Genomic DNA, 57671 nt, shown 5'->3' on the forward strand with positions numbered 1-57671 from the left:
GCTTTCTTTATTGAGCATTTTGTCAATTTTATAGATATCCCAGCCCAGGTTGGCAGCCAAGTAGCTATGCAGACTTGGATCGACATCACCACTACGCGTGCCCATCACCAGACCTTCAAGCGGAGTTAAGCCCATTGACGTATCAATACTTTGACCATTCCATACTGCACAGGTCGAGCTGCCATTGCCCAGATGTGCAGTCAGCCAGCCGCCTTGTTTAAAACTGCCTGCCAGTTCAGAACCGCGATCTGAAACATAGGCATGGCTCGTGCCATGGAAACCATAGCGGCGTACACCGTGCTCAGTATAAAGGAATTTTGGTACCGCATAACGGTAAGCATGGGCTGGCATGGTTTGATGAAAAGCCGTATCAAAAACTGCAACTTGCGGCAAATCCGGGAACAGGCGTTGAGTCGCTTCAATTCCGATTAAGTGTGCCGGGTTGTGGAGCGGGGCGAGTGGAGTCGCTTCACGAATTTTTTCAATAATCTCATCGGTAAGCAGCTCGGCTTTAGTCAGGCTGCCCCCATGAACAACACGGTGTCCAATCGCATCCGGCTTGTAGTTGGCCAAACGCTCGAGACCGACTTCCAGTGCTTTTTTATGATCTGCAAATGGAATATGAATATCGACTGGCTCATTACCAACAGTCACGCCTTTAATGCGGGCATTTTCTGTGCCTAAATTCTCAGCTAAACCATGAATACGGAAATCTTGCTCCTCAAGCAATAAGGCAAACTTGATTGAAGAAGAACCACAATTAATAACTAATACTGATTTAGACACGACTGATTACCCGATTTCTAATTAAAATTCTCATCCATTTGGTTGATCTGTTTGCTGACAAATGCGAGGCAATATAGATCTGTGAACATGTTTTAACATTAGTTTTTTTACTGTCCTAGATAGACTTTAGCAGATTAGACTTAAGCATTATCGACCCAAGGAACAATAATAATTAAAATTTATCGGCTCATAGTTTTCATTTATAAATAAAATGATGTTGAAAATATGAACGATTTAAACACTTTAATCTATTTATTACCGTATTTTGGCTGAATAGTTTTCCAGTGTAGCGCTTAAAATGCGCTCTAAGATGACAAAATACAATTTTATAAAAAATTCCTGTCTATTGTGACCTGCGGGTTTTATTTTAATATTTGAGTTGCAGATCATATAGATTCAGCCTTAGGAACAAGGCTGAATCCACCCTTCCTTATTGGCGAATCTGACCATCACCAAAGACAATCCATTTTTGTGAGGTTAGGCCTTCCAGACCGACCGGGCCACGGGCATGGATTTTATCGGTTGAGATTCCGATTTCTGCACCCAAACCATATTCAAACCCATCGGCAAAGCGGGTAGAGGCATTCACCATGACAGAACTTGAATCTACACCTGCTAGGAATTCACGTGCCAGACTATAGTTTTCAGTAATAATTGAATCGGTATGATGCGAACCATACTGGTTGATGTGCGCGATTGCTTCTTCAATGCCAGACACGACTTTAATTGCCAGAATCGGTCCCAGATATTCGGCATACCAGTCTTCTTCAGTGGCGGTATGCACCTGTTGTCCCAGAATGCGCTGGGTTTCACGGCAGCCCCGCAGTTCAACCTGTTTCTCTTGATAAAGCTCAGCAATTCTTGGCAGGAATTCTTCTGCGACTTTCTCATCGACTAGTAAAGTTTCCATGGCATTGCAGACGCCATAGCGATGAGTTTTGGCATTCAGCGCAATAGGGAGGGCTTTCTGCAGGTCGGCTTGTGCTTCAACATACACATGGCAGTTGCCATCCAGATGTTTAATGACCGGAACACGCGCTTCATCAGTAATGCGTTCAATCAAGCCTTTGCCTCCACGTGGCACAATCACATCCACATATTCAGTCATGGTAATCAGATGGCCCACGGCAGCACGGTCGGTGGTATTGATCACTTGTACCGCAGTTTCAGGCAGACCGGCGACATTCAAGCCATGTTGAATTGCAGCTGCTATTGCCTGGTTGGATTCCAGTGCTTCCGAACCGCCGCGTAAAATAATGGCATTTCCTGATTTTAGCGCCAAGGATGCTGCTTCTAGGGTGACATTCGGGCGAGATTCATAAATCATGCCGACTACGCCCAGAGGAACACGCATTTTGCCCAGCTGGATACCGGATGGGCGATAGGCCATATCGGTAATTTCACCGATCGGGTCGACCAGACTGATCACATCTTTAAGGCCTTGTAACATATCTTTAAAGCGTGCGGGGTTGAGTTCCAAGCGATCCAGCAGGGCACTATCCAGATTGTTCTTATGTGCTTTGGCCATATCCAGCTGATTGGCTGTCAAAATAGCTGGCTGGTTATTTTCTAAAGCAGTATAGATTGCTGATAATGCGTTGTTTTTCGTTTGGGTAGACGCGCGAGCCAAAATGCGAGAAGCCTGGCGTGCCTGCTGTCCTACCGTTTGCATATATTGTTCAATAGACTCTTGCATAGCGGTTGATCACTCAGAAATTTCACTTCGATATTAACAGCCTGTTGCAGCACAATGAAGCCCGTCACTTAAAATTCATAAGCTTTTCACTGTTTCTAAACATTTTGAAATTGTTTTGGCTTTAAAAGCAGATAAGTGGTGATTGAATCAGTTGCTTGTGAAAAGCACCTCTGTATAGAATGCTGAAGAACGACATTGAAGTCCTAAAATTACTAAAGAGCAGGATGCGTGTTCAGGCTCAGCGGAATGAACCTGACATAAGAACTGTAAATAATGACTTGCACAATAAAAATAAGGCAAGGATGAAGGAGAGGAATATGAATTCCATTATCCAGATGGATGCCCAAGCATTAGACCAGCATAACCATTACGGTTTTTTTGATCTTTATGATAAGCACTGTTTTAAACAGCCCGCCCGTACTACATGGATTGAGGGCTGGAAAATCGAATATATCGCCATTTCCCGGCCTGACACCCTACATATGCGGCCCATGGTGATTATTGGCGGCGCTTTTCAGAACTTTAATTCCTATAAATATTGTGTGGAACAACTATTTGATGCAGGTCCAATTATTCTGATCGACCTGCCTTCTATGGGGGCTAACCAGCAGATTAATAATGTCGATACCGGTGTATCGGCTGGAACGCTGGAGCTGGAAACTCTGGCAGGAATGCTGGGGCAATGGCTGGAACAGATGCAGTTACCGAAAGTTGCAGTTCTCGGCATGTCATTGGGGTCGGTGGTTGCTTCATGTCTGGCAGATCAGCGTCCTGAACTGGTAGACCGCATGATCTTGATGGGTGTTATGCAAAAGACCCGAAAAAGCTGGCGTATGCTACTGGAAGAGTCTTTGCAACTGATGAAAGAGCAGCGCATGGAGGAGTTTGGTCAGGCCGTGATTTTATATCTGGTCAATCATGCCCGTTTAAATGAAACCCGAATGTCGCCTACAGCGAAGCGCCTGTTCTTTAAGCAAATGTCTGAATTCACGGCCACCGAACAGGAACGCTATGATATTAACTGCAATCGCTTGTTAAGACTGACCAATGTACCTATTCCCCAGTGCAAGGTGTTGGTGGCTTGCGGACAGTATGACAGTTTTACCTTGCCGTATGAGAATGCCAATTTTGCCTTGCAATGTCCAAATATGCAGTATGTACAGATTAGGGGGGCAGATCATGTGCCTCAGTTACAGCGCCGTAAGGAAACCATGAATCTTTTTGCAACCTTCTTACGCGATGAACCTGTGGATCAGCTGGAAGGAATTATTCCGTTCAGCCGTGAACAGATGCAACAACTGGAACGCCGTGGGGAAGAGCGGATTTGTGTGCAGGCATCTCAGCGTTATCTTAGCCATCGTCATTCTGAGCTGACCTTCAAGGCAGAGATTGTGGATATGAGTTTCTTTGGGATATTGCTACAGCTCGAATCAGGGCAGAGCGCACTGGCAGCAGCTTATCCACGAGATTTGGCTTTGCATTTAGAAGATGAGGAGGGTGAATTCAAGATTGAATGTCTGGTCTTTGAACATGATGACACCCAGTTGCGTGCCTTATTTAAGCATGGCAGTTTTGAAATCGCAGAACGTTTATTACATTTTGTCCAGACGCAAAAAATGCTGTCACAAGCTGAAGTATTTGAAACTGCCATTTAAAAGCTAAAATGAAAATATAAAAAACAGCGTGATCAAACGCTGTTTTTTTTCACCGCATGCACCATCCAGACCAGATCGCCTAAATGTTCATCCTGCTGAATGTCCTGATTTTCAGGACGAGGCTCGACAAAATAACGTTGTGGTTGTTGTACTGTGACCTGAGTAAATCCGGCCTGCTGGAAAAACTGTTGCAACTCCTGTGGAGATTTAAAGTGAAAGCTAAATGCACTGCGTGACATGAATTTCAGTAGACGACTCGAAGCCCAGATAAAGTTGGCCAGTCGGTTTTTGATGGGTTCCGGGTAAATATCACTTAAGTAATGCACTTCACTAAAGTTTTGGCCGTAGTCAGTTATGCCTTTAAGTAGAGTAAATAACATGTTCTGGTCAAAATAATTGATCAGGCCTTCGCTAATGACTACCAAGGGCTGTGCAGGGTTAAACACCTGAAAAACCTCAGCCAGTTCTTCTGAAAAAATATCGGCGCTGAGTACTTCTGGAGCAGTTTGATCAATCTGGCGCAAGGCAGCAGTTTTGGTTTTGGCCATCTCTGGTAAATCCAGCTCGCGATAATTGAGCTGGGGGAATTTCTGTCTAAAGTTCCAGCTGCGTGGCGACAGACCTGAGGCAATTTCCAGAACCTGTATAGCAGGATGTTGCTGAATCAATTGACACAGATGTTCATCAATCATCTGGTGGCGTTGCTTGAGCGTAGTACGCATACTGCCCCCCACATAATGTTCCGCCCAAGACTCCAGCGGATGCACCATTTTTGCCAGAAATTTGCCTTTAGAGGTGGCAAAGACCGGATGGGAGATGCCCATTTTGTACCAGATATAGCCGGTATAATGTGCAGTAAAAGAAATATGGCGATGTTGTGAAAGTGCATCTGTCATGGGGTTCTGACCTTATTGTTTTTTTAATTGAGGCTCAATTGAGCGGGTTTTCTTGCATCATAATCAAAAAGGAACACTTTGTCGTGTTCCTTTATCGTATTGGAGAATTTAAAACAGCAGCAAAAGTCTTAGCGCATCTGCTGCTTAAACACTAAAATTTCATCCCGGATCATGCGCCAGTCATCGCCTAAGTCCAGTTCTGCTCCAATCTGAACAGCCGGAATTTTGCCGCGCATACGTTCTAAACGCTGCTGATCTGGCAGAGGTAAATCCTGAATGGCTTCAAGAGCAATATATTGTGCAGCACGGTCATTACAGACCAGACCCATATCACAGCCAGCTTTTAATGCAGCCTGAATACGTGCATCGGCACCTCCGGCGACACAGGCAGCCTGCATGCTTAAATCATCGGAGAACAAGACCCCGTCAAAGCCAAGTTCCTGACGTAAGACCTGTTGAATCCAGAACTCGGAGAAGCCTGCCGGATTTGGGTCAACTTGACTATAGATGACATGAGCCGGCATGAGGGCATCCAGTTGCGACTGTAACTGGATAAAAGTCTGCATATCTTTTTGGCGAATATCTTCATAGCTACGCATATCGATGGCAGCAGCAATATGTGAATCTGCCTTGACTGAACCATGTCCCGGAAAATGCTTGCCAGTTGAGGCCATCCCGGCACGTTTTATGCCTTTGAGAAAAGCGCTGGCAAGCGGAACAATATCCTCAATCTTTTTGGCAAAACTGCGATCACCAATCACATCGCTGATGTCATTTAAATCCAGGACCGGGGCGAAGCTGAAATCAATCCCGACCGCCAGCACTTCGGTTGCCATCAGCCAGCCACATTTTTCTGCCAGTTCCAAGGCCCGGGCGCTGTCTGACTGATAAAGCTCACCAAATTTTCCCATAGCGGGTAGCAGGGTAAAGCCCTGTTTCAAGCGTTGGACCCGCCCGCCTTCCTGATCCACGGCAATCAAAATATCCGGGCGAACTTGGCGCATATGATCAGTCAGGGCACGGACTTGAGCGGGTGACTCGATATTTCGACCAAACAAAATGACGCCGCCGACTTGCGGTGCAGTCAATAGTTGAATATCTTCTGAAGTGAGGGTAGTCCCTGCGATGTCGAGCATCAACGCGCCAATCATATAAGAATCCGTTTGATAATTTTTAGAGAAAAACAATACCTGAATTTTGCAATGATTTGCTACACTTTGTCAGCACAGAATATGATAAAACTACACGACATAAACATATTAAGTTGTTTAAGATGCTGAATACTTTAGATTCTGCTCAAAAAGCAACACGGTCAAATTGGTCCTTAGGCCAAGGAAGTACGAATTATTTATGAAATTTCAAACATTAGCTTGTGCAGTTGCGATTGCAACAGGCGGATTATTTTTCACCCATGTCGTAAATGATGCGATTGCTGCCAATAATACCGAAGTGGTCAGCAAGGTACTCCAGCCGACTCAAGAGCAGGCTTTGGTATCTCGTCAGCTGGCAAGTCTGGTAGACCGTCAACACTATTTGAATATGCGGCTGGATACACAGACCTCTCAACGTATCTTGGACTTTTATATTGATAGTCTTGATGCAGATCACAGCCTGTTTCTGGCCTCTGAAGTTGAAGACTATAAAAAACGCTTCGGAGCCAATTTTGGAGCCAGTCTGAAAGCAGGTAATCTGGCCGGCCCTTATGAAATTCATGAGAAATACCGTGAGCGTTTGGGACAGTTCTACACGTTCATGCTGGAAGAGCTGAAAAAACCGCAAAACCTGCATCAATCCAATGTTTATATTGAAACTGACCGCGAGAAGTCACCGTTCTTTAAAACAGAGGCTGAACAGCGCGCACACTGGTCGAATATGCTGGTTTCTCAGCTGATCAATCTGACGATTAGTAAAGAAGAAGAACAGGCGAAGCAAAAGGCATTAAAGGAAAATCCTGAACTGGCCAATGGTCAGGATCTGACTGGACCGGAAGATTTGACCCCAGCACAGACGCTGACCAAACGTTATACCCGTCAGTTAGAGCGTTTGAGCCGGATCAAGAGTGATGATGTACTCGACAAAACGCTTAATGCCATGATGTTGACGTATGATCCGCACAGTAACTATTTCCCGCCAGTCGATGCGATGGAGCTGAACCGTCAGACCACCCTGCAACTAGAAGGGATTGGGGTGTCAATTCGCCCTGAACGTGGCAATGAAGATTACACTAAGATTGAAACCATTGTCGAAGGTGGTCCTGCTAGCAAGTCAGGTCAGGTTAAATCGGGTGACCGTATTATTGGTGTGGCGCAAAATGGCGAACAGATGGTGGATGTCATTGGCTGGCCAAGCAATGAGATCGTGGGACTGATTCGTGGTAAGCGCGGCACCAAAGTCAGCTTGCGTCTTTTGGGGGCTGGTGCAACCATGGGACAGGCGCGTAATGTGACGCTGGTACGTGATGTCATTCAGGAAGAAGATGCTGGTGTGCGAACCCGTACGGTAGACATTCAACGGGATGGTAAACGCTATCAATATGGTGTGATTGAAATCCCGTCTTTCTATCTGAATTATCGTGCCCGTCGTGCAGGAACGGACTATCGTTCTGTCTCGGAAGACACCAATAAAGCCTTAAAAGAGCTGGCTGCAAAAAATGTAGCCGGGATCATTGTTGACCTGCGTAACAATCCGGGCGGTTCGCTGGAAGAAGTGGCACGTATGTTAGGTCAGGTGATCAAGTCTGGTCCGGTCGTCCAGATTCGTGATGGTAACGGTAATGTTAGCATTTTTGAAGATGATGACGGCGGCGCACAGACCTATGCTGGTCCGTTGGCGGTCATGGTAAATCTGGCCTCTGCATCTGCCAGCGAAATCTACTCGGCGGCGATTCAGGATTATGAGCGTGGGATTGTGATTGGCAGTACCACTACAGGTAAGGGAACTGCACAGGTGCAACTGGATTCCCTGGCTCATGGTCAGGCGACCTTGACCCAGCGTAAATTCTACCGGGTGACCGGGGGAAGTACCCAGAACAAGGGGGTGATTCCGGATATTAAACTGGTGGATATTTATAATGAAGAGTTTGGTGAGCGTAAAGCGAAGAATGCCCTGAAGTGGGATACCATTCCGACAGCTCCGTTCAAACGTGAAGGTGTGGTGCAAAAATATGTACCGGAACTGGCTAAGCTTTCACAGCAACGTGTATACCAGAATCCGCAGTTTAAATATCTGGAACAACGTAAACAGATTATGAAAAAAGCGGATGAGCAAAAGCGTGTAGTGCTGGACCTGAAACAGCGTAAGGCAGAGCTTCTGGCCATAGAGCAGCAAACCTTGGATGCTGAAAATGTACGCCGTAGCGCTACTGGTCTGAAGCCTTATCCAAACTGGGAAAGTTATCAGGCTTCTATGGATGCCTTAATTGAGACACGTGCCAAAATGAAGGCCAAAGACCGTCCGGCCTTGCCTGAGGAAGAAGCGTTTGTGATCGAAGCTGCCAATGTCTTGCATGATCATGCAAAATTGCAGGGTAAATCCTAAGTTAAAATTTCTAAAAGCAGCCTGTGGATACAGGCTGCTTTTTTATAGTAGAAACTATATAAAAATCTATATAAAAATTAGAAGGATAAATGCTATTTATATAGGGAAAAAGAAAAAAACTGTGACTCTAGTCGAATAATTCAAGTGAACTTTTTAGTTTTAAGCATTTGCTAAAGTCCAAAAGCCTCCTAATATATTCAGGATATTTTTTTCCTTGCAAAAGTATGGATATTTAGAATGGCAAGGCTTATTTAAAATGAAAAAAATAGGGTAGTGATTGCCTTCTAGATGGGAGGGAAATTCTATTTAAATAGAGCAGATTGAGCTGGATGGATGTGGCAAGACAGGTGCAGAGCAAAATAAAAATGACAGGTCAAATGGAACACTGTAAATGATGGATATGCATTATGATGTGAACTTGGCCTTGGGATCAGCATTGATGGCTCTGGTGATGTGCTATTTTGCTGTTTCATTTGAGCAGAAATTGCTGGGCAGCCAACCGCTTGAATCTAAAAAAATGCTCATACTCGGGGCAGGTGCCTTGTTTACTCTGGCGCTCTGGTCAGTTCACTTTATTGGTCTTGTTGCATGCCAGTGGCCAGTTCAGCTGAATATGAATTTTGAACTGAATATTATTTCGTGTCTGATTGCCTTTACCAGCTCAAGCCTTGCTGTCTGGTTGATCAGTTGCCAGATTTTTCCCTTGGCCCGTCTACTCCTCAGTGCCATCGTGATGGGACTCGGTATTGCCGGTTTGCATTATATTAGCATGAGAGGTTTAAGCATCGACCATTACAATAGTGCTTATGATCCGCTCGTCATGCTTTGTTCGGTGCTGGTGGCTATCGCGGGATCGGGGCTGAGCTTCTGGATCGTCTATAAATACAGGTATTCCAACTCTCCCATTCTGATCCGGTCTATGGCTGCCAGTTTTTTTACCCTTAGCCTGATTGGTCTGCATTATGGATGCATGGCCGGCGCCAGTCTTTCTAGCGGGGCTGAGCAGCTTAAGCCGATTAATTCTTTCAGCGTCGAGGTTTTGCTGGCCCTCGCTTTGATCAGCAGTCTGATACTGTTAGGCGCCCTAAGCGTGGCAATATGGGAATCTTGCCTTAACTATCGCAACCTGTAACTGGCTTGGGTCAATAAAGAAATTGAGAATCGGGGTATTCAGGATACTTTGACCCAATTACCCAACCGTTTATATCTGACTGAATATGTGCAGCAACTATTTTCTGCGCAGCAGCCTCAGCAGAAGTTTGCCTTTTTATATATTGATCTGGACCGCTTTAAAGCGGTGAATGATGTCTTTGGCCACCTGTCTGGAGATCAGTTATTGATCCAGTTCAGTCACCGTATTGATTCTTTGCTCGATGAACATACGCAGTTACTGCGCATAGGCGGTGATGAGTTCCTGCTGGTCATGGAAAATACCGCTGTTGAACAGGCTTCAAACATGGCGGAACAAATACTAGAGCAGATTCAGGATGGTTTTCTGATCAATGGCAAAACGATTAATATTTCAGCCAGTATCGGTATAGCCTTATATCCACAACATGGCACCAATCTACAAGATCTTCTGGTCAATGCAGATACCGCTATGCTGAATTCTAAATATCAGGGCCGTAACACCTATTCGCTATTCAATTGTTCTTCTGAACAGCATGAAAATAAAAGCCAGTCCAAACTGATTAATGATTTATATAAAGCGGTAGAAGAGCAGCAATTTATTCTATTTTATCAGCCAAAATTTAATTGCGATGATCAGATTTGTGGGGTAGAGGCCCTGATTCGTTGGCAGCATCCCTTACATGGCCTGCTGGAGCCGAGTATGTTTATTGGCGGTGCTGAAAAAACTGGCCTGGTGATTCAGATAGGATATTGGGTCTTGGAACAGGCCTGCAAGCAGATTCAGCTCTGGGAAAAAAGTAAAACTGATTTTTTCCCGCTGGCGGTGAATTTATCCGCAGTCCAGTTTGAGCATAAGCACCTGTGCAGTACACTGGAGCAACTCTTAAAAAAATACGCTATTCAACCTGGCCATCTGATGATCGAAATTACTGAAACCACTGCGATGCATTATATTGATGCCAGTATCCGTACCCTGGAGCAATTGCGCAATATGGGGATTCAGTTGGCAATTGATGATTTTGGTACCGGACATTCCAGTTTTTTATATCTGAAAAATTTGTCCGTTGATGAGCTGAAAATTGATAAGGAGTTTATTCAGGGGCTGACTGAAGGTTCAAAAGAAGAAATGATTCTGGAAAGTATTATCCAGTTGGCCAACAAGTTAGGTTTAAAGGTGACAGCAGAAGGGGTAGAAACGAAACAGCAGGCTAATATCCTGATCCGCCTTGGTTGTCAGCAGATGCAGGGCTATCTGCTGGGTAAGCCGATGACTGTTGAGCAGCTTGAAGCATGTAATTTTCTCGGCTTGGATTAGAGTTTGCAAGGCCGTCCTATGCTGGGCTTTTCTGTCTTCAACTGTTCAGCCCTCCCTTCAATTATCATTAAATACGGTATAGAGCATTGGGTAGACAGAATCAGTTCAATCTATAACTGAAAATTTAGCCCAAAATTGGATTGAATAACGACCGGATAGCGCCGTAAATCAGCCTGATTCCAGACTAAACGGTGTAACTTCAGATTAACCTTCATCTTTTGATGCAACTCGAAGGGGGCAACAACCAGGAGGAGTAAAAATAAACTAGCAGTCACGTATTAACAGTATATTTTTATATTTTTAAGGCTAAGATAAAGAAAACGAGACAAATAAGGAGAATAATGGTGTTATTACTGGAGGAAATTTATAAAATCAAAAAACCTCAGTATTCCCAACATTTTAATTTGCGAGTTCAGCGAGGATTAAGCTGGTTAAAGAAGTCGATCGAGCTGGATCAGGAGCTGGAATTTAAGTTTATCAGCCTATGGATCAGCTTTAATTCTATTCATGCCCATGAAGGCGCGGCCAATCCGGAGCAGCATTGCCTGCATCAATTTCTGGAACAGCTTTGCCAAAAAGATGTGGACCAGAAGCTGAGCCATATTGTCTGGGAGAAATACAGTCAGCCAATTTTATCCCTTTTGGACAGCCCTTATACTGATCAGGGTTTCTGGGATTATCGCCATCATAAAATCAGCCTGCAAAGTTGTCAGGAAGCATTAGCCCAGCAAAAACACCAGCTGCAACAAGCGTTGCAAGAGCGTAATTTAAGCAAAATTTTATTTGCAATTTTTAAGCGTCTATCCACCTTACATCAACAAATGTTGCAGGGGGGCACCACCTGTCACAGTGCGCTGAATCGAAAACAGTTACAGGATGGCTGCCGGGTTCTCGCCGCCTTAATGCCGGTCTTTATCCATATCCTGCTAGAAAATTCGGCTGCACTGGATTCGGGCAAGCCATTTTATCCGGCTGTACAAATGAGTTAATGTTGAGTCCGTATGCGAGATTGTTGCCATTGATCAAGCATTATAAACAGGATAGCGCCGAGGGCCAGGCCAAGACCGAATAGACAGGTCATCTTCCAGCCACCGTGATGCCAGGCATATACACCAAGTGCAGAACCACAGGCGCCACCAACAAAATACAAGGTCATATAAATAGAGTTAAGGCGTGATTTGGCATCTGGGCGTAACTGGAAAATCACGTTCTGATTGCAGCTATGGATAATCGCCAGGCCAAGGTTAATCAGGGCATAGCCGATTATATAACTGATTAAGAACATGCCGCCAAAATATAAAAATAACCAGCTTCCGGCCAGAAGCGAACCGCCCATCCAACTCAGCTGCTTGATATACCCCAGATCAGCCCATCTGCCAATAAACCGTGTCGACAGTGCACCAAAGACACCCACTATAGTCACCAGACCGACTGTTACATCCGAGAGGAAGAACGGTTGCTGGGTTAACAGTAAGGCAATTGTAGAAAATAGCATACTCATCGCGGCAAAGGCACAGGCCCCGATTAGCGAGCGAAGTAGCAAGCGTGGTTCCTCACGCAGTAAAAGTCCCATGGACTTGAAAATAACGCCATAAGTCAGGCGCATACGCGGCATATTCGGCAGTTGACCTTTCAGATAAACACCTAGAACCAGCAATGACATGCTGCTCAGGGCATAAATTGTTTTCCAGTGAAACAGTTCAGAAAGCAGTCCCGAAATACTGGTGGAAAGTAAAATACCCACCAGTAGGCCACTCATCAGAAAACCCACCACTTCTCCAGTTTTTTCCGGTTTGACCGCCATCGTGGCCAAAGGAATTAAAATCTGCGCAGCCACCGAAAATAATCCGGCAAGCATCGTTCCGATCCAGAGCATAGGCAGGTTGGTGGCCATGGCACAGATCAGCAAGCCCAGGGCTGCACCAAACATTAACCAGGGGATTAATCTGGTTTTATTCAGCATATCGCCCAAAGGTACAATAAACAGCAGGCCTAGGGCATAGGACACCTGAGCAATAGTCACGGTAAGAGCCACCTGAGATTCAGGTACCTGATAGTATTCCTGAATGGAAGAAATTAAGGGCTGAGCATAATAGTTGGCCCCGGCACATAAACCGCATGCAATCGCCATCAGCCATAAGAGGGATTTATTTTGACTGATATCGAGAGAGGGTTGCATAACAGGTACCTTATATGAGGGGGAAAGCAGCCGCAATTGCAGCAAAAAATACAGAAATTGCAGATACTATAGACCAGAAATTTGGATGATAAAGGTAGCAAATATAACTAGAACTGTAACGCAAATGGAGATTGTTAAACTGCTTAAACGAGTCTCTACGCGGGATTTCGACAGATGAGAGTTAATTAAGCGCATATATTTTGGGCAGGAACAGGGGAAATAGCTCCCATGCTACTGAACTTATAGAAAGCTGCCGGGCTTGTTGTAGAGTAAAAAACAAAAACTGGATCACTCTTCGCCCAACTTTGGTGCAAAAGAGCAGGAGTAGAGATTTAACTTGGGGATTGAGTATTAATTCAGGAAATAGTTCAGAATATTTTTTCAAGGGTTCAGCCTTCAGTTTTAGACTTACATCGCATGCGTCCAAGTCATAAAAATAAGCCGGACTTATCACAATTAATTCATATTTTTTATAAGTAAACGCCTAAAAAGTTATAGGAAAACAGAGGGTTTTTATGCAAACGTCTTTGCTGGAAAGATCAGCCTAAAGTTGTCAAAAAAGTCAAAAACTCAACCCCACATGCCGGAAAAAGTACCCTATTAGGGGCTTTAGCAGAGCTTTGGGAAAATACCCGACCGAGCTAGAAACATCAATTTTTTTGTCAGAATAATCAATGTAACAAAATAAATCAGAATACTGGAGGTGCTTAAAAGACAAGAAAGCTGGTTTATTCTTCAAAAAAATAAATATCGTTTATAAATTCGGCAAATCAAAACATAAGGCCGAACTGAATAATATTATATGAAACCATCATTTTTATGAATCATCAGTTCAAAATATGGGTATTTATTAAATAAATAATAGGTAGTATTTTCTAGAAGTTTATTTAGAATCCAAAAATTCAACAAAAACACATCCTGAGGGGAAACATCGTCAATCACGATGTTTACTTAAGAAAAATTAGCTTGAGGAACGCTCATGCAGATTGGAATTCCAGCCGAAACTGTCATCGGTGAAAATCGCGTCGCTGCGACGCCTGAGACAGTAAAGAAATTGATCAGCGCTGGTCATAGTGTGGTGATCGAACGTGGTGCAGGGCTAAAAGCTGCCTATATCGACAGTGCCTATGAGCAAGTTGGCGCCAAAATTACGGATGATGCCTACACCGGTAGCCAGATGATTTTGAAAGTTCGTGCACCGAAAGGTGAGGAAATTCAGAAGCTGTCCGCCAATACCACGGTGGTGGCAATGTTTGATCCATACCGCAATACCGAGCTTGACCAGTTCGCGGCACAGAATGTGTCTGCATTTGCACTTGAGCTTTTGCCGCGGACTTTGTCCCGTGCGCAAAACATGGACGTATTGTCATCGCAAGCCAACCTGGCAGGCTATAAGTCTGTGCTTTTGGCGGCTGCTGAATACCAGCGCATGTTTCCAATGCTGATGACTGCTGCGGGTACGGTGAAACCGGCCCGTGTGGTGATCATGGGGGTCGGGGTGGCTGGTCTGCAAGCGATTGCGACCGCGAAGCGTTTGGGTGCCATCGTTGAAGCCACAGACCTGCGTCCAACTGCCAAAGATCAGGTTGAATCGTTAGGTGGTAAATGGTTAGACGTACCGATGTCTGCTGAAGAGCAACAAAAAGCGGCAGATGCTGCCAAAAATGGTTATGGGTGGATGCCGGGTGAACAGTACATCCAGGATCAGGCCATTATTGTCGATAAAGCGGTATCGAATGCAGATATCGTGATTACCACTGCGCTATTGCCAGGCCGTGATGCACCGCGTTTAATCCGAGCTGAAACTGTAGCCAAGATGAAACCGGGTTCCGTGATTCTGGATATGGCGGTGGAATCCGGCGGTAACGTTGAAGGTTCAAAGTGCGGCGAAACTGTTGTCACTGAAAACGGTGTGAAGATTCTGGGTGTACCCAATATTCCATCGACGGTATCGACTGAAGCATCAGCGCTCTATGCACGTAACGTCTATAACTTTGTAGAAACCCTTTTTGATGCTGAGAAGAACTTTGTTCTGAATCAGGAAGATGAAATTCAAAAAGCCCTACTTGTCACTCACGGCGGCCAAGTGCTGTTAAAACGTGGTTAAGGAGCAGACTCATGGTTGAAACAATTACGATTTTTGTCCTGGCCATCTTCGTGGGTTACTACGTGGTTTGGGGCGTAACTCCTGCACTGCATACCCCCTTGATGGCGGTGACCAATGCCTTGTCTTCGATCATCATCGTAGGAGCGATGATTCAAACTGTTGGCTTGCCAATGGTGGGCGTAGAAGGCAGCGTACATTTCCAGACCATCAATGTGGTCAGTGTACTGGGTGCGATTGCGGTATTTCTGGCCAGCATCAATATTTTTGGTGGCTTTGCCGTGACTGCACGGATGCTGGAAATGTTCAAACCGAAGCAAAAAAAGAAAGAGGGCTAATCCATGGAATTTATTAAAGACTATGCGGATTGGTTCTACCTGGTAGGTGCCGTACTTTTCATCTTAACGCTACGAGGTTTGTCGGGCCCTAAAACTGCGATTGCAGGTAACCGCTACGGCATGATTGCCATGGCAATTGCAGTGATCACCACTTTCTTTGTGGCTGATAATCCTGTGATCTGGATGATTGTTGGAGCTATGCTGCTGGGTGGGGTTGTAGGAATTGCGCGTGCACGTACTGTGCCCATGACCCAAATGCCGGAAACAGTAGCTTTGATGCACTCTTTGGTGGGTCTGGCAGCGGTACTGATTGCTGTCGCCGCGATTATCCATAACAACAAGCTGGCTGAACTGGGTCCAGACCTGTTGACAGCCAATGGTGTGACTTTCCATGAAATGAGCAAGGTTCATTTATTTGAACTGTTTGTAGGCTGTTTCGTCGGAGCGATTACCTTTACTGCATCTGTATTTGCCTACGGTAAACTGGCGGCAAAAAAATGGGCCAAAACCATTTCAGGTGGCTGGGTCAAACCGGTTCAGGCACTAATCTTTATTGCCATGCTGGCAGCAGGGGTTTACTTCTTCCTGACCGGTAATATGAACGCTTTCTGGATCATGACAGCTCTTGCGCTAGCCTTTGGCTGGGTGTGGATTGCCCCAGTGGGTGGGGGTGACATGCCGGTTGTGGTTTCTCTGTTGAACTCATTCTCAGGCTGGGCAGCGGCAGGCATTGGTTTCACGCTAGAAAACAACATGCTGATTGTTGCAGGTTCATTGGTCGGTTCCTCTGGTGCGATTCTGTCTTACATCATGTGTAAAGCCATGAACCGTTCCATTATCAACGTACTGTTTGGTGGAGCGATGGGTGGCGGTGCTGCACTGGCAGCAGCAGCGAGCGAACAAGTACAGCGTAACCACCGTTCAGGTTCAGCAGATGATGCCGGCTTCCTGATGTCAAATGCGGACAGCGTAGTCATTGTACCGGGTTATGGTATGGCACAAGGCCGTGCGCAAAATGCAGTCAAAGAGCTGGCAAACTTGCTAAAAGAGCAGGGCGTAACAGTTCGTTTCGCGATTCATCCGGTTGCAGGTCGTATGCCAGGTCACATGAACGTACTGCTTGCTGAGGCAGATGTGCCTTATGAGGATATTCTGGAAATGGATGAGATTAACTCGGACTTCCCGGCAACTGATGTCGTACTGGTGATTGGTGCAAACGACGTTGTGAACCCGGCAGCAAAAGATGATCCAAGTTCTCCAATTTACGGTATGCCAATTCTGGAAGCGCATAAGGCACGTACCATCATGGTGATCAAGCGTTCTATGGCCACCGGTTATGCCGGTCTGGACAATGACCTGTTTTATAATGATAAAACCATGATGATCTTCGGGGATGCGAAAAAAGTGGTTGAAGACATGACCAAAGCCATTAACGGGACAGGTCACTAATCTTGCCATAACCCTCTCCCTTCTTTTTAAAGGAAGGCTGAGTAAGACTAAGAACCACCTTCGGGTGGTTTTTTATCTTTAATTGTCTCTATGGGTGGCTGAACGAGAAGAAGAGCAAGGCCAAATATAAAAATATTTTTATAGTGCGGCGGGTGGTGCCGATTTTTTTTATTCCGGTTTTCGCACAGGTCTTCAGTTGGAAGATGCGATAGATTTGTATCCTGTCAACATACAGGTCTGTTGTGAGTAGCAGCGGTGTTCAGTATGGTATAAGGTTTCTTTATCAAAAAATCCAATTTATCTTTTTTTCAAAAAATAGCTCTGATGATCTATTTTTTGAGTGACCGGACACTATAAAACCCGACATGGATATAGTGTAGCTGTATAGTGCGTACAGTCCTAAATTTGAGAGAAATGGGTTTGGTCTAAGAGGATTTAGCCCGGTTAAGTTTGCTTTGTAATAGCGGGCTACAGAGTAAGACTGCGCAGAAAATCAGACTCAAGCCCAGCAGGCTGGAAAAATCCGGTACTTCATGCCAGAACACGTAGCCCCAGAGGCCCGCAAAGACAATCGCAATATAATTGACCGGACCAATCTGTCCCGCAGGGGCCAGTTTATAGGCTGTGGACATAAAGAGCTGGCTGATATTGGCCAGAAGTCCGGCGGCAATCAAATAGCCCAATTCAGTCAGGCTGTAAGGACGCCAGAGCCAAAACATGGGAATGACCGAAATTAAGCTGCCGATCAGGCAGAAATAAAACACAATGCGTTCCGGAGGCTCGGTCTGAGTTAGAGCACGTACCGTTACAAATGCCATGGCGGCCAGAAAACTTGCTCCCAAGCCAATGACAGCCATCAGGTTAAACAGTCCGGTATCAGGTTTGGCCACACAGATGACACCTACCAGACCAATACTGGCAGCGACGATCATACTGGCTGTGACTTTCTCCTTTAAGAATAGCCAGGCAATTAAAGGAATAAAAATAGGAGAAGAATAGGTAAAGACCATGGCATTTGAAAGTTTCAAATGGGCAATGGCATAAAAGAAGCCATACATGGCTATCAATCCGACCACAGAGCGCCAGATATGCATCCAGATTTTTTCTGTCCGGAAAAAACCAACTCCCTTATTTAAAATCAGCGGGAGAAAAATAAACAAGCCAACCACATTGCGGAAAAAGACCACAGTGGCATTGTCTACAGTTTGTGAGGCATAGCGGATACATACACCCATCATTGAAAACAGCAGAGCAGAGCAGGTCAGCAACAAAATCGCTTTAAGCAGATGCGAAGTGGGAGGAGTGGACATGAAACTCAGAGGGCTAGAAGATTGAAACTATTCTAGCCGAAATGGAGTATGAAAGGCTTATTGGCTGTGTGCCAGTTGGGCTTCAAGTAGCTTGATCTGTTCTTCCTTTAACTGAATCAGCTGGTCGGCATCATTATGCTGAGCTTCTAAGGTCGCTTTCTGGTCGTTGAGCTGGGCTTGCAGATCTTCCAGTTTGGCTACTTCTTCTTTGGCCAGTGCAGGCGTGGTCGGAACGGCTGTGTTCATCATATCGTCCGTCACCAGAACCTGTGGCGCTGCGGATTCGTTCTGGCGGCCAGCAGATTCCTGAAGTGGCTCAGCCACAGGTGGAGCCGCTGGACGAGTGATCACAGTCTGTTCCTGTTCAGTGGTGGCTGCGGGCGCATGATTTAGCCATTGATAAACCACGACCAATATTGCCACAGCACTTAAAGCCCCAATGATTCCTATCAAAAGTTTAGGATTATTCCTTTGTTCTACTGACATCGCTTGAACCCGATTTTATTTTGCTGAACGAGGTTTAAACTGAACCACACCGACTTCATCCGGAGCAGCTGGTGTTTCAGGTTGATCGATATGCGTCGGGCGGTTTTCTTCATAACCGCACTCGATACATTCAATCCACTCATTTTCACCAGAGGTCAGCATGACAACCCGGTCCAGTGCCTGGCATTTTGGACATTTTGCGCCTGCAATGAAACGACGTTTAATGGTCATCATACTCACCTTGTGATCAACTTAAAAAACCTAGTTTAAGCGTTTTTAGACGCGTTCGTCCAACCTTGATGACGTAGTAACGCATCTATTTTTGGCTCGCGTCCGCGGAAATTGATAAATGCATCAAGTGCCTGATCTTTTCCGCCAACTGCTAGAATATTCTGTCTAAACTGCTTTCCGGTTTCAGTGTTAAAAATGCCTTCATGTTCGAAGCGTTCAAAGGCATCACTGGCCAAAACCTCTGCCCATTTGTATGAATAATAGCCAGCTGCATAGCCGCCTGCGAAAATATGACTGAAGCTGTGCTGAAAACGGTTATAGGCGGTGGTAGGCAAGACCGCATATTTTTGACGGATCTCATTCAGGCAGTTCTGAATCTGCTCGGCATTGAGGGCCGGATGGGCACGGTGGATGCTTAAATCAAATAAGGCAAATTCAAGCTGACGCAATGTCTGCATACCTGACTGGAAAAAACGGGCATCCAGCAAGGATTTCAGCAGCTCTGCTGGTAAGGATGCCTGGGTTTCAATGTGTGCACTGAGCAAGTCCAGACTTTCCTGATCCCAGGCCCAAAACTCCATAAACTGGCTTGGCAATTCGACAGCATCCCAAGCTACGCCGTGAGTCCCTGCCACCGCAATATTGTCGACTTCGGTCAGCATGTGGTGCAGGCCATGGCCAAACTCATGGAACAGGGTGATGACTTCATCATGGGTTAGCAAGGCAGGGCGATTGCCCACCGGTGGGGTAAAGTTACCCACCATATAGCAAATCGGTTTTTGTAGGCCATTTGCGGTTTGCATCCGTGAACGGAAGCCGCTCATCCAGGCACCGCCGCGTTTACCCTGACGGGCATACAGGTCGAAATAGAAACCGCCAATCACCTCATCCTGATCTTCCAGTTCAAAATAACGCGCATCTGGATGCCAGACGGGTGCTTCACGTTCAATGACCTGAATGCCGTATAAACGGTTCACAATACTGAACAGACCTTGCAGGATTTTCGGTGCAGGGAAATACGGCTTTAGTGCTTCCTGAGACAGGTTAAACTGCTGCATTTTCAGTTTTTCTGAATAATAACCACTGTCCCAAGGCTGTAAGTCAGTAATGCCGTCTTCCGCTGCAATCGCTTTCAGTTCAGCAATTTCTTTTTCAGCCGGGGCACGCGCATGCGCTGCCAGATCACGCAAAAAATCATCTACAGCATCGACACTGGGTGCCATTTTACTGGCCAGAGAATATTCAGCATAATTGTTAAAGCCGAGGAGCGCAGCCATTTCCTGACGCAGACTTAAGATTTCTTCCATCACAGGGGTATTGTCAAACTCAGACTTATCGGACTGATCTGAAGCACGTGTGGTATAGGCTTTATAGATTTCCTCGCGCAGATTGCGGTTTTCAGCATGGGTCATGATGGCCAGATAAGACGGAAAATCTAAGGTCGCCACTGGCTGATCCAGTTCATGCTGTTTGCCATATTGTTTAAGCAGTTCAATATGGCTTGCCGATAAACCTGCTAGCTCATTTTCATTTAATGGCCGGAAGTAGGCTTGAGTCGCATCCAGCACATGATTGGAAAAGTCCGAAGAAAGCTGGGATAAACGTGCGGAGATTTCTGCATAACGTTTTTTGGCCTCACCTTCCAGAGCGACACCGGACAACTTAAAGTCACGAAGAGCCAGCTTGACTGCACTTTGCTGTGCTGCAGACAGCTTTGCGAACTCAGCTGCATCATGCACATGCTGATAGGTCTGATAAAGGGCCGTATGTTGGCCGAGCTGAGTATAGTATTCACTTAAACCCGGTAATAAGGCTTGGTAGACTTCACGGGTTTCGGAATTATTCATCACCGCATTGAGATGCGACAACACCCCCCAAGATTCACTCATATTATTTTCAAGTGTGTCGACATGTTGCAAAATCGCAAGCTGTGCCTGAGCTGAATCCGGTGTTTCAGTGAGTTCATTCAGGAATTTTTGACCTTCAGCAATACAGCTTTCAATCTTTTGTTTGAGTTCTTCTAGGGTAATCTGATCAAATTGTGGAACAGGCAAAGTTGCCTTTTCTAAAGTCATGTTGGTCTGCCAAATTAATTTTCTATATTGAATCTAGATGTAGGGCCTTGGATTGGGGAAATCAAGGTGGTTAAAGTTTTTTCTCTAGCTTTGTATTTAATATTTTCAATTTTTTATTAATATGTTGAAGTTGTTCAATCAACCCACCCTCAGATGAGGGTAAGGCTGCTAGCTCATTTATATCGATGATGGGGATATTAGTGATTTTAGTTTTCCATACGTTTAGAGGATGTTGATACCAATATATGTGGCTTTTATAAGGATCGGATTATTGGCTAAAGCATCTCTAAGGCCGCCGTATTGCCCCCAATCGTATATCTGGCTTTGATTGGGTGGAAATACTTTGACTCCATTTTTAAAAATACCAGTTTTAAAATCTTGTTTTTCAGAATTTAATTTTTTAATTCTAAATGTCGCGCGCGGGATCGGTCGATCACTAGATATTTTTACATGATGAGCAATAGATTTTCCAATATTTTTAACATGAAGTTGAATTACAGACTCTTTCCCAGAATGAGGGGTAGCAAAAATAATAAGTTGTGGTTGCTGATTGGACTTAAATACTGCGTAGGTTAGGAGTAGAGCCATTAAAGAAGTGATCAAAGTAAAAATAGTTAGGGTATCCATTTTTATAATTTCTCCTATTTTAATATTTTAATTATAGATATAAAAAAGAGCGCCTTAGCACTCTTTTTTATATTACCCTCGGTGAAAACTATTCACCCTGGGATTTTGCATTGGACTTTTTCTTTTTGGCCTTGGCTTTTTTCTTTACTTTATCTTTAGCCTTTGCTTCAGACTTTGCTGCAGATTTTTTAGCAGGTTTTTGACTGTAAGAGCTGGGTTTTCCTTTAGCTTTTTTGCGTCGTATGGGCTGTTCCCCATCTGCGTTCAGACTGGAGCGCGACTCACGCTCACTTTTGCCAAAGACTTCTTCGGTCGCTGCAGGGCGCGATAGCGGTTTCTTGTCGGCCACACGTGGTGCACGGACACGAATCGCCCGACCTGCATGGGTCAGTTGCTGGACTAATTCAAAATCAATCTTACGTTCTGCCAAATTGACACCGGCTACTTTGATTTTCACCTCATCACCCAGACCAAAGACCTGTCCCCGGTTTTGTCCGATCAGATTCTGACTGGCCTGATCGAAGACAAAGAAGTCATCACCGAGCTGGCTAACATGGATCATCCCATCAACATACAGGTCTTTGAGCGTGACAAACAGGCCGAATTCAGCAGTGGCGCTGATCACCCCGATAAACTCATCACCCAGATGTTGCTGCATATAGTGACATTTCAGCCAGGTCGTCACAGAGCGGGAAGCTTCGTCGGCACGGCGTTCTGCGGCCGAGAAATGCTCGCCTGCATCATCTAAAGCGGCACCTGACACCGGGTACGGTTTTTGTGCCAGATGGGTCTTGATCGCACGATGCAGAAGCAGGTCAGGGTAGCGGCGAATTGGCGAAGTAAAATGCGTATATGCTTCATAAGCCAGACCATAATGCCCCGCATTCTTGGCACCATAATAAGCCTGCATCATTGAGCGCAATAACACGGCATGAATACTAGGTGCATCAATCCGGTCCTTGGTGGCTTCAATCACCGCCTGATAATCGGCTTGGGTGGGTTGTTCTGGAAATTGCAGGCCCAGAAGTTTGACAAACTCACGTACTTTCTGGATGCGTGAAAACTCGGGCGCTTCATGGACGCGATACAGCATCGGTACTTCATGCTTGAGGGCATATTCAGCCGCCGCGACATTGGCGAGCAGCATGCATTCTTCAATCAGCTTGTGAGCATCATTACGGGTGCGTGGCAAAATTTCCTTGATTCCGCCCAGCTCATCAAAAGTCATATAGGTTTCGACGGTTTCAAATTCCATCGCATGCCGTTCGGCACGTAAGCCTTTAAGCACTTGATAAAGCTGAAATAGCGTGTTGAGCGATTTACGTACATTACGGTCTTCGGTAATAGCTGTGCTGTCGCCTTCAAAGTATGCAGCCACCTGATCATAGGTCAGACGTGCTTTGGAGTGCATCACTGACGGATAGAACTCATATCCAGTTACCCGGCCAGCACGTGACAGCTTTAAATCACAGACCATGCAGAGACGGTCAACATCCGGATTTAAAGAACATAGTCCATTGGATAATGCCTCTGGCAACATCGGCAAGACAAAATGCGGGAAATACACAGATGTACCACGCTCTTTGGCTTCATCATCCAGTGGCTTGCCTGGACGGACATAATGGCTAACATCGGCAATGGCCACGACCACCCGATAACCACCGCCCGGGCGTTTTTCTGCATATACCGCATCATCAAAGTCACGAGCATCTTCACCATCAATGGTCACCAGCGCCAGATCACGTAAATCGACCCGGCCTTCGCGGTCTTTGGCTGTCGGCTCTTTAAAGCTTTCAGCCTCATGGATGACTTCTTCCGGAAACTCATAGGGCAGGCCATATTCCAGAATGGTTTGCGGAATAATGATTTCAGTATCGGCCCGATCCGCCATCGACTGGACAATATGTCCGGTAGCAAATTCTTCCTTGGTCGGATAATGGTCAATCGCCACCCGGATCGAATCACCGACTTTGACCTGAGCATGCTCGATCAGCTCTTTTTCAAGAGTAATCGGTTGATGGGCATTCGGGGGCGCAGGTTGTACAAAATATTCACCTTCATACTCTGCCACTTTACCGATGACCTGTTTTACGCGGTGCTGCATAATGTCGGTAATAAAGCCCCAGGCCTTGCCTTTACGATCAATCGAAGTCTGACGCACCTTGATGCGGTCACCATGAAAAACCTGACGCAGTTCACGCTCAGGTAGAAGCAGGTCGTCCTGACCTGAGATGTTCGCCGTTCCCATCCCTTTAGAGTTGATATATACCGTAGCTTCGTATTCGGGCTGTTCTGTGGCAATCTGGAATTTATAACCGTCTTTCATCAGTTGCCCATCACGCACCATGGCGATCATGCGATGACTGAGGGCCTCAATACTTTTTTGATCAGCAATTTCAAAATATTCCACCAGGTCTGCATGGGACTGGGCGTTATTTTTTTCTATAGTTTCGAGAATGAGCGTACGGCTCGGAATCGGGTTCTCATAACGTTCGGCTTCAGCTTTTGCTTCAGGATCGACCCAGTTTTTCATCATGTCTTTAAATTTGTCCTAAGAGGTAGGTTTAGCATAAGTCATGTACGCGCAGACTGCACGTAAATGATTGCAATAATCTATTTAAGCTTTCGGTTGGTGCTGCATTACAGATAATGGGAAATATCCAAGGATTTTCTAGCAAAAAATTGATGAAAACCAGTGAAATTGTTTAAAAAGTATGTAAACGATCAAAAAACTGCATTTTTTTTTCAAGCTGTGCTTGCAGTGCCATGCTGAAATTTGTATTATGGCCGCACGTTACGGTGAGATGGGTGAGTGGCTGAAACCACGTCCCTGCTAAGGACGCATACGGGCAACTGTATCGAGGGTTCGAATCCCTCTCTCACCGCCACGCTTACTTATGTCGCGCTCATAGCTCAGCTGGATAGAGCACTTGGCTACGAACTAAGGGGTCGGGAGTTCGAATCTCTCTGAGCGCACCAATAAGTACAGCAAGAATAACGTATCGCCAATCAGGCAAACAAGTTACGCGCTCATAGCTCAGCTGGATAGAGCACTTGGCTACGAACTAAGGGGTCGGGAGTTCGAATCTCTCTGAGCGCACCAACTTGAACAATCAACCGCTTGCAAAGCGGTTTTTTTGTGCCCAAAATTCACCGTATCCCAAAAAATTCATGCTAAAAATAATGCTCAGGCGTTTCCAAGCCTAGATGGCGTGATACAGGCAGCCGGCGATCTTCTGGTTGGTAAACATACCGTTCAAAGTTTTAAAGCTTGCTGTCCCCAAACATGTCGAGTACTGGTCAGGAAGTAAGAAAATCAATAAATATATTGTCTATGAATCTGGAGCATTCGGTCTGACAAAATGTCCTGATCGTGGAATCGATCAATTATGTATTCAGCATCTGAGTAAAAATAGATTTTAATTGAATTAAATATTAACTTGGTCAATTCTTGGATTTTGCCAGATGTGAGTTATTGCTTTTAGCTCTAAATTTGCAGAAATATTCTTTAAAAAACTTAAATAGGCTCGTATCGTTTAATTACTGTACGTTCAGTTTTAATTTTATTAAAAACACTTAACAACTGATAAAAACTCTATATAATGCACCCCATCAAGACGTCGCGCTCATAGCTCAGCTGGATAGAGCACTTGGCTACGAACTAAGGGGTCGGGAGTTCGAATCTCTCTGAGCGCACCAATCTTGATAAGAATTTTGAAAAAACCGCACATTGATGCGGTTTTTTTTGGTCTATGTTTTTTTTAATATTTATACAAAAAATCAATAATAACAACAAACATCAAGATTTTAATTTTATTGAGTAGCACACCTTGCGGCTGATGCCGATCACCCCACTGCTTTACGGTCACCAGCATTTTATTCGGACTGAGAGCCAACCATTCTAGTTTGTCAGCGCCATAAGAAATCGGCGCATCCAGCATCAGGATGCTGATGCGAGGCTCTCCTAAATGACGTTGCATTAGCCCATTTACTTTAAAATTTAATACCGGAATTGGGAGGTAGCTGATATTTCTGCTGAATAGCCGCCTGCTGGTCAATGACTTTGATTGATATTAAGACAAGATGTCGGACGATGGCTTCGCTATAAAGCTGAGCCTTAGACTGGTGCTGGTCTTAACGATCGACAAAAGGATTCTAGGGGCTGGCTATGCATAAATCAGGCGGCCTGCGCCCGTCAATTCAGCCAGTTACTGGGCATTACGCTGAAATATATCAAGCTTATTGGGCAGATTGGCTGTACATAAGATAATTTTTGCAAAAGCAGATAGGGGTATCGGGAATACGCTACTGATCACTAAATAGGGTGTTAATCTTTTCATTCCATCGCCTAGGCAAGTGTTTTTGATTTAATGAGGATTTGTCTAAACTAAAATCCTGTTATTACCAAAGCAAAGTTATGTAATTAAGCGCATAAGCCATGAGTTTTAAGCATATTTTGTTATAGTATGGAACAGGATTATATTTTTTGATGTGACGCTATGACTGAGTCAGCACCAACCTTATCGACCCGCTATTTTCTGACTCTGGAGGAGTCTCAGGATGGATTTGCCTTGGCCACTTTTGGCAAAAAGCAGATCAGCCGTTTTCTGACCCCTTTGGTCAGTATCGGGATTATTATCTGGGGTTTTTCCATGGGTTTTGATGGGGTCGGGCGCTATTATGTGGCACTTGGGGCCTTTTTCCTGATATTGCAGGCAATTATGCGTTACTGGTTTTTACCGATGATGTTCAAACGCCAGTTTATTAAATATCAGTTTGGCAAAAGTGAGCAGGGGATTGACCTGTTTCAGGACTATGCGGCAATCTTTAATAATGGACGCAGCAAGATCGTGCATTATAATGAAGTACAAACTTTTGCGATGGGTAAACTGACCTATATGCTGGAACTGAAAAACCGTACAGTTATCATTATCCCTAAGCGTGCTTTTAAAGATACAACTGAACAAAGCCTTTTCGAAAATACTTTCAAGCAATAAGACAGATCAAGATAAGGAACCAGATCATGAGTACCCGTCCATCAAAAATTGTCTGTGTGGGTCGCAGCTATGCAGATCATGCCAAAGAATTGGGGAATGCAGTACCTGATCGTCCTGTCCTGTTTATCAAGCCGCCGAGCGCCTTAAGGTCGCTGGATGCGGGAATTACATGGAATCCGGCTTGGGGCAACTGCCACTATGAGTGTGAGTTGAGTTTGCGTATTGATCGCACTTTAACTCAGGAAAGCGATCCTGCCAAAGTATTAGAGGCGATTGGCGCTGTGACGCTTGGCCTGGATTTGACCCTGCGTGACCTTCAGGATGAGCTCAAGAAAAAAGGCCAGCCTTGGGAGCGTGCCAAAGCCTTTGATGGTTCCTGTATGCTGGCGGACTGGGTACCTGTAGCGGATGTGATCACGGACTGGAAAGATGTGCAGTATACGCTTGACATCAATAACGAGCGGCGTCAAACAGGCGATACGGCTTTATTGATTTTTGATCTTGCTACCTTACTGGTCGAGATCAGTCAGGTATTTACGCTGGAAGCCGGAGATGTGGTGATGACCGGTACGCCAGCCGGTGTTGCTGCCCTGCAATTCGGTGACCGGCTGAACATGACCCTGAAAGGCAAAGAAAAAGACTATCTATGGTCAACTTTTGTGAAATAAGGCCTGATGTTTAGATCAAGGAGCCAAAAGGCTCCTTTTTTTATGATCATCATGGAGTCAGGAGAAGCCGATCGTGGCCAAAGCTATATGCTTTGAGTCAGCGCTTCAATATTTTTAAAGTCTATATTGGATTGTTGCTGCTTTGATCGTATTTTCCTTCAAGTGAAAAGCAAGGTTATCAATCAACCATTATCAGGCCTTAGAGGTTAAAGCATTTGCCCTCATGTTTTATTATGTGGCTTCTAGGGATTACAGCAGGTGATCTTAAATCGGCGGCCAGCGATATTACTGCCCTCTGATAGATCGCCTTAGGTTCTGTGCCGATTCTTTCCCTTCTCACAGCCTTAACTTTATGGGGCGTACATGTGCTTCTACATAAGCTATTTCTGCCCACTGGTGCTGTAATTGGCTGAAAATCTCTAAAGAGTTAACCTCATAGATCGGAAAACCCCTCTCCAGAGAGAGGGGTTGTCTTGTTTATTTATTCCGGAACAGGTCAGATAATGGAAAACTCAACTTATCTTCCAGATATTGATCGGTGGCCAAAATATTAGAAGAAAGTTTCTGCATCCATATTTCCTCTGCGGCAGGATCATTCAGATGCTGCTTGTGCGGCAGAGGATAAGGCAACTGTAAATAAAAATTCCAGAAACTCACCTGATCCAGGTCACGTACCAGCACATATTGATTATCCTCGGTGCATTTGATCAGATTCTGTTTTTCAAACATGTCCACATAGCTAGGCCAGCGTCCAATTTCGTCCTGTCCCAAAACCTCGAGTGCTTCGGCTTCACTGACACATTCACCCGTTTTTTGTTTTTTATAAAATAGTGCCAGTAAATCCAGCAATATAATCATCGGATGGCGTTTGCAGTCACGGCCAGATTCAAAAGCGGTCAGGGCATAACTAATCTCTACGCCCAGCAGGATAATATTCCATGACAGATAAATCCACAGCAGAAAAATCGGTATGGCTGCAAAAGCACCATAGATAATTTCGTAGCTGGTAAAGTTGGTCATCACAAAACCAAACAGGTTCTTGAGCAGCTCAAATACGCTTGCACTAAACAGGCCCGCAATCAGGGCGGATTTGATCGGTACACTTCGGTTGGGAATGGTCCAGTTTAAAATAAAAAAGCCCAAGACCGTTAAAGAAAAAGAAATGATCCAGAGTAGAAAAGTTCCATTCAATTCATATCCGGTAAAATTATTGCTCAGGACATTGAGTGAAGCCAAAGTTGAGGAAATGACAAAGGCACTGCCCAGTAAAATGGGGCCAAGCGAGATAATGGTCCAGTAACGCATAAAGCCTATGAGTCCACCACGAGTTTTATTGACCCGCCAGATCCGGTTAAAGGCAGTTTCAATGCTGCTGAGCATCAGGATGGTGGTCACAAATAAAAACAGCACACCAATCACGGTTAAATTGCTGGATTTATCAGTAAATGCACTGAGTGCCTTGTCAAAAGCAATCGTGGTTTTGGGTAAAAAGTTACTATAAATCAGCTGTTGTAACTGTTGTCGGGCTGGCTCCAGGGCTTTAATGGAGGAGATAATGACCAGAAAGACTGTCAGCATAGGCACCACCGCAAATAGGGTGGTATAGGTTAATGAACCCGCCTGTTCCCGGCAACGATCATGTTCAAAGCGGCCAAGGACAAACAGAATAAATTGAAACCAGTGTTTCTCATAAAAAGGTAACTTCTTTATATAATCCAAAATCATCTGTACTCAATCTCGATTTTTCTAGTCATCATGTATTTTCCCTGACCAGCTTAACCAAAAAATATGCAAAATACCGTATAGTTTTATTTTTTAGTAATGAATAAGAGTCAGCATGCAACCTTATATCCTTGTTTTATATTACAGCAAATATGGCTCGACCAAAGAAATGGCACATTTGATTGCAAATGGTGTAGAAGCCGCAGGCATGGCAGTAAAAATCCGGACTGTTCCAAATCTTGCCACCGTGGTCACTCAGGCGGAACCCAGTATTCCGGCAGAAGGGGATATTTACTGTACGATTGAGGAACTGGCGCAATGTTCAGGTCTGGCCTTAGGTTCGCCGACACGTTTTGGCAATATGGCCTCTGAAATGAAATATTTTTGGGATCAGACCACCAGTCTATGGTTGAATGGAGCCTTGCATGGCAAGCCGGCCTGTGTGTTTACCGCATCAGGCTCAATGCATGGCGGACAGGAAAGCACGTTGCTGACCATGCTGCCGCCTTTGTTTCATCATGGCATGTTGATTATAGGATTGAGTAATGCGGTGCCCGCCTTATCGAATACCAAAACGGGTGGCACGCCTTATGGTGTCAGTCATGTCAGTGGGCCACGCCATGATCAAGGCTTAAGTCAGGATGAAAAGATTCTTTGTGAGGTACAAGGTAGACGACTGGCCGAAGTTGCCTTAAAACTGCATCAGGGTTAAGCGTTTAAATTCAAGAGGAAATGAGGAAATCATTTCCTCAACTGGCTTAGTCTGTGTTTTGAGCTTTTAGGCTAAATCTATGTTTGCAGCTTAGGCACTGGTAGTCTAAAAAGAGGTTACGGTCTACCGATACACCGGCTTTTTTACCAAGGAAATTGCCTACCACTCCACCAGTAATGCCTACGCTAATGGCTCCAACAAAGGTGCCTACCGTACCGCCTACAATCACGCCCAAAGGCCCGGCAACTGTCCCGATGGCGGCTCCAATCGAAGCTCCGGATGCCGCACCTCCTACGGTTCCCGCCGTCGCTCCTGCTGAAGCTAATAATACACCACCGGTTTTTTTTAATAATTGCTCATGGTCTCGTTTTTCGATGTCGGCCGAACTACATTTAGGACATTGCATAGGTTTTTCCATCAACAATTGGTATTGGTTTATCTAGAGTAGATGACTGTTATGAAGCACATGAATCAATTATTCATTATAGCTAATGGTATAGCGAAGCATGATAAATGCTCTATCGGAAAGCTGCTATATTGATTTGATTCTAGATGAATTCAGGCTAAGGCACTGTATCTTAGCTGTAAATAAACTCATATTTCAATCAAGTAACCCCCCTGCATATCAAAAATAAAGGGTGACACGGTATCAAACCACAACACTGATTTTGATGAAGCATCCGACTGAAAGCTGAGAGTGCTTAAATGATTGCTGCTGATCCTTATGTCGGACTTAAAGGATTGACTCAAGATGGAAGATATTGATCTAAGTCTAAACCTGCAAAGCCTGAGGTGTATATTGCGTTAATCTGGCTGTAAATAAGCTGGATAGTGACTGATTAACTATATTTTCAATAGAATGTGATATTTATACTTATTAAGTAGATGTTTAAATAGAAACATAATTTATCTTATCTTTAAAAATAAAAAGAATAATAGCGCCTGTTTTTTTAGAGTTTTTTTATTATGTGATTTAATTCCTGTTAGATGTATTGGGTATAAGTTGGATAAAACGAAATAAGCATCTTAGAACAGAGGATATTAAGACTATAAAAATGTTTAAAAAAAGCGCCAGATCTGGCGCTTTTAAATGAAATGCTAGGACTTAGTCACGTACGAAATTAACCGTACCATTGGTCAGCGACTTTACACGTGCCAATGATTCAACACGATAGCCTTTTTCAAGTAACAGTTCACGGCCTGGCTGGAAGGATTTTTCAATCACAATACCAATACCGACAACTTCAGCCTTCGCTTGATGAATCAGGTCAGCCAGACCTAGCGCAGCCTGACCATTTGCCAGAAAGTCATCAATGACCAGAACTTTATCGGTTGAGCTGATGTGTTTGTTAGAAATGGCAATCGTACTTTCAGTCTGCTTGGTAAACGAGAATACCTTAGAACGGTATAAATCCTCTTTTAGTGTTAAAGACTGATATTTACGTGCAAAAATCACGGGAACACCCAGTTCCAAACCTGCCATTACAGCAGGGGCAATACCCGAGGCTTCAATAGTAATAATTTTGGTAATACCGCTATCTTTAAACAGACGCGCAAATTCTTGACCAATTTGTTGCATCATTACAGGATCGATTTGGTGATTTAAGAAAGAATCAACTTTCAGAACTTCTTCAGACAGAACGATACCTTCAGCCAAGATTTTCTGTTCTAGTGCATGCACGGGGAGAATCCTCAAAAGCAGGTGCTTTTTCAAGCAAAAGCGTATTGTAAAAAGCACCCGGAAAAAATCAAGCTAAATTCAACAAAAACCTTAGTTGCTTGCCCCTTTATAGTCGGTGAGGAGTAAACCATAGGAGGTTTTCTTGTCAACATGCGTCACTTTGACTGGAAGATAGTCAAGTTTAGGGGCAAGCCAGAAAATAGTTTCACGACCTGCCTTGCTGTGTTTCATCACCACCTTGACAGTATTAAAAGTGCCGTATTTAGTCGTAATATTTTCTGTACCCTGTTTGACAAATTTGCGAGGCTCGATTTCTTTAGCATCCGCAATATAATAGTTGGATTTTAAACCTGATCCTTTCAAATCCTCACGAATCTGCAACTCGGCATTCAGTTCATCCAGTACATCTGCTTTCCAGGCAAAAGAGCGCTTTTCCTCGTCTTTCTGAGTCTGAACTGTTTTACTGGAAGGGTTGAAATTCATAGTCAAGGTGTTGTTATGTACTAGAATTTTACTGTTACGCTTGAAACTGCTTGAACCAATCTTGCCATTATTAAAGGAAAAACGGCTGGTTTCTGTAGCAGACGCAATTCCTCCGGCTTTGGCGGCAAAGACATAAGTCCAGTTGTTGCCAGATTTGCTGAGGGTACGAGTCGCAGAACCCAGATTTTTGCCATTATAATTAAATTGATAACTGGCCTGAAAGGGCGCAATAGCAAAAGCCTGGCTCATTCCAGTGAATAACAGTACAGTGCTTAAACCGGCAGTTATTCCTAAAGTCTTGAATACCGTTTTTGCCATACCTAAGTTTCCTGTGTTATTTAAACAGCGCATCTATTGTTAAGTTTACGCTTTATTATTTGGGTGAAATATGGAAATTGAAGGGAGACGCGCCTCAAAACTGTATATTTCATGTAGTCTTTTTCGATTTTGGATAAAAAAATAACATGCTTTTTATTTTAAGCAGGATCTTTTTGTCTGATGGGCGTAACTTTATCGTCATCCACCTCGTCATTATCCATGTCATTACTTCTTGCTTGGGAAAGCTTGTTGAACAGAGCTGTGAGGTTGACGTTGCCGATGACCACCAGCTCCGCTTCACGTAATACGGCGTGATTGACATGAACTTTGGCCAGCGTGTCGATTACAGAGCGGTTCTTGCCTAGCCAGCGATTCAGATCTAAATACAATAAGTCATCGATTACTTTAATTACGCCTAGTTTTTCCAAAATCATGCCGAGCGGATCTTTGTTTAAAACACGCTGATAGAAAAACAGCGCAAAGCGAACCCCCAATTTATAGAAAATATTTGGATATTTGGCATCAATCAGTTGGGTATCACTGATCTGCTCAAATACAATCAGTTGGGTTGCCTTATTTAGCTCCATCTGCACCAGCTTCAGGTCTACTGATAAAGTTACTACTAGTCCCTTGTAGTCCAGTGTGGCATACAGGCGTAACCAGTCATCATGCAGATCGGCATGCAGATCTTTAAGAGCAGCAACGTTGTCAGTGACAAAGCGCTGGAAGGTGGCATTCAGGAAAACTTGTGATAATGGAAATTCACGCTCATCCTCAATAAATCCCTCGGCCTTTTGATAGGCTTGACGGAGTCGTTGAGAAATATTGGAAATAAGCGTTTGCATACTGAAGCATCCTGGCGGTTATATTTTTTGATTCGGAAGTTATCTTGTCGAATTATATAAAAAATACAAGAGTTCACGCTTGAAGTTTAGCAAAATAAATTGCACCATTTTTAGGGTTTTGGTTATGTAGCGTTAATGGTTTGATGCAATTGGCATTTTTAAAAATAAAATGTGATGTCATTTTGCTTAAATGGCGCTGTGAATATTTTTTTTGGGGAATGAACTCGGCCTGAGTTCGGCAAATGTGATGAATCATGATATTAATGCCTCTGGTTAAAGTCTGGTGGAAAGATCCAGTTTTTAGCAGTGCCGTGCTGGCAGCAGTGGTCTTGCATCTGGTGGTGCTGACTCTGGAATTTGCAATGCCGCAGGATGAGAAAACCTCGACCAAGGAAATTGCCGTGAGCCTGCGTCAAAGTGAAAATAAAGTTGAGCAGGCAGATTTTCTGGGGCAGACCGATCAGCAGGGTTCAGGCAAGTTTCGCGAAGTACATCGTATGTCGAGCGATCAGCCATCGCCTTTTGCGGAACAAAAGGCCGGGGAAGAGCAGCAGGACAGCCCGGATATGCTGCAACAGCAGCGTGAGCTGAGCTTTGAAGAAAAAGTCCTGATGACGACTTTAAGCTGGCAAAAACAGGCGGAAGAAAATCAGCGGAAGAAAATGCAGGAACAGCTCAATAGCCAGTTCCAAGCCAAAGCCGCCATGGTCGCAAGTCTGGAAGCGCAATATTTACAGCGACAGCAAAACTTTAGTCGTCAGCAAAAGATTAAAACAGTGGATGGTATTCAGGCCAAGCAGGATGTGTCAGCGGCTTATTTGGAAAAATTCCGTCAAAAAGTGGAGTTTTATGGTAACCGCTATTATCCGGATGCCGCCCGACAGCAAAATCTGGCTGGTGAAGTGCGCCTGATGGTCATTTTAAACCAGAACGGTGGAATTCGGGCGATTCGCCTGATTGACAGTTCGGGACATCATTTGCTGGATGAAGCAGCCAAAGCATCAGTGCGTAAGGCTGCACCTTTTGGGGCTTTTGACAGCAAGATGAAAGATATTTCTGAACTGCGTATTATCCGAACCTGGCGCTTTGATCCGGCAGAGGCAGAATTTGAAGTACGTTAATCCGGCGCTGTTTCATAATGGCGTAGTGTCTTGCAGACATCCATGCTGAAATAGCAATACCAGTTCTCTTTACCGAATTGTTGCACGGCCTGGTGTTCAGCGTCCTGATGCCAGGCATGAATATCCTGCAGGCTGCTCCAGTAGGAAAGTGCAACCTCAGTTATTCCTTCAGTTAAACTTTCATAATGCTGAAATTATTCTTCCACACGATGATAATAACCGTGTTCTCCAGAACTGTTCCAAATCACATTTAAAAATTTGCCTTCAATTTTTAGATGCTTTGGAAAAATCCTCAGATGCTTTTTATATTTACGCTCAGGTTTTAAACCGATGCAGTTGCCATTTTTCCACCATCTACCTTCAGCATATTGCTCTAGGGCTCCATAAGCCAGATACCATTTAAATTTACCTTCAGGCAATAACAGCATTTCAGAGCCTGTTTCCATGACGCCATTTAAATAATAATGACCTGTCCAGACTTCATCTGCTTTTTGAAACGGGGTTTCTTTACATACCGTCTTTGAACTTGCATAAAGCGTTGAAGATAGAAGGGAAGTACCCACGAGTAGCAATACCAGAAGAATCTTTTTCACTTTTATCCTGAACTTTAGCTAATCAGCTTTATTGTTATGAGCTGTATTTTATAGCTTTGGTTGAATTAAGTAGCATTGACTTGATTGCTATTTACAGGCATAAAAAAGCGAGCCTAAGCCCGCTATTCTTAATAGTGAAATCTTAATTTTGTTCCAGATAAGGATTGTCAATACCAAGTTTAGCCAGAATGTCGATTTCAATACCTTCCATTTCTTCGGCATCTTCATCTGAAGTTTCGTGATCATAACCCATTAAATGTAATATGCCATGCACCAGCATATGGGTGAAATGTGTCAGAGGAGCTTTGTCTTGCTCAGTGGCTTCCTGTAAGACCACTGGAATACAAATCACCAGATCGCCAATCGGAAAGGCATCCAGAAATTGTGCCATTTCATCTGGAATATCACTGGGAAAGGACAAGACATTGGTCGGTTTATCTTTGCCACGATATTCCAGGTTGAGCTTATGACTTTCATCATGATCGACACAGGCAATCCCCATTTCGCAATCACTTTGGGTGCTGATATGGCGTAACACAGTTTCTGCGACTTTTTTAATATAGGCACGTTTCAGCACCAGCTCAGGTGACTGAAAGTTTTGCTGCAAGGAAAGATTGAGTTTCAAAATGAATCCTTAAATAATTTAGTCTTGATGTTGCTCATCCGCTTTTGCATCATTGTCCGCAACTAAAGCTTCTTGACGGGCTTTGCGTTCCGCACGCTGTTCTGCCGTTAGACGTTGCTGTTCGCTATCCCAGCCTTCATAGGCTTCAACAATTTTCTGCACCAATTGATGACGTACCACGTCGCGTGAGTGGAAGCGAGTAATATGAATTTCTTTGATCTTGTCAATGACACGTAAGGCATGCGCCAACCCAGATTGTTGACCACGCGGTAAATCTACCTGTGTGATGTCACCGGTGATAACCGCACGCGAACCAAAACCTAAACGGGTCAGGAACATCTTCATCTGTTCTGGTGTGGTGTTTTGTGCTTCATCTAAAATGACAAAGGAGTGGTTTAAAGTCCGACCACGCATATAAGCCAGCGGTGCCACTTCGATAATTTGACGTTCAATCAGCTTGGCCACTTTTTCAAAGCCCAGCATTTCATACAGGGCATCGTAAAGAGGACGCAGGTAGGGATCAATTTTTTGGCTCAAGTCACCTGGCAAAAAGCCGAGTTTTTCACCGGCTTCAACCGCGGGACGCACCAGTAGAATACGCTGGATTTCATTACGTTCCAGCATGTCGACAGCAGCTGCTACTGCAAGATAGGTTTTACCCGTACCGGCAGGGCCAATACCAAACGAAATATCACTTTGCAAAATGCGCTGAACATAACGCTTCTGGTTGGCACCACGCGGATTAATGCGTCCTTTACGGGTTTGTAACCAAACGGCATCCAGACCAGTATGTTCCTGATCTTCAATATCTTCCTGAAGCTCGAGGTCAGTCTGACTGCCTTGAATCATCATATGCAGGGTGTCGGCACTGATTTGCTGGCTATGTTCAGATTCTTCGTGCAGGCGCTGTAAGAGCGTTTCCGCTCTTTCCACAGCAGCGATTCCACCATCGATAAAGAAACTTTCACCTCGATGGGAAATTTTGACATCTAAACGTTGTTCAATTTGCTTCAAATGACCGTTATAAGTGCCCAAAACGGCTTGTAAACGGTCAATTGAAATTCCAGGGAAAGCTACTGTACGTCGAATCGTTGCAGTCAAGAGTGTTCCTTATACAAGTGTCGGTATATCCCCTACATTACGCCACGTCAGGCTCAAGATTCAAGAGTTCACCGTAAACAAAATTTAAAGTTTTAATTTCGGTAATTTCAATTTCGGCAAAACGTCCAACCCAAGCTGGATCGCCAATAAATGAGACCAAACGGGTATTATCAGCCGTGCCTATAAGCAGGTTTGGATCTTTATCGGATACTTTCTCAATCAGCACACGCTGAATGCTGCCGAGCATGGCATCAGTTTTCTCAATACTTGAATGTTTGATCCATTGCTGAACTTTAGCCAGGCGTTCTTTTTTTACGACTTCAGGTGTGGTGTCTTCAAGCTCTGCCGCCGGTGTACCAGGGCGTTTTGAATAGATAAAGCTATAAGAGTGATCAAAATCCAGGTCTTGGATAAACTGATAGGTTTCTGCAAAGTTTTCATCAGTTTCACCCGGGAAGCCAATGATAAAGTCTGACGACAGGTGCATATCGGGACGGACTTTACGCAGCTTGGCAATCTTTTCGATATAGACATCAATGGTGTGGTTGCGCTTCATCGCTTGCAGAACATCATTGGAGCCGCTTTGGACCGGCAAATGCAGGTGTGACACCATCTGTGGCAGATCGCGATAGCATTGGATCAGATCATCATTGAATTCCAGTGGATGCGAAGTGGTATAACGGATGCGGCCAATACCCGGAATTTCTGCAACTAAACGTAACAAGTCGGCAAAGGTACAGATGTTGCCGTCAAAAGTTTCCCCACGGTAGCCATTGACGTTTTGACCGAGCAGAGAAATCTCACGTACGCCTTTTTCAGCCAGACCTGCAATTTCTGCCAGCACATCATCCAGCGGGCGAGAAACTTCTTCACCACGCGTATAAGGTACGACACAGAATGAGCAATATTTTGAACAGCCTTCCATAATCGACACAAAGGCCTTATAGCCTTCCACACGCGGTTCAGGCAGGAAGTCGAATTTTTCAATATCTGGAAAGGAAATGTCCACCAATTTGATTTTTTCTTTTTTAGGTTTTTCGACCTGTTCAAAATGCTGATCGAGCATTTGCGGTAAACGGTGCAGGGTTTGTGGACCAAAAATCATATCCACATAATTGGCACGTTTTTGAATATTGTCGCCTTCCTGAGAGGCCACGCAACCACCGACCCCGATAATCAGATCAGGATTCTGTTCTTTGAGCTTGCGCCAGCGGCCCAGTTCAGAAAAGACTTTTTCCTGTGCCTTTTCACGGATTGAGCAGGTGTTCATAAGCAGTACATCGGCTTCTTTGGGATTGCTGGTCAGGACATAACCATGTGAGTCGCCCAACAGGTCTGCCATACGATGACTGTCATACTCATTCATCTGACACCCTTGCGTTTCGATATACAGCTTTTTGACTGAAGGATCGCTGGCTAGGGTGTGCGCTGGCTGGGTAACAGTGTTTTCTGAGGCAGCTGGGGCACCATTCGGAATGAAGGTTTGAACCGTCATGAAGGCTCCTACAAAATAATAGCTCGAATGTGAATGAACTGGCAGTTGATGAACACGCAGCTCAAGAAGGATTCAGTTCACAGATTGAAATCTTTAAATGGCGCATATTTTAGCAGGAAAGTGGCTTAAACTTATAGCCTAAATTAGGGGTAGAAAAATATTCATTTACAGACAAAAATAATCTGAAGATTAAAATTGCTGAATTATTAGGTTACATAACTGAACAATACAATTGGTTATAATCTGCTAGCAAGCTCTTATGATAAGCAGCATATGCTCGGCACAAAATTGATGATAGAAGGCAGCTGGATGTTAAAAGGTACTCAAAACATACGCAAATACTATAAGTTAATGACCTTAAGTTTCGCCTGTATCTGTGCGGCAAATACCCAGGCTGCCGAAGCACAGTTTAATGATGCCTTACGTGCTGCAAATGCAGGAAATACTCAATTCTTACAACAATATCGACTTGCTATGCAAAATGACGTGCTGGGCTACTATCCGGAATACTGGATTCTGAACCAGAATCTTGCTTTGCAGCCGGCCAACCAGATCATCAACTTTGTACAGCGCTATCCACACTCCGCCATGGCTGAAAAGCTGGCAGCCGATTATGTCGAAGAAAAAGTTAAAATCGCTGACTTTGCTGCAGCCCAACCGGTTTTACAATATGTGACCAATGCTGACCGGGCTGAAGCCTGTGCAATCGCACAAGTGCGTGCCAAAAGTGGTGATCCCTTGGTCTATGCCGAATTTAAGGATGTTTGGCTGACAACAAATTCCCAGCCAGATTCATGCAATGGCTTGGGTCGCATGATGTTATCCAGTCCACTTATGACTACGGAAGACCGTCAGCAGCGCCTGTGGGTGCAGTTGCGTGCCGGTCAGTCTGGACAAGCCATCGCGACGGCGCAAGATTTAGGTCTGAATCTGTCTCTGGCCCAGCTAAATAGCATTCAGGCCAATCCAACCGCTTATTTATGGTCGGCACCAAAAAGCACGACTGTTGACCATGCTTATCTGGTATATGCCTTAGGTCGCTTGGCAGATACTGATCTGAATTCGGCCTTATCAATAGTCAAGCGGACTGCTGAAGGAACTCCAGCAGAAGTACAAAAAGCCCTGTTTCGGACAGTAGGTTATATCGGCGGCACGACTGTCATGAAAAATAACTATAACCGTGAAGTGCTGAATGCGCTGGATGCCAGTTATGGGTTGCCATTTAGCTCGGAAGAAGCTGAAATCTATGCCCGTCAGTCGATTCGTTTTGGCGCCTGGGAGAGTCTGATTCGTGCGATTGACGCCATGAACGTGAACCAGAAGCAGGAGGACCGCTGGCAGTACTGGCTGGCGCGTGCCAGCGAGCAGCGTTCAGACCGCGCATCGAAAAAGACAGCAGAAAATATTTACCGGAAACTGGCCAATGGTGAGGACTATCATAATTTGCTGGCACGGGATCGTTTGGGGCAAGTCGTAGCAGGCGCGCCAAACGCTACCCAACCGTCGAATCAGGCCATGCAGCGCTTAAATCAGGATGTGCATTTCCGTCGTGCTTTTGCCTTGCGCGATATTGATGCACCAGCAAATTATATTAACCGTGAATGGAACTGGGCAGTGCGCCAGGCTTATCTCAAGCATGATGATGACCTGCTTTTGGCCGCAGCAAAACGTGCGCATGACATGGGGTGGCATGATCGTGCCATTTATGCCGCCGATCGTACTGTCAAGAAGCATAATTATACCTATCGCTATCCAATGCCGTACCAGAACTATGTGGTGAGCCATAGTCGTACAGTGAGTCTGGATCCAGCCTGGGCTTATGGCCTGATGCGTCAGGAAAGTCGTTTCAATACAGTTGCACGTTCCCATGTCGGGGCAGGCGGCTTAATGCAGATCATGCCAGATACGGCCAAGCTGGTCGCGCGCCAAATGGGAGAAGCATATAATCCGGCTGCGTTAACCGATATGAATACCAATATCCGTTATGGAACCTTCTATTTATCAACAATTCAGCGTCAATTAAGCCAAAGTCCAGTGCTGGCAACTGCAGGCTATAATGCCGGTCCAAACCGTGCACGCCGCTGGCAGCCGGAATTTCAGAGTATTGCAGCAGATCAATATACGGAGTCTATTCCTTTGCTTGAAACACGAGACTATGTGAAACATGTTATGACGAATGCGACGTATTACGGCATTCTATTAGGGCAGGGTGCACAGTCGATCGGAAAAAGAATGCAGGCGATACCTTTACGAAGTACTCAATAATTCAAAATATCTGAAGGGATAAAGTAATTGTGTTCAAAAAAGGAAAAATGGATGCCCGAATTTGTGGTGGAGGGGTGGTACTACTCGGTTTAGCCACGAGTCCCCTTGCCCTTGCAGAGCCCACCGGCTATATCATGGAAGTGCAAATGGTACCGGCGATGTGTTATTTGTATCCGGAGTATTCAAAAAAAAGAAAATGCCTAGAAGGCTATTCGTTGAATATTTCGGGTCTTTATCCGCAAACCACCAGTATCTCGTGTAATACCAACAGTTCTGCCACACTTTCGCCCTTACAGGCCAAGGTGGTAGCACGAATTATGCCTGATGAAAGTACCCGGGCTGGCTTGTGGCGCAGTATTGGGGGCTGCGTACCGATGAATGCCAGTCAGTACTTTCGGACCATCATTAATTATGCTGACCGTCTGAAAGTACCTGAAGAGCTGACTGAGCAGGAAAGCCAGACAATTGCTCTGGATGCGCTGCGCAGAAAGTTTCTGAAAATCAATCCACAATTGCCGTCGACGGCTATCCGGTTTCACTGTGTTTCTACGCGCCCTAACAGTATGCTGACTTCACTTAAAGTCTGTTATAACAGCAGGGGCAGTTATAAGGCTTGTCCGGCCAATCTGTTGAATACATGCCCAGCTGTGGTGACAATTAAAGGTATATACTGAGCTTTTCTGCCGATTTAATTTATATTTCCTATCAGACTTTTGTTGAAATCCATTCCCTTTTACATGCATCTGGACAAGGATTGGAGTACAATCTTTGCCGTTTATGATTATTAAGATTAGATAGAACAGCTATTTAATCGCATTAACTATCCTCTCAACTGGAGATAATTACATGAAGCAACCTGTTCGCGTTGCCGTTACTGGCGCTGCTGGTCAAATTGGTTACAGCCTTTTATTCCGTATCGCTAGCGGTGAAATGTTGGGTAAAGACCAACCAGTTATTCTTCAATTATTAGAAATTCCTGTTGAGAAAGCTCAACAAGCGCTGAAAGGCGTAATGATGGAACTTGATGACTGTGCTTTCCCATTATTGGCAGGCATGATCGGTACTGATGATCCTAAAGTTGCATTCAAAGATGCTGACTATGCATTGTTGGTAGGTTCTCGTCCACGTGGTCCTGGTATGGAACGTGCTGACTTGCTTAAAGTCAACGGCGAAATCTTCATTGGTCAAGGTCAAGCACTAAACGAAGTTGCAAGCCGTGACGTTAAAGTTCTGGTTGTAGGTAACCCTGCGAACACGAATGCTTATATCGCTATGAAATCTGCTCCAGACCTTCCAGCGAAAAACTTCACAGCAATGTTACGTCTTGATCACAACCGTGCCTTGACTCAACTTGCTCAAAAAGCGGGTGTTGCAGTTTCTGACATCGAAAACATGACGGTTTGGGGTAACCACTCTCCAACAATGTATGCTGACTACCGTTTTGCAAATGTAAACGGTGAAAGCTTAAAAGACAAAATCAACGATGCTGAGTGGAACAAAGACGTATTCCTTCCAACTGTTGGTAAACGTGGTGCTGCGATCATCGAAGCACGTGGTCTGTCTTCTGCTGCTTCTGCTGCAAATGCTGCAATCGACCATATGCGTGACTGGGCGCTTGGCACTAACGGCAAATGGGTAACTATGGGTATCCCTTCTGACGGTTCTTACGGTATCCCTGAAGGTGTAATGTTCGGTTTCCCTGTAACCACTGAAAACGGTGAATACAAAATCGTTCAAGGTCTTGAAATCGACGAGTTCAGCCGTGAGCGTATCAACGTTACACTGAACGAGCTTGAAGAAGAGCGCGCAGCAGTGGCTGACATGCTTAAATAATTTAATTTTTTAATTAAATTAAAAGAAAGGCACTCTGGTTAGGGTGCCTTTTTTATTGAACAAAAAATAACATCCTGTGAAGGAGAGACAACTGAGTTTGTTGTATAGGCAGGCTAAGGTAGATACAAGATCATAATTCAAAAGGGGGAGGTCATACAGATGTTAGAACAACGCTCAACCTTCGAACTTTTTTTTGAGCAATTGGGACTGGACTCCAGTCCTGAAGCGATAGATGAATTTATTAATACCCATCAAATTGGTATGGATGTACCGCTACACAAAGCACCATTTTGGAGTAAGTCACAACATGACTTTTTAATCAGTCACTGGAAGAAAGATGATGACTGGGCCATATGGGTGGATGTGCTAAATGAGCAGTTACATACTGAAGCCGTGGGCTCAGGCTCCTGTAGCTTGCCCAGTGGCAAATCAAACTAAAGTTTTTGATATTAATATTTTAATCATCTAACTTACTGATAAGTTGAATAATGGAGTTTGTTTATGCTTATGGAACAACAGGTTACTCTGGAACTACTTTTTGAACAACTTGGTTTACCGTCAGATGAAGCTTCAATTGAGCAATTTGTTAAAGATCATCAGTTAGATGCTAAAGTGGCTTTGCCAGATGCCGAATTCTGGAGCGAAGGACAGAGTGCCTTTTTACGTGAACACTGGCATCAGGATGATGAATGGATTGTCATTATTGACAAGTTAAATCAGTTGCTTCATGTGGAAAGTGACAAAGCAGCAGAATAAGCCCCATAACGTACAAAAAGACACAACAAACCTAGTCAATTGACTAGGTTTTTTTTCGATTGTCTTATAAGTTAGATCTATAATTAATGACAGTTTCTCTGATAAATATAAGGAGGACGAGATGCTCGGAAGGACCCCATCTTTAGAGTTGTTGTTTTCACAACTCGGCCTGGCCAATAGTCCGGCTGCTATCGAATTGTATATACGTACGCATCAACTGCCTGCACATATTTCTCTGCATGATGCGCCGTTTTGGAATAAATCACAGCGCTCTTTATTAATTAGTCATCTGGTGCAGGATGATGACTGGGCGATTTGGGTGGATGAGCTCAACCAGCAGTTGCACATGGATGCTTATCGCCGTCAACTTGCCTGATACAGGCTTTAAAAGCATTTAGGATTCAATGAAAAAGCGCCTGATCTCAGGCGCTTTTTTCTATAAGGCAGGTTAAAGCGAGTTTAGTGCATTTTACTTTTGAGCAATTTTTCGAACCATTCTAGGGATCGGTACGCTTCAAAGGCGGGATGCTGCTGTAATAATTCCAGATCAAATTCGGAGCTCGTGCTGTATTTTTTTAACCAGTGCCGGGTTAATGCCGGCTCATTTTTACTGACAGAGGCATAAGCCAGGAAGAAATAAATCTCACCATGCTCATAATGGGTCATGGGTTTTAGGATTTGCTGGGTAATCAGGGCATAACGGGGCTCTTTGGTGAGTTCAAAGAAAATCATATACGCCTTGGCCAGATGTAAAGAGAGATTGATATACAGGCGTAGCGGCATCTCCTCAAATTCAACTCGTCCTTGTTCGAGCAGTACAACCGCTTCTTGCAGAAAATGAACCTGTTCCTGATAGAACTGGCTTAAGCTCACCAGTTGCAAGCGAAGATCGGCACGTTCAAGCGCTAATTCCGGCGTATTGCCTTGTAAATACAACTGGTCAGTTTCACCTAGACGTTCAATAATCTGCTGGCTGTTTAATCGCATGCATGCCATCCTTAATTCTCAATAATGCTGATATGAGGCCAGAACTTAAAATTTAAAGCACGGCCGCATCACTACGTAGCCAGGCTGTAATGGATAGACGCTGATGTTTGGCCTCTAAAACCTCATGCAAAATATCACTCTGAAACAGGGCAAGACGATTTGGTTCAGGACGAATGGTATGCCATACCTCGTGTTTATCCTGCAAGCGTAATTCTCCGCCCCAATCCTCTTGCCATTGGTCATGCAAATAATACACTGCGGAAATCATTCTGCTATTTTTGCCTTTTGGATTATCGCGATGTAAGGCATAAAATTCTCCTGCTTCATAACAGGAAAAATGTGCTTCCACTTCCTTGATTCCCAAATAAAAGACCCGGTTGAAAATCTGGCCCAAAGCCAGCAGGTTTTGTACATGCTGGTGAGAAATACTAAGATTTTCATTCAGCCATAAAATCCGGTCACTACGAATGTTGCTGACCACCCCATTTTGAATGGCAGCATCACGGAAATAAGCCAGATTGCTACGACACTCAGCCATCAACTGTTTAATATAGCTTGCATCATAAGCATGATCGATCAGACTAAAACCCTGTTGATTCAAATCATCAAGAATTTGGTCAATAGACCAGGACTTTGGGAAATGAGCAGCATCCATAAAATAAACCTGTGAAAAGGGGAAAAAATGTTCAGTTATTCTAGGGGAAGAATCCGATCTGAACGAAACTATTTTTCATGTTAAAATGGTTGTTGATATGAGGAAATAATGAAACATGAATTACCGTCACCATTACCACGCGGGTAACTTTGCCGATGTCATGAAGCACGTACTACTGCTTCAGCTGTTGGCTCGACTGAATGCAAAAGATAAACCATATCGCTATGTAGATACACATGGTGGTGCGGGTAAGTATGATTTATCGACCTCTGAGGCACAAAAATCAGGTGAGTTCTTAAACGGTATTCATCGTCTGGTCAAGCTGGACGATTCAATCAAGCGTAATGCACCGCAAGGGGTTCAGCAATATTTAAAAGTTGTTGAAAAAATGCGTGAAAACTTTGGCAAAGGAGCGTATCCGGGTTCGCCGTGGTTTGCTCTGGAAGGCATGCGCGAAATTGATAAAGCCACTATTTTTGAAATGCAGCGTGATGTATTTCAGCAGCTTCGTCAGAATATTTTTGACAAACGCGCAGGCTTGCATGAACGGGATGCCTATGAAGGGTTACTTGCGGTCATTCCACCGAAAGAAAAACGCGGTCTGGTCATGATTGACCCGCCTTATGAACAAGAGCGTAAAGATTTCCCGCAATTGGTTGAACTGATTGCAGCGGCTTATAAAAAATGGCCGACAGGTGTGTTGGCGGTTTGGTATCCAATTAAAGACCGTGCCATGATTGAACGTTTTGAAAAGAAAATGTTCAAGACCGGTATTCGTCGTCAGTTAATTTGCGAACTCTGTGTCTGGCCAGACGATACTCCAGTTGGCCTGAATGGTTGTGGTCTCTTGGTCATTAACCCGCCTTGGAAATTCTCTGAAGATGCAGATGAAGCATTACAGTGGTTATTTCCGCATTTACGTATGCAGGAAAATGGCGGCCATGCTGCGGTACGCTGGTTGGTCGGTGAATAATTTTTTCAGAAAATGGTCATAGTTAGGATCGACAAATATGACAAATACAAGCAAACCGGAAAGCGATTCTTCATTAGACTTGCCTTTTGATGGGATTACCTTCGAGGTGGAAGAAGAAGAGCATACCCAGGAAGGGCAGAAAGTTAAGCGTCGAGGGATCTATCTGTGGCCAAATCTGATTACAACCGCTGCGTTGTTATCAGGCTTTTATTCCATTATTGCCAGTATGAATGGTGAGTTTCAGCAAGCCATTTATGCCATTTTTCTGGCCGCTTTATTTGATGGTCTGGATGGGCGTGTTGCACGTGCAATCGGCGCGCAAAGTCCGTTTGGTGAACAGTTTGACTCACTGTCAGATATGCTGGCCTTTGGAGTGGCACCAGCCATTTTAATGTATAGCTGGGGACTGAGTGATCTTGGTCGCATCGGTCTGGCAGCCTGTTTTGTTTATACGGCCTGCGCGGCTTTTCGTTTAGCGCGTTTTAATGTGCAGATTGGCGTGGTCGATAAACGTTACTTTATTGGTGTGGCCAGTCCTTTGGCAGCGATCATGATTGTTTCAATGGTTTGGGTCGGGCTGGATTTTCCTGAAATCTTCGATACCCGAGAGCTATCCATACAAATATTAAATGCAATAGTGATTATTGGTAGCGGTTTATTGATGATTTCCAATATCAAATACTATTCATTTAAGACTGTAGAGCGTAAACGTGTCCCGTTCTTTGTGTTACCAATCGCCGTCTTTATCTTTGCTGCGATGACTTATAATATTCCGGTTGGCATTTTAGTGATTTCTATCATCTATGCCTTATCTGGCTTTGTTACCACTTTCATGGCAAAAAGACAGCACGTATTATAAAAAGATTAAGGAGTCTGATATGCAGTTTCTTCAAGATTTTTTAGATCGTTCGAAACAGCTGAATCAGACTCCGACTGTTTCGTCGAAGCATCTGGCTTATCATGGCCCAACCTCAAGATACAAAATCATTCATCAGGGATTGATGATTCCTGGTCTACCCGCCCCCCTGCATTATCTCAGTTTTCTCAGCATTATCGGACAGCCCAATGCACCGATGCTGGCGAATCCCAGTGCGATCCAGACCACTGCACTAGATACTGCGACAGTCATTTGCAGTTCAAGCCCTCACATGGTGGGGCAGTTACAGAGCTATTCAATTCAACAGGACTGTAAATTTTCATCGGGCATGTTTCAATTTTTGGATCGGGAAAAGTTGACCGGACACTTTCCACACTTTCAACTCCAACGCTCTGATGCCGAACTGAGTTTTGATCTCAGCATTCATACCACTGATCTGGTGTCCCACTTTACCCAGATGCGATTCTCCCTGGCAGATCATTGGTCATTAGTGTGTCATTGTCAGGGTACTGTGACCTATAAAGATCAGAAATATACAATTGAAAGTCTCGGAAGTTTTGAATACGCCCGCAGTTTTAATTTTCCTTATCTTCCTCTGGCTTTTTTTAGCTATCAGATGATTAACCTGAGTAATAATCGGCAGCTATTGTTGGCTCAGATCCGTAATAGCCTGAATCAGATTGTACAGTCGAGAATCTATCTACGTGATTTGAATCGTATGCAAACCTGGCTGTTTGACCAAAAGGTTTATTTTAAAGTGCATCGTGTCTACCCGAGTGTCAAAACGCCAAATGGACAAAAGATGTATTTGCCACGAGAGTTTGAGTGGTGCTATGAAGATGATCGGGGAAACCAGATCTGGGTGCAGGGCCAAAGTCGCGGTGATTTTAAATTTGGCATGGCAGCGGGCTATGTGGGCAGTTTTCATTATCAGGTAAAAATAAATGAGCAGACTGAAAAAGGCGATAGCGGCTATATAGAGTATGTGGATTGCCGACCTTTACGCTTTCAGGAAAAAGATAAGGCAGAAAAACTATTAGCTAACCTGGCTAATCCTGTGCCTTTTTTAATCAAGAAATAGAAAAAAAGGGGTTTTTGTGGAATAAATAACCAGTTGAGATGTTATTTTAAGAAAAATTCAAAAAGGGTGTTGCAAGCCTTCTGAAATGCTGTAGAATGCACATCCATCGGCAGTGATGAAGATTAAAACTTGTTAAGAAACAAAGGTTTAGCACAAGGTGTTAAATTTAAGTGTCTTGAATGAGTTTAAAAATAATTGGATTTACTGGTTGACTTTCTACAAAGAAAGCGTAACATAGCCGACCTAGCTTGCTGCTGACGAAGTAGCAAGAAGATCATTAAGAGATTATGAAGAACAACTTGTGTGGATTTTTACTGGTTGATTGATCGAAATATTATCATTGATTGATTGGTTTAAATTACTCGAAGTTTATTTGAGAGAATTTGTCAGAAAATTGATGAGCCAAGATTGGTGTCCTTTAGGCACTACTGATTTTAAACTGAAGAGTTTGATCATGGCTCAGATTGAACGCTGGCGGCAGGCTTAACACATGCAAGTCGAGCGGGGCGAAGGTAGCTTGCTACTGGAACCTAGCGGCGGACGGGTGAGTAATACTTAGGAATCTGCCTATTAGTGGGGGACAACGTTCCGAAAGGAGCGCTAATACCGCATACGCCCTACGGGGGAAAGCAGGGGATCACTTGTGACCTTGCGCTAATAGATGAGCCTAAGTCAGATTAGCTAGTTGGTGGGGTAAAGGCCTACCAAGGCGACGATCTGTAACGGGTCTGAGAGGATGATCCGTCACACTGGGACTGAGACACGGCCCAGACTCCTACGGGAGGCAGCAGTGGGGAATATTGGACAATGGGGGGAACCCTGATCCAGCCATGCCGCGTGTGTGAAGAAGGCCTTTTGGTTGTAAAGCACTTTAAGCGAGGAGGAGAGTACCCTGGTTAATACCCAGGAGTGCTGGACGTTACTCGCAGAATAAGCACCGGCTAACTCTGTGCCAGCAGCCGCGGTAATACAGAGGGTGCGAGCGTTAATCGGATTTACTGGGCGTAAAGCGCGCGTAGGCGGCTCTTTAAGTCGGATGTGAAATCCCCGAGCTTAACTTGGGAATTGCATTCGATACTGGGGGGCTAGAGTATAGGAGAGGATGGTAGAATTCCAGGTGTAGCGGTGAAATGCGTAGAGATCTGGAGGAATACCGATGGCGAAGGCAGCCATCTGGCCTAATACTGACGCTGAGGTGCGAAAGCATGGGGAGCAAACAGGATTAGATACCCTGGTAGTCCATGCCGTAAACGATGTCTACTAGCCGTTGGGGCCTTTGAGGCTTTAGTGGCGCAGCTAACGCGATAAGTAGACCGCCTGGGGAGTACGGTCGCAAGACTAAAACTCAAATGAATTGACGGGGGCCCGCACAAGCGGTGGAGCATGTGGTTTAATTCGATGCAACGCGAAGAACCTTACCTGGCCTTGACATACAGAGAACTTTCCAGAGATGGATTGGTGCCTTCGGGAACTCTGATACAGGTGCTGCATGGCTGTCGTCAGCTCGTGTCGTGAGATGTTGGGTTAAGTCCCGCAACGAGCGCAACCCTTTTCCTTATTTGCCAGCACTTCGGGTGGGAACTTTAAGGATACTGCCAGTGACAAACTGGAGGAAGGCGGGGACGACGTCAAGTCATCATGGCCCTTACGGCCAGGGCTACACACGTGCTACAATGGTCGGTACAAAGGGTTGCTACACAGCGATGTGATGCTAATCTCAAAAAGCCGATCGTAGTCCGGATTGGAGTCTGCAACTCGACTCCATGAAGTCGGAATCGCTAGTAATCGCGGATCAGAATGCCGCGGTGAATACGTTCCCGGGCCTTGTACACACCGCCCGTCACACCATGGGAGTTTGTTGCACCAGAAGTGGATAGTCTAACCCTCGGGAGGACGTTCACCACGGTGTGGCCAATGACTGGGGTGAAGTCGTAACAAGGTAGCCGTAGGGGAACCTGCGGCTGGATCACCTCCTTAACGAAAGATTGACGATTGGTAAGAATCCACAACAAGTTGTTCTTCATTGATGTATCTGAGGGTCTGTAGCTCAGTTGGTTAGAGCACACGCTTGATAAGCGTGGGGTCACAAGTTCAAGTCTTGTCAGACCCACCATCTGCCATGAAACAGAAAATCAGAAACATTAAATCTAAATGATAAGCTGGGGACTTAGCTTAGTTGGTAGAGCGCCTGCTTTGCACGCAGGAGGTCAGGAGTTCGACTCTCCTAGTCTCCACCATAGATTATAGAGCTTAGTGAGTTTATACTTGTTAACCTCTGTGATTTATCACAGTTTCTAGACCTGACGAAGGCTAGAAAAATCATTAACAGCATATATTTGAGTTGAAATAATTTGTTCATACTCATAGATAGAACGAAAGTTAACAGTAATTTATTACCTGTTAATGACTGTCCTTGAAATGAGAACTAGCGAAATTAACTGAATCAAGCGTTTTGGTATATGAATCTAATTGAAGCTGTACAGTGCTTAAGTGCACAAACGCCAACTGTGTGATTGACTGAGAAACTGGTTAATCATGTTGCTCATCCTGCTTGTAGGGATGAACGACTGTTTGGGGTTGTATAGTCAAGTAATTAAGTGCATGTGGTGGATGCCTTGGCAGTCAGAGGCGATGAAAGACGTGATAGCCTGCGAAAAGCTCCGGGGAGGCGGCAAATATCCTGTGATCCGGAGATGTCTGAATGGGGAAACCCACTTACCATAAGGTAGGTATCAATAACTGAATACATAGGTTATTGAGGCGAACGCGGGGAAGTGAAACATCTCAGTACCCGTAGGAAAAGAAATCAATTGAGATTCCCTCAGTAGCGGCGAGCGAAAGGGGAAGAGCCCATTAAGTTATCTAAGTTTTAGTGGAATGCTCTGGGAAGTGCAACCATAGTGGGTGATAGTCCTGTACACGAAAGGGCTTAGATAATGATGTCGAGTAGGGCGAGGCACGTGAAACCTTGTCTGAATATGGGGGGACCATCCTCCAAGGCTAAATACTCCTGACTGACCGATAGTGAACCAGTACCGTGAGGGAAAGGCGAAAAGAACCCCTGTGAGGGGAGTGAAATAGATCCTGAAACCGCATGCATACAAGCAGTGGGAGCCGACTTGTTCGGTGACTGCGTACCTTTTGTATAATGGGTCAGCGACTTATATTCAGTAGCGAGGTTAACCGAATAGGGGAGCCGTAGAGAAATCGAGTCTTAATAGGGCGTTTTAGTTGCTGGGTATAGACCCGAAACCGGGTGATCTATCCATGAGCAGGTTGAAGGTTGGGTAACACTAACTGGAGGACCGAACCCACCGTCGTTGAAAAGCCGGGGGATGACTTGTGGATAGGGGTGAAAGGCTAATCAAACTCGGTGATAGCTGGTTCTCCCCGAAAGCTATTTAGGTAGCGCCTCGGACGAATACCATTGGGGGTAGAGCACTGTTTCGGCTAGGGGGTCATCCCGACTTACCAAACCGATGCAAACTCCGAATACCAATGAGTACTATCCGGGAGACAGACTGCGGGTGCTAACGTCCGTAGTCAAGAGGAAAACAATCCAGACCGCCAGCTAAGGTCCCTAAATCTATATTAAGTGGGAAACGATGTGGGAAGGCATAGACAGCTAGGAGGTTGGCTTAGAAGCAGCCACCCTTTAAAGAAAGCGTAATAGCTCACTAGTCGAGTCGGCCTGCGCGGAAGATGTAACGGGGCTAAAATATAGTACCGAAGCTGCGGATTTACGCTTATGCGTAAGTGGTAGGGGAGCGTTCTGTAAGCCGATGAAGGTGGATTGAGAAGTCTGCTGGAGGTATCAGAAGTGCGAATGCTGACGTGAGTAACGATAAAACGGGTGAAAAACCCGTTCGCTGAAAGACCAAGGGTTCCAGTCCAACGTTAATCGGGGCTGGGTGAGTCGACCCCTAAGGCGAGGCCGAGAGGCGTAGTCGATGGGAAATTGGTTAATATTCCAATACTTCTGTGTAATGCGATGAGAGGACGGAGTAAGTTAAGTCAGCCTGGCGTTGGTTGTCCAGGTGAAAGGTTGTAGGCATGCATCTTAGGCAAATCCGGGGTGCTCTATGCTGAGAACTGATAGCAAGCCAGTTTACTGGTGAAGTGGCTGATACTATGCTTCCAGGAAAAGTCTCTAAGCTTCAGTTACACAGGAATCGTACCCGAAACCGACACAGGTGGTCAGGTCGAGTAGACCAAAGCGCTTGAGAGAACTCTGCTGAAGGAACTAGGCAAAATGGTACCGTAACTTCGGGAGAAGGTACGCTGCCGGTGGTGATAGGACTTGCTCCTTGAGCTGCTGGCAGCCTCAGAAACCAGGCCGCTGCAACTGTTTATTAAAAACATAGCACTCTGCAAACACGAAAGTGGACGTATAGGGTGTGATGCCTGCCCGGTGCTGGAAGGTTAATTGATGGGGTTAGCGTAAGCGAAGCTCTTGATCGAAGCCCCAGTAAACGGCGGCCGTAACTATAACGGTCCTAAGGTAGCGAAATTCCTTGTCGGGTAAGTTCCGACCTGCACGAATGGCATAATGATGGCGGCGCTGTCTCCAGCAGAGGCTCAGTGAAATCGAATTCGCCGTGAAGATGCGGTGTACCCGCGGCTAGACGGAAAGACCCCGTGAACCTTTACTGCAGCTTGACATTGAACTTTGATCTTACCTGTGTAGGATAGGTGGGAGGCTTTGAAGTGGCGACGCCAGTTGCCATGGAGCCATCCTTGAAATACCACCCTGGTAATATTGAGGTTCTAACTCTGTCCCGTGATCCGGGACGAGGACCATGTCTGGTGGGTAGTTTGACTGGGGCGGTCTCCTCCTAAAGAGTAACGGAGGAGTACGAAGGTGCGCTCAGCGTGGTCGGAAATCACGCGTAGAGTATAAAGGCAAAAGCGCGCTTAACTGCGAGACCAACAAGTCGAGCAGGTACGAAAGTAGGTCTTAGTGATCCGGTGGTTCTGTATGGAAGGGCCATCGCTCAACGGATAAAAGGTACTCTGGGGATAACAGGCTGATACCGCCCAAGAGTTCATATCGACGGCGGTGTTTGGCACCTCGATGTCGGCTCATCTCATCCTGGGGCTGAAGCAGGTCCCAAGGGTATGGCTGTTCGCCATTTAAAGAGGTACGCGAGCTGGGTTTAGAACGTCGTGAGACAGTTCGGTCCCTATCTACCGTGGGCGTTGGAAATTTGAGAGGATCTGCTCCTAGTACGAGAGGACCAGAGTGGACGAACCTCTGGTGTACCGGTTGTCACGCCAGTGGCATCGCCGGGTAGCTATGTTCGGAAGGGATAACCGCTGAAAGCATCTAAGCGGGAAGCCTACCTCAAGATAAGATTTCCCCGAGACTTTATGTCTCCTAAAGAGCCGTTGAAGACTACGACGTTGATAGGCTGGATGTGGAAGTGTAGCGATACATGAAGCTGACCAGTACTAATTGCTCGTGAGGCTTGACTATACAACACCCAAACAGTTGTTGTATAAAGCACAATTGATTCGATATCCAGCAAAACAGCTTGATTCAGAAGCTCGTTAGTAAGACAATATTCAACTCAGATATCCCTGTTAATGTATTCTATTTGACCAAGCAACGGCAATGAGAAACATCGTTTCGCAAGAGAAATGATTTCGATATAAGACCAAACGCAAAGTCATAACAGTTGTGCTGGCGACCATAGCAAGAGTGAACCACCTGATCCCTTCCCGAACTCAGAAGTGAAACCTCTTTGCGCTGATGGTAGTGTGGGGTTACCCATGTGAGAGTAAGTCATCGCCAGCTCATTATTCAAAATCCCCCTGCTAAAAAGCAGGGGGATTTCTTTTTATAAAAAGAAAAATAAGAATGAGATTAATATCAATATTAGCGCATGTGAAAAGAAATGGTCTACATCAGTAGGTTGCGCAGTGATCGGGATCAATGAACTATGCTTTAATGATTCGGACTCAGCTACCCATCAAGTGGCTTTAGACTATTTAAGTATTCTAGACTACTATGTTGATAATTATAAATAATTGAAATTAAAGTGAATTTTTTTTGTGTGGGTTTGAGCAATTTAAAAGATTACTCTGATGAGTTGAGATTACCTGTGCGAGAGCAATTTATACAGTATGTATCTTTGAAGTAACTTAGTGCTGCAGGTAATTTGGAGTTACTTGCAGCATAGCGCTGTTTGGATCGTTGGATTGCACATACAAAATGTTTAGTGCGTGTGTTGAATTAAAATAGCTGAACTATTATTGTGAATCTAGCTGCCTTCGGGCATGCTTTAGAGCAGTCCGCAGACCTTCAACAATCGTTGGATGGTAATAAGGCTTATCTAGTAAATCATCAACAGTAAGCGCTTCATCTATCATCCACGCCAGTAAATGTGCTAAATGTTCAGCTTCATGGCAAAACAATTCTGCACCGAGTACTTTACGCGAGCCTTTATCAACATAAATCTCGGCAGCTCCCTGATTTTTCGCATTTATAATGGCGCGTCCCTGTTTTCTAAAGTCAATAGATCCTGTCACAAACTCAATGTTGCGATCTTTTAACTGTTTATAATTTTGTCCCAGCATCGCCATTTCAGGTGAACAGAAAACAATACCTAAAGGCGTTAATGTTTTGACCTCTTGATCAGGATTTGCCCTTAGGCAGTGTTTAGCAGCATGTTTGCCTTCATGAGCCGCTTCATGCTGAATGGGGGTGGAAGTGTATGCATCGCCGACAATATAAATCGGTAAATCAGACAATTGCTTGGTTTTACTGTCTACAGGCAAGTTTTTTAAGTCCTTAAAATTGAGATGAATATTTTCAAGTTTTAATGTGTTCAGAAGTGTTTTACGGCCTGTTGCCGCCATTACACAGTCCACTATTAAGGTTTGATTTCTACCATTTTCCATATAGCTTAGTTCAACCCCATTTTCAGTGTTTTGATAATCACTTGGCAAAGTTTCAAAATGTAGGTTTAACTCTTTGCTTAACTCCTCGTGTGCGAGCTTTTGCAAAGCAGGGCTGCTGAGTGCGCCAATTCTTCGGCTGCGTGCAAAAATATGGGTATTTACCCCTAAACGGTGCATAGCTTGAGCAAGCTCGACGGCAATGACACCGCTGCCAATCACGGCTAAGGATTTTGGCAGTTTTTCCAGTTCAAAGACCTCATCTGTCGTGATAAGCCGCTTGCCCAGTTTTTCTTTCAATTCCTGATCGATACTTGGCGTTGTTCCTACAGCGAGAATAAAGCTTTTTGCCTGATAAGACTGATTGTTGACTTGAACCGTATTGGTATCAATGAATTCGGCGCGGCCTGAAATCTTATGTTCAGTTTTCCATGAGTCGACATCTTTTAAGGTTGCACGGGTAAAGCGGTCTCGTAATTGCTGTACATGCGGCATCACCTGGGAGGTGTCTATTTTAACTTGTGCAGTTAACCCTAAACCTCCATGTTGTTGCATTTCATGCATGCGGTTTGCAGATAAAATCAGAACTTTACTTGGCATACATCCAACACGAGCACAAGTGGTGTCCCATGGGCCATCATTGATGATCAGGATATTTTGAGTATATTTTATGGCTTCTTTATAGGCTGAAATTCCGGCAGTTCCAGCGCCAATGATGATAAGGTCGTACATTTGTTACTCTTATTAAAATCATTATTGATAAGCTAGCATACAAAACATTTGGCTTACCTTTATTTACATAAAAGCTTATCTATGATTACATAAGGCACAATAAATATTGATAACAAACTCTATAAATAAGGGTTCTGGGGAATGATATGATTAATCAACAATTGAGCACAAAATTATCGGCTCTTGCATTGGCTTTATTGTTAGCTGGCTGTGGCGGTGGTGGTAGTGAGGGTTACTATAATACAGGCACAGACCAACCTTCAACAGGTGGTGGAGCAGATCTGCCTGAAGAAAATAAACTTACGAATGTACAGATACAATACTTACCATTAGTTGAAAAATTGAATGCACGTGGGGACACTTATACAGTATCTGTGCGTGTTATGAATGAGGGTGCTATTTTACCAAATATGGATGTAAAAGTTGAATCCACTGATGCTTCTAAAAACAAAGCTGCGATCGAGTATATTTCTTCAGAAACAGGTGAAGAAGGAAGTGAGACTGGATTCAAAACTGATGGTCAAGGTATAGCCCGCTTTAATATTAAGATTGATTCAGGATTAAGTGAAGAGGTAATAGCTGAAATTCTTAAAGGTGTACAAGTAAAAGTATCTGTTAATGATAGCAAGGGCAAAACACTAGCATCTGAACCATTTGTTATATCGAGTTATGATCCTAAAGCAAATCAAGATGTTGAATCGCCAAGTAAATATGATTTATCAATTTTTACTGATAAGCAAGCGTTAGCTGTGATGAATGATCGTATTACTGTTCAAGTAAGACTAAAAGCGCTTAATAGTGTTGATACTGTTAATAATAAACCAGTACATATTTCTCTTGAAAATCAATTAAGCAATATTTCAATTGAAAGTAATCAAGTTGCATCTACAAATACAGATGGTTATGTGGCATTCACAATTGCTTCAGCATCAGGGAATTTAACTGATCAACAGATAGCTAGTATGTTGGCTCAGGGGTTAAAGTATAAAATTCATGTTGTAGAACAAGGGGTTGTAACTTTGGAAGAATCAAAAGTTATTGACTTAGTGAAATATATTGATGAAAGCTTGAATGGTGGTATTGAGTCATTTGAGTCAAAAGTGAAACTTGGTGCATTAAAATCTAGTAACGAAAATTATGTTCAGCAAGTTGAGTTAGCCTTAGGCGATGAATACGCTAATCAAGATATCACAATCTCTTCACGTGCAATTGAATATAGTAAAGGTCAATATTATTTCTCCAATAATATTGGTTTATATCCATTAAGTTCTACCATTTGTACACTGAATAATTCTCCAGTAAAAAATGAAAATGGTTTTGATTGGAACAATAATCCGATTACTTATACGTCATTGGTATCTGAAAAACTGAAAATGGGGGGTAAAGATATTAATAATGTTGTATACCTAAATAAAGCTGGTGCAATTGATTCAAAATACTCTTTCTTGAAAGTAAAAACTGATGACAAAGGTAAAGCAATTATCGATTTAGTTTACGATAAATCTTATTCAAAGTGGTTGAAACTTAGTTTAAGTGCTCGTGTTGAAAATCAATCTGTTCCATTCGGCTTTACCTACGATTTTCAATTACCACTATTAGAGACTGACTATGATGATCAGACTGCTATAGGACCAAACATGATTAGCCCTTTCGGAACATCTGATGATTGTTTTAATGCTCAATAATTTATAAAAAAACAGCGCTTCGGCGCTGTTTTTTATGGGGGGATTAGATTTAAAAATTAAATCGAAGTTCCCACACTGACTCCTACAGTGGGCTTCAGGTTCATCGAACTACAACCGACAAACGTCAAACTTAGGCATACAATCAGCAATAACTTATTCATGAATTAACCCCTGAGATTTTGCCTGATTAAAGAGTACTGCTGAGCGTGTACCGCTACGGCACACCATTAAAATCGGTTTCGGCAGCTCATTATAATAGCGGGCAAACTCTTCAATATTGGCCTGGGAAATCTGTCCACTTACTACAGGCTGGTAGATCACGCTTACCTGAGACCTTTCCGCAATTGAACGTAACTGGCTCACACTTACCTTATTTCCTGGCTCCTGATCGGGAAGATTAACAATCACCGATTTAAAACCATCTTTTAATAACTGTTCAAACTTAGCCGATGTCATCTGACCTGTTATGCTGACATTTGAGTTCAAAGCGCGACTTAAGTCACTGGCTGCAAAACTTAAAGAAGCGCAGCTCAAGCTCATCAGCAGTAAAGCTTTGTACCAGAAGGACTTAGTCATCCAGTAAGTCCATCTGTTTTGCCAGTTGATATAAATTATTAGAACGGTTACCTGTACGGCAGAACATCAAGATCGGTTTTGGCAACTCATTATAATGATTGGCAAAAGTGCGTACATCAAGTTCGCTTATCTGGCCCGCGACCACAGGCTGAAATACATAATCCAGACCCGCCTT

Annotated in this window: 46 protein-coding genes, 6 tRNA genes, 3 rRNA genes and 1 pseudogene (2 of these 56 only partly in view); 30 read left to right on the forward strand and 26 right to left on the reverse strand. The window is 44.4% G+C overall.

Features of this window, described 5'->3' with window-relative positions; translation table 11 throughout:
* Window positions 1–786: the 5' portion of an acetate/propionate family kinase gene (locus tag E5Y90_RS02110; protein ID WP_151203369.1), read on the reverse strand. It extends 438 nt beyond the left edge of the window; the window shows 786 of its 1224 coding nt (coding positions 1–786); its start codon is at window positions 784–786; its stop codon lies off the left edge, out of view.
* A gap of 430 nt (window positions 787–1216) precedes the next feature.
* Entirely contained in the window at window positions 1217–2482 is a 1266-nt protein-coding gene (locus tag E5Y90_RS02115) for a glutamate-5-semialdehyde dehydrogenase (RefSeq protein ID WP_151203370.1), read from the reverse strand.
* Window positions 2483–2799: 317 nt separating this feature from the next.
* Between E5Y90_RS02115 and E5Y90_RS02120 the strand changes: the two genes are divergently transcribed.
* Entirely contained in the window at window positions 2800–4137 is a 1338-nt protein-coding gene (locus E5Y90_RS02120) for an alpha/beta fold hydrolase (protein WP_174659274.1), read from the forward strand.
* Window positions 4138–4169: 32 nt separating this feature from the next.
* Here E5Y90_RS02120 and E5Y90_RS02125 read toward each other — a convergent pair whose 3' ends face one another.
* Both E5Y90_RS02125 and nagZ read right to left on the reverse strand, forming a co-directional pair.
* Complete coding sequence (locus tag E5Y90_RS02125) at window positions 4170–5033, reverse strand: class I SAM-dependent methyltransferase (RefSeq protein WP_174659275.1); 864 nt, start codon at window positions 5031–5033, stop codon at window positions 4170–4172.
* Window positions 5034–5161: 128 nt separating this feature from the next.
* A complete protein-coding gene (gene nagZ, locus E5Y90_RS02130) occupies window positions 5162–6184 on the reverse strand; it encodes a beta-N-acetylhexosaminidase (RefSeq protein ID WP_174659276.1) in 1023 nt (340 codons plus the stop codon).
* Between the two features lie 199 nt (window positions 6185–6383).
* Between nagZ and E5Y90_RS02135 the strand changes: the two genes are divergently transcribed.
* The 3 genes and pseudogenes from E5Y90_RS02135 (at window position 6384) to E5Y90_RS02145 (ending at window position 12005) form a co-directional block, all read left to right on the forward strand.
* On the forward strand, window positions 6384–8570 hold the full coding sequence (locus E5Y90_RS02135) for a carboxy terminal-processing peptidase (protein WP_174659277.1): 2187 nt from the start codon (window positions 6384–6386) through the stop codon (window positions 8568–8570).
* Window positions 8571–8961: 391 nt separating this feature from the next.
* Window positions 8962–11016: pseudogene (locus E5Y90_RS02140) on the forward strand (EAL domain-containing protein).
* Window positions 11017–11360: 344 nt separating this feature from the next.
* The gene (locus E5Y90_RS02145) at window positions 11361–12005 is read left to right on the forward strand and encodes a hypothetical protein (RefSeq protein WP_174660541.1); all 645 of its coding nucleotides are present in this window, start codon (window positions 11361–11363) and stop codon (window positions 12003–12005) included.
* On the opposite strand, the gene E5Y90_RS02150 is transcribed toward E5Y90_RS02145, so the two are convergent.
* Window positions 12002–13195 carry an MFS transporter gene (locus tag E5Y90_RS02150; RefSeq protein ID WP_174659278.1) on the reverse strand — a complete coding sequence of 398 codons (1194 nt, stop codon included), beginning with the start codon at window positions 13193–13195 and terminating at the stop codon, window positions 12002–12004. The two genes, E5Y90_RS02145 and E5Y90_RS02150, sit on opposite strands and share 4 nt — an antisense overlap.
* Window positions 13196–14174: 979 nt before the next feature.
* Between E5Y90_RS02150 and E5Y90_RS02155 the strand changes: the two genes are divergently transcribed.
* The 3 genes from E5Y90_RS02155 to E5Y90_RS02165 are packed head-to-tail and all read left to right on the forward strand — an operon-like array spanning window position 14175 to window position 17086.
* Window positions 14175–15302, forward strand: a complete 1128-nt coding sequence (locus E5Y90_RS02155) for a Re/Si-specific NAD(P)(+) transhydrogenase subunit alpha (protein ID WP_174659279.1) — start codon at window positions 14175–14177, stop codon at window positions 15300–15302.
* An 11-nt stretch (window positions 15303–15313) separates the two neighbouring features.
* Window positions 15314–15637, forward strand: a complete 324-nt coding sequence (locus E5Y90_RS02160) for a proton-translocating transhydrogenase family protein (RefSeq protein ID WP_151205399.1) — start codon at window positions 15314–15316, stop codon at window positions 15635–15637.
* 3 nt (window positions 15638–15640) lie between these two features.
* Complete coding sequence (locus tag E5Y90_RS02165; protein ID WP_174659280.1) at window positions 15641–17086, forward strand: NAD(P)(+) transhydrogenase (Re/Si-specific) subunit beta; 1446 nt, start codon at window positions 15641–15643, stop codon at window positions 17084–17086.
* A gap of 425 nt (window positions 17087–17511) precedes the next feature.
* Here the strand turns inward: E5Y90_RS02165 and E5Y90_RS02170 are convergent, their stop codons facing one another.
* The 6 genes from E5Y90_RS02170 to rnr all read right to left on the reverse strand — a co-directional run bounded on the left by E5Y90_RS02170 (window position 17512) and on the right by rnr (window position 24351).
* Complete coding sequence (locus E5Y90_RS02170; protein ID WP_174659281.1) at window positions 17512–18396, reverse strand: DMT family transporter; 885 nt, start codon at window positions 18394–18396, stop codon at window positions 17512–17514.
* 57 nt (window positions 18397–18453) lie between these two features.
* A complete protein-coding gene (locus E5Y90_RS02175) occupies window positions 18454–18882 on the reverse strand; it encodes a hypothetical protein (protein WP_174659282.1) in 429 nt (142 codons plus the stop codon).
* Between the two features lie 15 nt (window positions 18883–18897).
* Window positions 18898–19107: a YheV family putative zinc ribbon protein gene (locus tag E5Y90_RS02180; protein WP_171478860.1), complete on the reverse strand. Its 210-nt coding sequence runs from the start codon at window positions 19105–19107 to the stop codon at window positions 18898–18900.
* A gap of 41 nt (window positions 19108–19148) precedes the next feature.
* A complete protein-coding gene (locus E5Y90_RS02185) occupies window positions 19149–21203 on the reverse strand; it encodes a M3 family metallopeptidase (RefSeq protein ID WP_174660542.1) in 2055 nt (684 codons plus the stop codon).
* 207 nt (window positions 21204–21410) lie between these two features.
* Window positions 21411–21815, reverse strand: a complete 405-nt coding sequence (locus E5Y90_RS02190) for a hypothetical protein (protein ID WP_228723968.1) — start codon at window positions 21813–21815, stop codon at window positions 21411–21413.
* An 88-nt stretch (window positions 21816–21903) separates the two neighbouring features.
* Complete coding sequence (gene rnr / locus E5Y90_RS02195) at window positions 21904–24351, reverse strand: ribonuclease R (RefSeq protein ID WP_174659283.1); 2448 nt, start codon at window positions 24349–24351, stop codon at window positions 21904–21906.
* A 262-nt stretch (window positions 24352–24613) separates the two neighbouring features.
* Here rnr and E5Y90_RS02200 point away from each other — a divergent pair.
* From E5Y90_RS02200 to E5Y90_RS02215, 4 genes are all read left to right on the forward strand, one after another.
* A tRNA-Ser gene (locus E5Y90_RS02200) sits at window positions 24614–24703 on the forward strand.
* Window positions 24704–24717: 14 nt separating this feature from the next.
* A tRNA-Arg gene (locus tag E5Y90_RS02205) sits at window positions 24718–24794 on the forward strand.
* A 47-nt stretch (window positions 24795–24841) separates the two neighbouring features.
* Window positions 24842–24918, forward strand: a tRNA-Arg gene (locus E5Y90_RS02210).
* A gap of 519 nt (window positions 24919–25437) precedes the next feature.
* A tRNA-Arg gene (locus tag E5Y90_RS02215) sits at window positions 25438–25514 on the forward strand.
* Window positions 25515–25576: 62 nt separating this feature from the next.
* On the opposite strand, the gene E5Y90_RS02220 is transcribed toward E5Y90_RS02215, so the two are convergent.
* Window positions 25577–25795, reverse strand: coding sequence for a hypothetical protein (locus E5Y90_RS02220; RefSeq protein ID WP_174659284.1), 219 nt, complete (start codon window positions 25793–25795; stop codon window positions 25577–25579).
* Between the two features lie 519 nt (window positions 25796–26314).
* Here E5Y90_RS02220 and E5Y90_RS02225 point away from each other — a divergent pair.
* Both E5Y90_RS02225 and E5Y90_RS02230 read left to right on the forward strand, forming a co-directional pair.
* The gene (locus tag E5Y90_RS02225) at window positions 26315–26812 is read left to right on the forward strand and encodes a YcxB family protein (protein ID WP_174659285.1); all 498 of its coding nucleotides are present in this window, start codon (window positions 26315–26317) and stop codon (window positions 26810–26812) included.
* A gap of 26 nt (window positions 26813–26838) precedes the next feature.
* Window positions 26839–27480 carry a fumarylacetoacetate hydrolase family protein gene (locus E5Y90_RS02230; protein ID WP_174659286.1) on the forward strand — a complete coding sequence of 214 codons (642 nt, stop codon included), beginning with the start codon at window positions 26839–26841 and terminating at the stop codon, window positions 27478–27480.
* A gap of 477 nt (window positions 27481–27957) precedes the next feature.
* Here the strand turns inward: E5Y90_RS02230 and E5Y90_RS02235 are convergent, their stop codons facing one another.
* Window positions 27958–29205 carry a YihY family inner membrane protein gene (locus tag E5Y90_RS02235; protein WP_151204921.1) on the reverse strand — a complete coding sequence of 416 codons (1248 nt, stop codon included), beginning with the start codon at window positions 29203–29205 and terminating at the stop codon, window positions 27958–27960.
* Between the two features lie 112 nt (window positions 29206–29317).
* Between E5Y90_RS02235 and wrbA the strand changes: the two genes are divergently transcribed.
* The gene (wrbA, locus tag E5Y90_RS02240; protein ID WP_174659287.1) at window positions 29318–29914 is read left to right on the forward strand and encodes an NAD(P)H:quinone oxidoreductase; all 597 of its coding nucleotides are present in this window, start codon (window positions 29318–29320) and stop codon (window positions 29912–29914) included.
* 46 nt (window positions 29915–29960) lie between these two features.
* On the opposite strand, the gene E5Y90_RS02245 is transcribed toward wrbA, so the two are convergent.
* From E5Y90_RS02245 to E5Y90_RS02260, 4 genes are all read right to left on the reverse strand, one after another.
* Window positions 29961–30332: a hypothetical protein gene (locus E5Y90_RS02245; protein ID WP_174659288.1), complete on the reverse strand. Its 372-nt coding sequence runs from the start codon at window positions 30330–30332 to the stop codon at window positions 29961–29963.
* 687 nt (window positions 30333–31019) lie between these two features.
* Window positions 31020–31595, reverse strand: a complete 576-nt coding sequence (locus E5Y90_RS02250) for a xanthine phosphoribosyltransferase (protein ID WP_151204924.1) — start codon at window positions 31593–31595, stop codon at window positions 31020–31022.
* Between the two features lie 90 nt (window positions 31596–31685).
* Window positions 31686–32396 carry a DUF3108 domain-containing protein gene (locus tag E5Y90_RS02255; protein WP_174659289.1) on the reverse strand — a complete coding sequence of 237 codons (711 nt, stop codon included), beginning with the start codon at window positions 32394–32396 and terminating at the stop codon, window positions 31686–31688.
* Window positions 32397–32554: 158 nt separating this feature from the next.
* Complete coding sequence (locus tag E5Y90_RS02260; protein ID WP_174659290.1) at window positions 32555–33241, reverse strand: hypothetical protein; 687 nt, start codon at window positions 33239–33241, stop codon at window positions 32555–32557.
* A gap of 263 nt (window positions 33242–33504) precedes the next feature.
* Here E5Y90_RS02260 and E5Y90_RS02265 point away from each other — a divergent pair, with 263 nt between their 5' ends.
* Window positions 33505–34362, forward strand: a complete 858-nt coding sequence (locus E5Y90_RS02265; RefSeq protein WP_171478839.1) for an energy transducer TonB — start codon at window positions 33505–33507, stop codon at window positions 34360–34362.
* Window positions 34363–34556: 194 nt separating this feature from the next.
* On the opposite strand, the gene E5Y90_RS02270 is transcribed toward E5Y90_RS02265, so the two are convergent.
* From E5Y90_RS02270 to miaB, 4 genes are all read right to left on the reverse strand, one after another.
* Window positions 34557–34955 carry a hypothetical protein gene (locus E5Y90_RS02270; protein WP_174659291.1) on the reverse strand — a complete coding sequence of 133 codons (399 nt, stop codon included), beginning with the start codon at window positions 34953–34955 and terminating at the stop codon, window positions 34557–34559.
* A 142-nt stretch (window positions 34956–35097) separates the two neighbouring features.
* A complete protein-coding gene (gene ybeY, locus E5Y90_RS02275) occupies window positions 35098–35580 on the reverse strand; it encodes an rRNA maturation RNase YbeY (RefSeq protein WP_174659292.1) in 483 nt (160 codons plus the stop codon).
* A gap of 18 nt (window positions 35581–35598) precedes the next feature.
* The gene (locus E5Y90_RS02280; RefSeq protein WP_174659293.1) at window positions 35599–36681 is read right to left on the reverse strand and encodes a PhoH family protein; all 1083 of its coding nucleotides are present in this window, start codon (window positions 36679–36681) and stop codon (window positions 35599–35601) included.
* A 37-nt stretch (window positions 36682–36718) separates the two neighbouring features.
* Complete coding sequence (gene miaB / locus E5Y90_RS02285) at window positions 36719–38176, reverse strand: tRNA (N6-isopentenyl adenosine(37)-C2)-methylthiotransferase MiaB (RefSeq protein WP_174659294.1); 1458 nt, start codon at window positions 38174–38176, stop codon at window positions 36719–36721.
* A 351-nt stretch (window positions 38177–38527) separates the two neighbouring features.
* Here miaB and E5Y90_RS02290 point away from each other — a divergent pair, with 351 nt between their 5' ends.
* From E5Y90_RS02290 to E5Y90_RS02315, 6 genes are all read left to right on the forward strand, one after another.
* On the forward strand, window positions 38528–40441 hold the full coding sequence (locus E5Y90_RS02290) for a lytic transglycosylase domain-containing protein (RefSeq protein ID WP_373688379.1): 1914 nt from the start codon (window positions 38528–38530) through the stop codon (window positions 40439–40441).
* A gap of 47 nt (window positions 40442–40488) precedes the next feature.
* A complete protein-coding gene (locus E5Y90_RS02295; RefSeq protein ID WP_174659295.1) occupies window positions 40489–41115 on the forward strand; it encodes a ribonuclease I in 627 nt (208 codons plus the stop codon).
* Window positions 41116–41287: 172 nt separating this feature from the next.
* Window positions 41288–42274 (forward strand): malate dehydrogenase, encoded by a 987-nt coding sequence (locus tag E5Y90_RS02300; protein WP_174659296.1) that lies wholly within the window; start codon window positions 41288–41290, stop codon window positions 42272–42274.
* 159 nt (window positions 42275–42433) lie between these two features.
* Entirely contained in the window at window positions 42434–42712 is a 279-nt protein-coding gene (locus E5Y90_RS02305) for a DUF2789 family protein (protein ID WP_151205358.1), read from the forward strand.
* 63 nt (window positions 42713–42775) lie between these two features.
* Entirely contained in the window at window positions 42776–43030 is a 255-nt protein-coding gene (locus E5Y90_RS02310) for a DUF2789 family protein (protein WP_174659297.1), read from the forward strand.
* Between the two features lie 121 nt (window positions 43031–43151).
* The gene (locus E5Y90_RS02315; protein WP_151205356.1) at window positions 43152–43406 is read left to right on the forward strand and encodes a DUF2789 family protein; all 255 of its coding nucleotides are present in this window, start codon (window positions 43152–43154) and stop codon (window positions 43404–43406) included.
* Window positions 43407–43489: 83 nt separating this feature from the next.
* Here E5Y90_RS02315 and E5Y90_RS02320 read toward each other — a convergent pair whose 3' ends face one another.
* Together E5Y90_RS02320 and E5Y90_RS02325 are read right to left on the reverse strand one after the other, a co-directional pair.
* The gene (locus tag E5Y90_RS02320; protein ID WP_174659298.1) at window positions 43490–44017 is read right to left on the reverse strand and encodes a hypothetical protein; all 528 of its coding nucleotides are present in this window, start codon (window positions 44015–44017) and stop codon (window positions 43490–43492) included.
* A 52-nt stretch (window positions 44018–44069) separates the two neighbouring features.
* Window positions 44070–44672 carry a 2OG-Fe(II) oxygenase gene (locus E5Y90_RS02325; RefSeq protein WP_174659299.1) on the reverse strand — a complete coding sequence of 201 codons (603 nt, stop codon included), beginning with the start codon at window positions 44670–44672 and terminating at the stop codon, window positions 44070–44072.
* Between the two features lie 115 nt (window positions 44673–44787).
* On the opposite strand from E5Y90_RS02325, the gene E5Y90_RS02330 reads away from it, so the two are divergent.
* The 8 genes from E5Y90_RS02330 (at window position 44788) to rrf (ending at window position 53400) form a co-directional block, all read left to right on the forward strand.
* On the forward strand, window positions 44788–45645 hold the full coding sequence (locus E5Y90_RS02330) for a 23S rRNA (adenine(2030)-N(6))-methyltransferase RlmJ (RefSeq protein WP_151205353.1): 858 nt from the start codon (window positions 44788–44790) through the stop codon (window positions 45643–45645).
* Between the two features lie 37 nt (window positions 45646–45682).
* Complete coding sequence (pssA, locus tag E5Y90_RS02335) at window positions 45683–46504, forward strand: CDP-diacylglycerol--serine O-phosphatidyltransferase (protein ID WP_151205352.1); 822 nt, start codon at window positions 45683–45685, stop codon at window positions 46502–46504.
* A gap of 19 nt (window positions 46505–46523) precedes the next feature.
* Window positions 46524–47603, forward strand: a complete 1080-nt coding sequence (locus tag E5Y90_RS02340) for a DUF6670 family protein (RefSeq protein ID WP_174659300.1) — start codon at window positions 46524–46526, stop codon at window positions 47601–47603.
* A gap of 436 nt (window positions 47604–48039) precedes the next feature.
* Window positions 48040–49580: ribosomal RNA gene (locus E5Y90_RS02345) — 16S ribosomal RNA — on the forward strand.
* Window positions 49581–49639: 59 nt separating this feature from the next.
* Window positions 49640–49716, forward strand: a tRNA-Ile gene (locus E5Y90_RS02350).
* 48 nt (window positions 49717–49764) lie between these two features.
* Window positions 49765–49840 (forward strand) — tRNA-Ala (locus E5Y90_RS02355).
* A 346-nt stretch (window positions 49841–50186) separates the two neighbouring features.
* A 23S ribosomal RNA gene (locus E5Y90_RS02360) occupies window positions 50187–53079 on the forward strand.
* 206 nt (window positions 53080–53285) lie between these two features.
* Window positions 53286–53400: ribosomal RNA gene (rrf, locus tag E5Y90_RS02365) — 5S ribosomal RNA — on the forward strand.
* The 16S, 23S and 5S rRNA genes sit together here with 2 tRNA genes alongside, the layout of an rRNA operon.
* A 455-nt stretch (window positions 53401–53855) precedes the next feature.
* Here the strand turns inward: rrf and E5Y90_RS02370 are convergent.
* Window positions 53856–55235, reverse strand: a complete 1380-nt coding sequence (locus E5Y90_RS02370) for a dihydrolipoyl dehydrogenase (RefSeq protein WP_174659301.1) — start codon at window positions 55233–55235, stop codon at window positions 53856–53858.
* A gap of 146 nt (window positions 55236–55381) precedes the next feature.
* On the opposite strand from E5Y90_RS02370, the gene E5Y90_RS02375 reads away from it, so the two are divergent.
* Window positions 55382–56920, forward strand: a complete 1539-nt coding sequence (locus E5Y90_RS02375; protein ID WP_174659302.1) for a hypothetical protein — start codon at window positions 55382–55384, stop codon at window positions 56918–56920.
* Between the two features lie 153 nt (window positions 56921–57073).
* On the opposite strand, the gene E5Y90_RS02380 is transcribed toward E5Y90_RS02375, so the two are convergent.
* Window positions 57074–57496 carry a beta-lactamase hydrolase domain-containing protein gene (locus E5Y90_RS02380; protein WP_151205165.1) on the reverse strand — a complete coding sequence of 141 codons (423 nt, stop codon included), beginning with the start codon at window positions 57494–57496 and terminating at the stop codon, window positions 57074–57076.
* Window positions 57489–57671: the 3' portion of a TIGR01244 family sulfur transferase gene (locus E5Y90_RS02385; protein ID WP_174659303.1), read on the reverse strand. 153 nt of this gene lie beyond the right edge of the window; the window shows 183 of its 336 coding nt (coding positions 154–336); its start codon lies off the right edge, out of view — the gene reads right to left on this strand; it ends in the stop codon at window positions 57489–57491. The genes E5Y90_RS02380 and E5Y90_RS02385 overlap by 8 nt, the downstream gene beginning before the upstream one ends.

Source organism: Acinetobacter sp. 10FS3-1 (assembly GCF_013343215.1).
Classification (GTDB): Bacteria; Pseudomonadota; Gammaproteobacteria; order Pseudomonadales; family Moraxellaceae; genus Acinetobacter; species Acinetobacter lwoffii_C.

Bases quoted from the DNA above. Each gene is read 5' to 3' on its own strand.
- E5Y90_RS02135 (WP_174659277.1), top strand. From the start codon at position 6,384: ATGAAATTTCAAACATTAGCTTGTGCAGTTGCGATTGCAACAGGCGGA.
- E5Y90_RS02315 (WP_151205356.1), top strand. From the start codon at position 43,152: ATGCTCGGAAGGACCCCATCTTTAGAGTTGTTGTTTTCACAACTCGGC.
- E5Y90_RS02175 (WP_174659282.1), bottom strand. From the start codon at position 18,882: ATGTCAGTAGAACAAAGGAATAATCCTAAACTTTTGATAGGAATCATT.
- E5Y90_RS02160 (WP_151205399.1), top strand. From the start codon at position 15,314: ATGGTTGAAACAATTACGATTTTTGTCCTGGCCATCTTCGTGGGTTAC.
- E5Y90_RS02265 (WP_171478839.1), top strand. From the start codon at position 33,505: ATGCCTCTGGTTAAAGTCTGGTGGAAAGATCCAGTTTTTAGCAGTGCC.
- E5Y90_RS02330 (WP_151205353.1), top strand. From the start codon at position 44,788: ATGAATTACCGTCACCATTACCACGCGGGTAACTTTGCCGATGTCATG.
- nagZ (WP_174659276.1), bottom strand. From the start codon at position 6,184: ATGATTGGCGCGTTGATGCTCGACATCGCAGGGACTACCCTCACTTCA.
- E5Y90_RS02375 (WP_174659302.1), top strand. From the start codon at position 55,382: ATGATTAATCAACAATTGAGCACAAAATTATCGGCTCTTGCATTGGCT.
- E5Y90_RS02325 (WP_174659299.1), bottom strand. From the start codon at position 44,672: ATGGATGCTGCTCATTTCCCAAAGTCCTGGTCTATTGACCAAATTCTT.
- E5Y90_RS02230 (WP_174659286.1), top strand. From the start codon at position 26,839: ATGAGTACCCGTCCATCAAAAATTGTCTGTGTGGGTCGCAGCTATGCA.
- E5Y90_RS02370 (WP_174659301.1), bottom strand. From the start codon at position 55,235: ATGTACGACCTTATCATCATTGGCGCTGGAACTGCCGGAATTTCAGCC.
- E5Y90_RS02300 (WP_174659296.1), top strand. From the start codon at position 41,288: ATGAAGCAACCTGTTCGCGTTGCCGTTACTGGCGCTGCTGGTCAAATT.
- E5Y90_RS02115 (WP_151203370.1), bottom strand. From the start codon at position 2,482: ATGCAAGAGTCTATTGAACAATATATGCAAACGGTAGGACAGCAGGCA.
- E5Y90_RS02150 (WP_174659278.1), bottom strand. From the start codon at position 13,195: ATGCAACCCTCTCTCGATATCAGTCAAAATAAATCCCTCTTATGGCTG.
- E5Y90_RS02290 (WP_373688379.1), top strand. From the start codon at position 38,528: ATGACCTTAAGTTTCGCCTGTATCTGTGCGGCAAATACCCAGGCTGCC.
- E5Y90_RS02190 (WP_228723968.1), bottom strand. From the start codon at position 21,815: ATGGATACCCTAACTATTTTTACTTTGATCACTTCTTTAATGGCTCTA.
- E5Y90_RS02320 (WP_174659298.1), bottom strand. From the start codon at position 44,017: ATGCGATTAAACAGCCAGCAGATTATTGAACGTCTAGGTGAAACTGAC.
- pssA (WP_151205352.1), top strand. From the start codon at position 45,683: ATGACAAATACAAGCAAACCGGAAAGCGATTCTTCATTAGACTTGCCT.
- E5Y90_RS02235 (WP_151204921.1), bottom strand. From the start codon at position 29,205: ATGATTTTGGATTATATAAAGAAGTTACCTTTTTATGAGAAACACTGG.
- E5Y90_RS02260 (WP_174659290.1), bottom strand. From the start codon at position 33,241: ATGCAAACGCTTATTTCCAATATTTCTCAACGACTCCGTCAAGCCTAT.
- E5Y90_RS02220 (WP_174659284.1), bottom strand. From the start codon at position 25,795: ATGCAACGTCATTTAGGAGAGCCTCGCATCAGCATCCTGATGCTGGAT.
- E5Y90_RS02225 (WP_174659285.1), top strand. From the start codon at position 26,315: ATGACTGAGTCAGCACCAACCTTATCGACCCGCTATTTTCTGACTCTG.
- E5Y90_RS02125 (WP_174659275.1), bottom strand. From the start codon at position 5,033: ATGACAGATGCACTTTCACAACATCGCCATATTTCTTTTACTGCACAT.
- E5Y90_RS02165 (WP_174659280.1), top strand. From the start codon at position 15,641: ATGGAATTTATTAAAGACTATGCGGATTGGTTCTACCTGGTAGGTGCC.
- E5Y90_RS02120 (WP_174659274.1), top strand. From the start codon at position 2,800: ATGAATTCCATTATCCAGATGGATGCCCAAGCATTAGACCAGCATAAC.
- E5Y90_RS02295 (WP_174659295.1), top strand. From the start codon at position 40,489: ATGGATGCCCGAATTTGTGGTGGAGGGGTGGTACTACTCGGTTTAGCC.
- E5Y90_RS02310 (WP_174659297.1), top strand. From the start codon at position 42,776: ATGCTTATGGAACAACAGGTTACTCTGGAACTACTTTTTGAACAACTT.
- E5Y90_RS02155 (WP_174659279.1), top strand. From the start codon at position 14,175: ATGCAGATTGGAATTCCAGCCGAAACTGTCATCGGTGAAAATCGCGTC.
- rnr (WP_174659283.1), bottom strand. From the start codon at position 24,351: ATGATGAAAAACTGGGTCGATCCTGAAGCAAAAGCTGAAGCCGAACGT.
- E5Y90_RS02170 (WP_174659281.1), bottom strand. From the start codon at position 18,396: ATGTCCACTCCTCCCACTTCGCATCTGCTTAAAGCGATTTTGTTGCTG.
- E5Y90_RS02340 (WP_174659300.1), top strand. From the start codon at position 46,524: ATGCAGTTTCTTCAAGATTTTTTAGATCGTTCGAAACAGCTGAATCAG.
- wrbA (WP_174659287.1), top strand. From the start codon at position 29,318: ATGCAACCTTATATCCTTGTTTTATATTACAGCAAATATGGCTCGACC.
- E5Y90_RS02305 (WP_151205358.1), top strand. From the start codon at position 42,434: ATGTTAGAACAACGCTCAACCTTCGAACTTTTTTTTGAGCAATTGGGA.
- E5Y90_RS02255 (WP_174659289.1), bottom strand. From the start codon at position 32,396: ATGGCAAAAACGGTATTCAAGACTTTAGGAATAACTGCCGGTTTAAGC.
- E5Y90_RS02380 (WP_151205165.1), bottom strand. From the start codon at position 57,496: ATGACTAAGTCCTTCTGGTACAAAGCTTTACTGCTGATGAGCTTGAGC.
- E5Y90_RS02245 (WP_174659288.1), bottom strand. From the start codon at position 30,332: ATGGAAAAACCTATGCAATGTCCTAAATGTAGTTCGGCCGACATCGAA.
- miaB (WP_174659294.1), bottom strand. From the start codon at position 38,176: ATGACGGTTCAAACCTTCATTCCGAATGGTGCCCCAGCTGCCTCAGAA.